Origin of the sequence: Streptosporangium album (assembly GCF_014203795.1) — a bacterium.
GTDB classification, from domain to species: Bacteria; Actinomycetota; Actinomycetes; order Streptosporangiales; family Streptosporangiaceae; genus Streptosporangium; species Streptosporangium album.
Window position 1 is genome coordinate 4,829,723 of sequence record NZ_JACHJU010000001.1, and the last position, 56,583, is coordinate 4,886,305.

Below are 56,583 nucleotides of genomic sequence, written 5' to 3' on the forward strand. Positions count from 1 at the left end.
CGTGCGCGCATGGCCGAGGACGAGACCCCGATCGCCGCCGACCACTTCCGGTTCTTCGCGGGCGCCGCGCGCACGCTGGAGGGCCCGACGTCGGGTGAGTTCCTCGCCGACCACACCTCCGTCATCCGCCACGAGCCCATCGGCGTCGTGGGCCAGGTCACGCCCTGGAACTACCCCATGATGATGGCGGTCTGGAAGATCGCCCCCGCGCTCGCCGCGGGCAACACCATCGTGCTCAAGCCCTCCGACACCACCCCGGTCTCCACGGTCAAGCTGGCCGAGATCATCGGTGGGATCCTGCCGAAGGGCGTCTTCAACGTCGTCGTCGGCGACCGTGAGACCGGCGCCCTGGTCGTGAGCCACCCGACCGCGCAGATGGTCGCGATCACCGGTTCGGTCGGGGCGGGCATGGCCGTGGCCAAGTCCGCGGCCGAGGACCTCAAGCGGGTCCACCTGGAGCTCGGCGGCAAGGCCCCCGTCATCGTCTTCGACGACGTCAAGGATCTCAAGGCGGCCGCCGACGCCATCGCCGTGGCGGGCCTCTACAACGCCGGCCAGGACTGCACCGCCGCGTGCCGCGTGCTGGTCCACCAGGACGTCCACGACGAGTTCGTCGCCGCGCTCACCGAGGCGGCCGCGGGCACCGTGACCGGTGACCTGTCCAACGAGGACGCCCTGTACGGCCCGCTCAACAACGCCGGCCAGCTCGCCAGGGTCGCCGCGTTCTTCGACCGGGTGCCCGGCCACGCCAAGGTCCTGACCGGTGGTCACCAGATCGGCGAGAAGGGCTACTTCTTCGCCCCCACCATCGTGGACGGCCTCCAGCAGGACGACGAGATGGTGCAGAACGAGGTCTTCGGGCCCGTCATCACCGTCCAGACCTTCTCCGACGAGGCCGACGCGGTGGCCAAGGCCAACGGCGTCAGGTACGGCCTGTCGGGTTCGGTGTGGACCTCAGACCACGGCCGCGCCATGCGGGTGTCAAAGCGTCTCGATTTTGGTGTGGTGTGGGTCAACACCCACATCCCATTCGTCTCGGAGATGCCCCACGGTGGCTTCAAGCACTCCGGTTACGGTAAAGATTTGTCCGTTTTCGGACTGCACGACTACCTTCGCGTTAAGCACGTCATGCATTACATCGGCGAATAGCCGCGAACAGAGGGATAAGCCTGGCATGACCGAAATTCAGGCGGGTCCGGGGGCGGCCGACGCCGTCTCCGACCCGCCCACCGTGCCCGCCATCGAACTCGGCGGAGTCGTCAAGGAGTATCTCGCCCACGGAGAAGTCGTCCAGGCGGTCAAGGGGATCACTCTGACGATCGCCGAGGGGGAGTTCTTCTCACTCCTCGGCCCCTCCGGCTGCGGCAAGACCACCACGATGCGGATGATCGCCGGGTTCGAGGATCCGACGCGCGGCACGGTGTGGCTGCACGGCCATGACGTGACCAACGTCCCGCCCAACAAGCGCGACGTGAACATGGTCTTCCAGTCATATGCGCTGTTCCCGCATATGAACGTCTGGGAGAACGTCGCATTCGGTCTCAGGCGCAAGAAGGTCGCCGACGCGGAGATCAAACGCCGCGTCGGCGAGATGCTGGACATCGTGGACCTCACCGGGCGTGAGAAGCGCCGCCCCCGGGAGATGTCCGGCGGCCAGCAGCAGCGGGTGGCCCTGGCCCGTGCCCTGGTCAACAAGCCCCGTGCGCTCCTGCTGGACGAACCGCTGGGCGCCCTCGACCTCAAGCTCCGCCAGGCCATGCAGATCGAGCTCAAGCGGATCCAGCGCGAGGTCGGCATCACCTTCGTCTACGTCACGCACGACCAGAACGAGGCGCTCACCATGAGCGACCGCATCGCCGTCATGAACGACGGCCAGGTCGAGCAGCTCGCCTCACCCCGCGAGATCTACGAGAGCCCGGCCACCACCTTCGTGGCGGGCTTCATCGGCACCTCCAACCTGCTCAACGGCACGGTGGACCGGATCGTCCCCGGCTCCGCCGTGCTCAAGCTGGGCGAGCGGGGCCGGGTCCTGGTGGCGGGGAACGACTTCCGGGTCGCCGATCCGATCGCGGTCACCGTCCGCCCCGAAAAGATCACGATCTCCGCGCAGGAGCCGACGGGCGACGTCAGCGTCGTGCCCGGCGTCGTCTCCGAGGTGGTCTACCTGGGCCTCTACAACAGCTACGCGGTCAGTCTCGCCGACGGCGCCGAGGTCACCGTGTTCCAGCAGAACGCGCTCGACAGCACGAGTACGGCGGAGCGTGGCGACGCCGTCTGGTTGTCGTGGCAGCCGCACCACTCGTACGCGATCGGAAGTTGAGTACCGCCATGCACACTTCCCACGACCCGGCCTTCCTGCGGGGTATGACGCAGAGCCGTTCGATCACCCGTCGTGACGCCTTCCGCGTGGCGGGTCTGTCCGCGGCGGGCCTGGCTCTGGCCGCCTGCGGTGTCCAGGGCAAGAAGGTGGATGCGCCCAAGGCGGACGCCGTCGCCGACTACTGGTCCTCCAAGAAGAAGAACGGCACCCTGCGCTTCGCCAACTGGCCGCTCTACATCGACAAGGACGGCAAGGACTACCCGTCCCTGGACATGTTCACCGCCGACACCGGTATCAAGGTGACCTACCAGGAGGCGATCCAGGACAACACCACCTTCTTCGGCAAGATCCAGCCGCTGCTCGCCGCCAACAACGACATCGGCTTCGACCTGATGGTCATGACGAACGGCCTCCAGCTGAGCAAGGCCATCGCGCTGGGCTACCTGGTCCCGCTGGACCACTCCAAGCTGCCGAACTTCGCCGCCAACGCCGCCCAGAAGGTGAAGAACCCGACCTGGGATCCGGGCAACGTCCACACCATCCCGTGGACGGTCGGCCTGACCGGCATCGCCTACAACCCCAAGTACGTGGACGAGGTCACGAGCATCGAGGACCTCTGGAACCCCAAGTACAAGGGCAAGGTCGGCATGATGCTCGACACCCAGGAGGTCGCGAACTTCGGCATGTTCTCCCTGGGCGTCGACCCCGAAAAGTCCACCGAGGCCGACTGGCGCAAGGCGGGGGAGAAGCTCCGGCAGCAGCGCGACGCGGGACTCGTGCGCAAGTACTACGAGAACGACTACGTCGACGCGCTCGTCCGGGGCGACGTGTGGATCACCATGGCCTGGTCGGGCGACATCTTCCAGCAGGTCGCCGAGGGCAAGGACCTCAAGTTCGTGGTGCCCGCGGAGGGCGGCACGATCTGGACCGACAACATGTGCATCCCCAAGACCGCGCAGAACCCGGTGGACGCCCTGACGCTGATGGACTACGTCTACCAGCCCAAGATCGCCACGATGCTGGTCGAGTACATCAACTACATCACCCCGGTCCCCGCCACCAGGGAACTGGTCCTCGCCGACGCCGCCAAGGCCAAGGGCGACGACAAGGCCTCGCTGGAGCAGATCGCCAAGAGCCCGCTGATCTTCCCCTCCGACGCCGACATGGCCAAGCTGCGGTCGTACAAGACCCTGACCACGGCCGAGGAGAAGGTCTTCGAATCCATCTTCCAGCCGGTCACCCAGGGCTAGCGGGCCATGAAGCGCCTCGCCCCCTACCTGCTCATCCTGCCCGGCGGCCTCTGGCTGGTGATCTTCCTCGTGGTGCCGATGGTCTTCATGGCCTCGGTCTCCACCCAGCAGGGCGACGTGGTGAACGGGTTCGTCCAGACGTTCGACTTCTCGGTGTACGGCGACGCCCTGGCGCAGTACCAGACGCAGTTCCTGCGCTCGGCCGGCTACGGCCTGGTCGCGACGGTCATCTCCGTCGCGCTGGCCTACCCGATGGCCTACTGGATCGCCTTCAAGGGCGGCTCCCGCAAGTCCACCTACCTGCTGCTGGTGCTGCTGCCGTTCTTCGTGTCGTTCGTGCTGCGCACGGTGTCGTGGAAGTTCCTGCTCGCCGACGACGGCATGCTCCTGGGGCCGCTGAAGGCGACGGGCCTGGTGCCCGGCGACTTCCACGTGCTGCAGACGACGGTGGCGGTGATCGGCGGCCTGGTCTACAACTACCTGCCGTTCATGATCCTGCCGATCTACGTGGCGCTGGAGCGGGTGGACCCCCGGGTGGTCGAGGCCGCCCAGGACCTCTACGCCGCCAGGCGCCAGGCGTTCACCAAGGTCGTGCTCCCGCTCTCGCTGCCGGGCGTCTTCGCCGGAGTGCTGATGACGTTCGTCCCGATGACGGCGGACTACGTCAACGCCGGCATCCTCGGCGGCCCGGAGAACACGATGATCGGCAACATCATCCAGACCCAGTATCTCGTCAACAACGACTACCCGACCGCCGCCGCGCTGTCGTTCACGCTGATGGCGGCGATGCTGGTCGGCATCTTCGCCTACGCCAAGGCGCTCGGCACCGAGAACGTGCTGGAGGCGGCGGCCCGATGAGCACGATGACCTCCCAGAAGACGACGGCCCCCGCGACGCGGGTGCGCGGCGGCTCCCGGTTCGGCGACCGGGTGCTCAAGGCCTACGTCTGGCTCATCATCGCCTGGCTGTTCCTGCCGATCGCGGTCATGATCGTGTTCGGCTTCAACGACACCCAGAGCAAGTCCAACGTGACCTGGCAGGGCTTCACTTTCAAGTGGTGGGGCCTGCTGGGCGACTACCCCGAGCTGACCCTCGCGGTGGAGAACTCACTCAAGATCGCCGTGCTCTCCACGGTGATCACGACGGTGATCGGCACCCTGATGGGCCTGGCCCTGGGCCGTTACCGGTTCCGCGGCCAGGGCGCGACCAACCTGGTGATGTTCGCCGCGATCGCCTCACCGGAGCTCGTCATGGGAGCCTCGCTGCTGTCGCTGTTCATCAGCAGCGGGGTGCAGACGGGCTTCGTGACCGTGGTCGTCGCGCACGTGCTGTTCTCCCTGTCGTTCGTGGCCATCACCGTGCGGGCCCGGGTGATCGGACTGGACCCGTCGATCGAGGAGGCGGCCCGGGACCTGGGCGCGTCCACCTGGGTGACGTTCTGGCGGGTGACGTTCCCGATGATCCTGCCCGGCGTCGTCGCGGGCGCGCTGCTGGCGTTCGCGCTCTCCATCGACGACTTCGTGATCACCCAGTTCACCAGCGGAGCCACCCAGACGTTCCCGCTCTGGATCTGGGGCGCCACCCGTATCGGGGTGCCGCCTCAGGTCAACATCATCGGAACGCTTATATTCGCGATAGGCGTCGCGATCGCCGTGTTCAACACGGTGATCTCCCGCCGCCGCACCTAGCTGCCGTCAAGCCCCGTGCCGCCACCGGCGGCACGGGGCTTCGGTGTACCCAGATCCTCGGCAGAGAACAGGGAGGCGAGATCGGACTCAGGCGGGGGGAACCCGCGCGTGGTCTCCGCGACCACGCGATACACACAAAAAACTCTGACTCACCGTAGGGAAGTGAGATTTGTGGATCCGCTGAAGGCTCTTGCTGACGCGGAGCGCAAGCCGTACTGGCTCGACAGTCCGGCGAAACCCGAGCCGCTGCCGCGGCTCCTCAAGGACACGACCGCCGACCTGGCTGTGGTCGGTGGAGGCTTCTCGGGGCTGTGGGCCGCCCTGATGGCCAAGGAACGCGATCCGTCGCTCGACGTGGTCCTGCTGGAAGGGCGCAGGATCGGCTGGGCGGCGTCCGGCCGCAACGGCGGCTTCGCGATGGCGACGCTCACCCACGGGATCGCCAACGGGCTGGAGCGCTGGCCCGAGGAGATCTCCACCCTCGAACGACTGGGTGCCGAGAACCTCGACGAGATCGGCGAGACCGTCGCCCGCTACGACATCGACTGCGGCTACGAACGGACCGGCGAGCTGAACGTGGCCACCGAGCCCTGGCAGCTCGACGAGATGAACGAGAGCGTCCGGATCGCCCACGAGCTGGGCATCCGCTTCGACGTCCTCGACGCGGACCAGACCCGGGCGGAGGTGAACTCCCCCACCTACATCGGCGGCTTCTGGGAACGCGACGGCTGCGCCATGGTCGACCCCGCCCGGCTCGCCTGGGGACTCCGGCAGGCCTGCCTCTCGGTGGGCGTGCGCATCTACGAGCGCACGCCGGTCAGGAACATCAAGGACACCCATGCGGCCATGGAGCTGCTCACCCCGCACGGCACCGTCAGAGCCGCCAGGGTCGCCCTCGGCACCGGCGTGTTCCAGCCGCTGCTGCGGCGGCTGAAGCACTTCCTGGTGCCCGTCTACGACTACGCGCTGATGACCGAACCGCTCTCGGCCGAGCAGCTGGCCTCCGTCGGCTGGCACAACCGGCAGGGGGTCGGAGACTCGGCCAACCAGTTCCACTACTACCGGCTGACCGCCGACAACCGCATCCTCTGGGGCGGCTACGACGCGGTCTACTACAACGGCGGCAAGATCAAGCCGGAGTACGAACAGCGCGACGAGACCTTCGTCAAGCTGGCCGGACACTTCGCCACCACCTTCCCCCAGCTCTCCGGGCTGCGTTTCACCCACAGGTGGGGCGGCGTCATCGACACCTGCAGCCGGTTCAGCGCCTTCTACGGCCAGTCGCACGGCGGGCGCCTCGCCTACGCCGCCGGCTACACCGGCATGGGTGTCGGCGCGACCCGCTTCGGGGCGAACGTCATGCTCGACCTGCTGGCCGGGGAGCGGACCGAGCGGACCGAGCTGCGGATGGTGAAGGAGAAGCCGCTCCCCTTCCCACCCGAACCGGTCCGCTCGGCCGGGATCCAGATGACCCGCTGGTCGATCGCCCAGGCCGACCTCCACCAGGGCCGCCGCAACCTCTGGCTGCGCACCCTGGACCGGATGGGCCTCGGGTTCGACTCGTAGGCGGTGTCCCGCGGGTGGTCCCGGTCTGCACCGGGGCCACCCGCGGCGGGGGAGCGGGGTCCGCGGTCAGTCCTTGATGACGTCGTCGCGCGGGCCGCCGTAGACCGGGTTCCTGTCGTAGCGCTTGTCGGTGACGAGCAGGCGGATGACCCCCTTGGCGTTCTCCTCCGCCTCCCAGACGATCCAGTCGTCGCCGACGGGCTCTTCCTGCGTGCGCTCCTCGCCGAAACCCCCAGGGTTCCCCGGCGGGATGGATATGATCAGAAAGATGACCTTCCTGCCACGCTTCTTGAGCTCCGGCAGGATCTCGCCGACGGTCTTCTCATCCACGCGGAACCCCTCCAGCGAGCGACCCTTGACGGTCGCCGTCCGGAATTCCTCCTTGATCACCTTCTGTTTGGGCGCAGGCACGGGCACGCAGGACGCCACCGGGCCCTCCATGAGATAGGTGCTGGCGCTGCTGCCTTCCCCGTTCGGAGGGGCGCTGATGGTCCAGACGAAGGTCTGGCCCGTCCTGAACAGCGTGGTGTCGATCCGCATCTGCCAGCCCTGCTTGTCGCCGGGAATGTTCTCCGGCAGGCTGTACAGGCCTCGGGGGATGTCCATCACGTGCTTACCGCGCGGTTCGCGGCACCTCTGCCCCCAGGGAACGTAGTCGACGATCGCGGGGACACCGATGTCCTCCAGCCGCTTCTTCAGCCCCGGAGCGTCACGGAAGTCGCGGACCTGGATGGTCACCATCCCGTTGGCGGCCTTGGCGACGGCCCAGGAGCTCGGCACCCCGGAACCGTTTTCCAGCAGGCTCGGCCCCACCACCGCACCCGCGGCGAGCACGACCGCGGCCGCCAGGCCCAGGACCAGGCGCCGGGGACCGTAGTAGCGGGCCCGGAGCGGCCCGGCGACGGCCGCGCCGGGTTCCTCGGCCGTGATCGAGGCCAGCAGCGTCCGCGCCCCCGCGTCGGACGGGCGGCCTCCCGGCTTTCCGGGCTCGACCCGGGCCAGCGGTCTCATCGCTTCGATCTCGTCGATGTTCTTCACGACACCCTTTCCGTCGGGATCAGCCGGCTTTCCGCGGTGAACCGGACGCCCGCCTCGGCGAGCGCACGGGAGAGGCGCCTGCGGGCGCGGTAGAGCCTGATGCGTACGGCGTTGCGCGACAGTCCGAGCGTCGTGGCGATCTCCTCCCGGTCCAGGCCCTCCCAGGCGACCAGCGACAGCAGCTCGCGGTCGTCGTCGGGCAGGGTCCCGAGAGCCTGGGCGATCGCGCCCAGTTCGACCCTGCTGTCGGGGGAGTCTCCGTACAGGTCGGCCAGCTCGGCGTCCAGTTCGGCGCTGCGGGCCTGGCGGCGGACCTCGCCGCGCCGGTGACCGGCCAGCACCTTGCGCGCCACGCCGTACAGCCACAGGGTGGCCTGCTGCCCCGGCGGCATGTCGTCCATCCGCCGCCAGGCGATGGTGAAGGTCTCCGCCACGACGTCCGCCGCATCCTGCGGCGACCCGCAGCGGCGCGCGACGTAGGCGGTGATCTGGCCGTATGTCTCCCGGTAGACGGCTTCGAATCTGGCCGGCCGTTCGTCATCCACGGGCGGTTCCCATGGCCGGTCTCCTCTGTCAGTGCGAAATGCGGACACTCCTTACATGCGCCGAGTGCGTCCATCATTTCTCGCAGAACACGACATTTTCCGCGTTCCCGGGGCGGCGTGGCCGTCCCCCCGCTCGCTTCCGGGGCGGGAGCCGTACAGACTGGAGGGTGTGATCGAGAGAGTTGAGTTCGACGCCGACGGGGTCAGGCTCGTCGGCGACCTGAGGCTGCCGCCCCCCGCCGGCCCGCACCCCGCCCTGGTCCTCACCGGGCCGTTCACCGGCACGCGGGACCAGGTCGCCGGGCTGTACGCGGCCAGGCTGGCCGAGGCCGGATACGTGACGCTGGCCTTCGACCACCGCAACTGGGGCGAGTCGGGCGGGACACCGCGCGGGCACGAGGACGCCCAGGGCAAGCTGCACGACCTGCGGGCCGCGGTCTCGCTGCTGCGCGCGAGGCCCGAGGCCGACGGCGCCAGGATCGGCGCGGTCGGGATCTGCCTGGGTGCCGGCTACGCGCTCAGGTTCGCCGCGTTCGACCCCCGGGTGAAGGTCTTCGCCGGCATCGCCGGGGCCTACAACAACCCCTACGGCATGCGGGCCGGCATGTCGCCCGGCGGCTACCAGGACGCGCTGGCCTCCTTCACCGAGGTGCTGGAGCGCCAGGACCGGGGCGGTGAGATCGAGTATCTGCCCGCCGTGGCCGCCGAGGGCGAGGCCGCCATGCCGGGCGACGAGCCGTTCGCCTACTACGGCACCGAGCGCGGCGCCTCGGCGCACTGGCGCAACGAGGTCACCAGAGCCTCCATCCGCGAGCTGATCACGCTGGACAACATGACCGGAGCCGACTTCCTGTCTCCCAAGCCCGCACTGATCGTGCACGGTGTGGTGGACCGCTTCTGCTCCCCGGAGGGCGCCGAGGAGGCGTACAAGCGGATGGACGACCCCAAGAGCCTCATCTGGCTGGACGCCAGGCTGCACATCGACCTCTACGACACCGAGCCCCACGTCACCCAGGCCGTCGAGGCCACCGTGACGTTCCTCGGCGAGCACCTGTAAGCCGATGTACGTTCTGGGACTGGACATCGGCGGCACCTCCTCGCGTGCCCTCCTCGTCGACGCCTCGGGGCGGCGGATCGGGTACGGCAAGGCCGCCGGGGGCAACCCGGCGGCCCACGGCACCGAGACGGCCGCCGCCAACATCCGGCAGGCGCTGGAGCCCGCCCTGCGCGGGGTGGATCCCGCCGAGGTCGCCGGGGCCGTCATCGGGATGGCCGGGATCGGGGCACTCGACCGGCCCGTCTTCGACCGGATGTGGGCCTCCGCCGGGCTGCGCTGCGCCCCCGTGGTGACGGGTGACCTCGGCATCGCCTTCGCCGCCGGTACGGCGGAGCCCCGGGGCACCGTGCTCATCGCGGGGACCGGGGCCATCGCCGCCCGCATCGAGGGCGGGCAGCCGACGGTGATCTCCGACGGGCTCGGCTGGCTGCTCGGCGACCAGGGGTCGGGCTTCTGGCTGGGGAGGGAGGCGGCCCGCGCGGCCGTGCACAGCCTCGGCCGGGGTGAGAGCGACGGGCTGCTGACCCGCCTGGTCGCCGGTCACGTCCGCGACAGCCGTGCCGGAGACGTCCCGGACGCCGGAGGCGGGGCGGCCGGAGCACCCACGGGCGCGGAGCAGGGCTCCGGGGCGGGATGGCCGCCCGTGGACGGCAGGGCGGAGGCCATCCGGATCGTGGTCCACCTCCAGGGAAGGTCCCCGCTGGAGCTGGCGAGGCTGGCGCCGCTGGTGAGCCGGGCCGCGGCCGAGGGCGACCCCGACGCCTTGAAGATCGTTTCAATGGCGGCGGGGCTGCTCTGCGCGACGGTGGCCGAGGTGCGCGCGGAGGGGGAGAGCACCCCCATCGTGCTGGCCGGGAGCGTGCTGACCAGCCAGGGGCCGGTCTATGCGGCAGTACGGGACGGGCTGGGTGCGCCGACCGTCCTGGCGGGGGACGCGGCAGGGGCGGCGGCCTGGCTGGCGGCCAGGGAGGCGTTCGGCCTGGACGACGAGGAGGCGCGACGGCTGCACCGGCGGATCCTGCGGGAGGAGTGAGCGGGGCCGGGCTGGGGGCTCGGGCCGGCCGTCAGGTTCGGCGAGCTGCGGCCGGCATGGGTCGTGGCCGCCTGGGCGGGCATCTGCGCCCTGTTCATGACGCTGTCCACGCTGTGGCTGCGGCGGTTCGAGCGGGGACCCCTCGAACTGATCTGGCACCGGGCCTACCTGGCCCCTCAGACCCATCGGATGACAGATGATAAAATAGTAGACAGATTAATCAAACGTTAGGGTCAGGTTTGTCGCGGAAGGTCGTCGGTGCGGTCGCCGCCCTTCTGCTGGCCCTTTTCGTCGTCGTCCACGCGCCGCTCCAGGCGCCCGACGGCCGTCACCATGAGCCCGGACTCGCGATCACGCTGGCGGGCGGCGCGGTCCTGCCTCTGACGCTCCACCATCCGACGGACCGCTCGCTGCCCCCGCCGGGCGCCGGACCGGCCCCGCCCCCATCGGGCGCCCGGCTCGCCGCCGTCCGCCCCCGGACGCCTCTTCTCGCACCCGCCGTACGCGACACCTCCGAACCCCGCGCGCCTCCGTCCGGCGATCTCTGACGCCTGTCACCGGATCGCTCGACGGAGGTTTCCATGTTCTACAAACGTACGTTCGCCATGCCCGGATTCTGCCCCGAAGGAGGATCTCGTGGCACTGGGTGACGCTCTCATCGCCCTCGGCGGGTCCTTCCTCGCCGCCGGGATCATCGCCAGGCTCGGCACGCGGATAGGACTGCCGACGATCCCGCTGTTCATGCTCGCGGGCATCCTCTTCGGCCCTCACACCCCCGGCCTCGCCCTGGTCGACAACCCGGCGGACCTGAAGGTCATCGCCACGCTCGGCCTGATCTTCCTGCTGTTCTACCTCGGCCTGGAGTTCTCTCTGGACGACCTCGTCGAGGGAGGCAGACGGCTGGTGCTGGCCGGGATCGTCTACATCCTGCTCAACGTCGGAGGCGGCCTGGCCTTCGGGTTCGCCGTCGGCTGGGGGAGCAGGGAGGCCCTGGTCCTGGCCGGAGTGATCGGAATCTCCTCCTCGGCCATCGTGACCAAGCTGCTCGTCGACCTCGGGCGCCTGGGCAACCCGGAGAGCCGCCTCATCCTCGGCATCATCGTGGTCGAGGATGTCTTCCTCGCGCTCTACCTGGCCGTGTTGCAGCCGGTCCTCAGCGGTGCCGACACCTTCGCCGCCGCCGCGATCTCCTTCGGCAAGGCGTTCGCCTTCCTGATCGCGCTGACCGCGCTGGCCCGATGGGGGACGCGGATGGTCAACAAGCTCGTCACCACCAGGGACGACGAGCTGCTCGTGGTGATGTTCACCGGCCTGGCGATCTTCACCGCCGGAGTCGCGGAGGAACTCGGCGTCTCCGACGCCATCGGCGCCTTCATGGTCGGACTCATCCTGAGCTCGACCAGGGCCGCCCCGCGCATCCGCCAGCTCGTCCACCCGCTCCGGGACGCCTTCGCCGCACTGTTCTTCTTCGCGTTCGGCCTGTCCATCGAGCCGGGCGACATGCTCTCGGTGGCCTGGCCCATCGTGATCGCGGTGGCGATCACGATGGCGCTCAACGTCGTGGCCGGGGTGCTGGCCGCGAAACTCAACTCCTTCGGCAGGGCGCAGGCGGTCAACATCGCGCTCACCGTGCTCTCGCGCGGCGAGTTCGCCCTCGTCCTGGCCACCATGGCGCTGGCCGCCGGGCTGGACGGCAGGCTCGCGCCGTTCATCGCGGGGTACGTGCTCGTGCTGGCCCTGCTCGGACCGCTGATCGCCAGCCGCTCGGAGTCGATCACGAGGCTGCTGCGCAGGCGGAGGGAACCGCAGGAGAGACCCGTCTCCTGAGCCGTTTCACCCCGGGGAAAGGGGCGCGGGCCCGGGCCCTGTCATCGGGATCGGTGTTCGAAGGGTGTCGCTACGTCAGCCGTCCAGGTCGCGCGCCCACGGCGGGTTGGCTCCGGCAACCGAGCAGGTGAGCGCGGCGACGCGGACGGCGAAGGCCGCCGCGTCCCGGGCCTGGTCGAGGCCGAGGATGTCGAGCCGCCCGCCGAGCAGGCCCGAGGTGTGCAGCCGGTGCAGGAGACCGGCGGTGAAGGAGTCGCCCGCGCCGACGGTGTCCACGACCTCCGTGGCGGGCGCGGACACCGTCGCGCGCTCGCCGTCCACCGAGACGGTCGCCCCCCGGGAGCCGCGGGTCACCACGACCAGGCGGGCGCCCGCGGCGTGCCAGGTGTCGCACACGCGGTCGAGGGACTCCCCGGGGTTGATGCACTCCAGGTCGTCGTCGCTCAGCTTGATGATGTCGGCCAGCGCGCACCAGGCGGGCATCCGCTCCCGGTAGACGGCCGGGTCGACGAGGCCGGCGCGCACGTTGGGGTCGATCGACACGGTGGCGCGGGCGGCGGCCTGGCCCAGCAGCTCCTCGACACGCTCGGCGCCGGGGGCGCGGACCAGGGCGAGGGAGCCGGTGTGCAGGCAGGAGACGTGGCCGAGCCGTTCGGAGGTCAGTTCGGCCGTGCTCCACGCCCAGTCGGCGGCCCCCTCCGCGTGGAAGGAGTAGACGGCCTGCCCCGACTCGTCCAGGGTGGCCACCGCCAGCGTGCTGGGCTCGTCGGCGGTGACGCACCTGCTCAGGTCGACCCCGGAGTCCTCCAGATGGGCGCGGAACATGGCGCCGAAGGAGTCATGGGAGATGCGTCCGAGGAACCGGGCGGGGGTGCCGAGGCGGGAGAGCGCCACGGCGGTGTTCGCGGGGCTGCCGCCGGGCAGGACACGCAGGGTGAGCTCGCCCTGCGACGCGCTCCCGGTCGCGAAGGCGTCGGCGACGCACTCACCGAGCACGGCGACCTTGATGGGGGGCATGGACCTGCCTTTCGGGAGGGACGTGACAGAAGGGGATCTGGCATCGTTGCCGACTTGTTACGGCGGTAAACCATTGACGTTTCCTGTTGCGGAGTTCATCATCCATGGCAACCGATGTCAACGTTGACATATGTCAACGTTGACATCCACATCCCCCATGATCAGGAGTTACCGGATGTCTTTCAGCGTTCGCGCCACCGGCGCACTCGCGGCCTGCGCCGTCCTCGCCACCGTCAGCCTGGCCGGCTGCGGGGGAGACGGCGCGGCGAAGGGCGGGGGCTCGGCGGCCATCAAGGTCGGTCTCATCACCAAGACCGAGACCAACCCGTTCTTCGTGAAGATGAAGGAGGGCGCCGTGGCCGCGGCGAAAGCCGAGGGGGCGGAGCTGACCACCGCCGCGGGCAAGTTCGACGGCGACAACGCCGGCCAGATCACCGCGATCGAGAACATGGTCGCCGCCGGGGTGAAGGGCATCCTCATCACCCCGAGTGACTCCAAGGCGATCGTGCCCGCCCTGCAGAAGGCCCGCTCCGCCGGGGTGATGGTCATCGCGCTGGACAGCCCGACCGAGCCGCAGGACGCCACCGACGCGCTGTTCGCCACCGACAACCTCAAGGCCGGCGAGCTCATCGGCCAGTACGCCAAGGCCGCGATGGCCGGCAAGCCCGCCAAGATCGCGACTCTGGACCTCGCCCCCGGCGTGGCGGTCGGCCGGCTCCGGCATGACGGATTCCTTAAGGGCTACGGCATCACCGAGGGCGACCCGTCCGTGGTCTGTTCCCAGGACACCGGTGGTGACCAGGCCAAGGGCCAGACGGCCATGGAGAACTGCCTGCAGAAGGCCCCCGACGTCAACGTGGTCTACACGATCAACGAGCCGGCCGCGCTGGGCGCCTACACCGCGCTGAAGGCCAAGGGCCGGGAGAAGGACGTGCTGATCGTCTCGGTCGACGGGGGCTGCACGGGCACCAAGGCCGTGCAGAGCGGGCAGATCGCCGCCACCTCCCAGCAGTATCCGCTGAAGATGGCCGAGCAGGGCGTGAAGGCCGTGGTCGCCCACGCCAAGGGTGGTGCCAAGGCATCGGGCTACACCGACACCGGGGTCACCCTGATCACCGACAAGCCCGCCGGCGGCGTCGAGGCCAAGGACACCGCCTTCGGCCTGCAGAACTGCTGGGGCTGATGACCATGACCGTGACCGCGCCCTCACCGGAGGCGTCCGTGTCCGAGCCCCCGCTCGGGAGAAGGCTGCTCAGCACCCCGACCGTGGGCCCGCTGGCGGCACTCCTGCTCGCCTGCGTCTTCTTCTCCTTCAACAGCGAGCAGTTCCTGAGCGGCGGGAACTTCTCGCTGATCATCCAGCAGGTGATGGTGGTCGGCACTCTGGCCATCGGCCAGACGCTGATCATCCTCACCGCCGGGATCGACCTGTCGAACGGCGCGATCATGGCCTTCGGCGGCATCCTCATGGCCAGGCTGGCCGTGGACGGCACCGTGCCGCCGCTGGTCGCGATCGCGCTCGGCCTGCTCGTCTGCGCGGCGTTCGGCGCGGTCAACGGGCTGCTGGTGACCGCGATCCCGCTGCCGCCGTTCATCGTCACGCTGGGCATGCTCAACATCGCCTTCGCCCTGACCCACATCTACTCGCAGGACCAGACGGTCACCGGCCTCCCCCGCGAGCTGACCTTTCTCGGTGAGACCTTCCGGGTCGGCGGGACCAGTGTCACCTACGGCTCCGCGGTGACCATCGCGCTGTTCCTGTTCTTCACCTATCTGCTCGGCCAGACCGCGTGGGGCCGGCACGTCTACGCGCTGGGCAACAGCCCCGAGGTCGCCCGGCTCACCGGCATCCGCACCACCCGGCTCACCGTCGGCGTCTACACGGTGGCCGGCCTCGTGTACGGCATAGCCGCGCTGCTCCTGGTCTCAAGGACCGGGGTGGGCGACCCACAGGCCGGGCAGACCGACAACCTGGACAGCATCACCGCCGTGGTGCTGGGCGGCACCAGCCTGTTCGGCGGACGGGGCCTGGTGATCGGCACCCTGGTCGGCGCCTTGATCGTGGGCGTCTTCCGCAACGGCCTGCAACTCATGGGAGTGCCCTCCATCTACCAGACCCTGATCACCGGTGTCCTCGTCATCCTCGCCGTCACCGTGGACCAGATCTCCCGCAGGAGGAACCGATGACCGACGTCCCGGTGCTGCAGGCGCGTGGCCTGGTAAAGCGCTACGGCCACGTGACCGCCCTCGACGGAGTGGACTTCGACCTGATGGCGGGGGAGGTGCTCGCCGTCATCGGTGACAACGGCGCCGGCAAGTCGAGTCTCATCAAGGCGCTCACCGGAGCGCTCCAGCCGGACGAGGGGGAGATCCTGCTGGACGGCAGGGCCGTACGGTTCCGTGATCCGCTCGAAGCCCGGCGGCACGGCATCGAGACCGTCTACCAGGACCTCGCGGTCGCCGCGTCGATGGACATCGCCAGCAACATGTTCCTCGGACGGGAGGTGCGCCGCCCGGGCCTGCTCGGCACGGTCTTCCGGATGCTGGACAAGAGGCGGATGCGCGAGGAGTCGGCCCGGCACATGGCCGACCTCAAGATCGGTCTGCGGTCCTTCACCCAGCCGGTCGAGTCGCTGTCCGGAGGCCAGCGTCAGGGCGTGGCCGTCGCCCGCGCGGTCGCCTGGGCCCGGCATGTGGTGGTGATGGACGAGCCCACCGCCGCGCTGGGCGTCAAGGAGTCCGGGCAGGTGCTCGACATGATCCGCCGGGTCCGGGACCGCGGTCTGCCGGTGATCCTGATCAGCCACAACATGCCGCACGTGTTCGAGATCGCCGACCGGATCCACGTCCAGCGGCTCGGACGCAGGGTCGCGCAGATCAAGCCGGGCGACCACGGCATGGCCGAGGTGGTCGCGATCATGACGGGCGCGTTACAGCTGGACTCCGGGAAGGGCGCGGTCGTCACCGACGAGGGCGCGGCCCGCGCCATCGGCCTCTCCTGAGGCCGGCCGTGGAGGTGGACACCCGCCTCGGGCCCGGCCGTACCGGAGAAAAGGCGATCACCCTGAGACCGGTGGCGCCGGGACGGGCGATGACCCCGAGACCGGCGCTGCCGGGGATGGGTGATCACCCTTTAACCTGTTTTCGACGCCGTACCCCGACGAGAAGAACGGTGACCCATGCCCAAGGTCCGCCGCGCCACCATGACGGATGTGGCACGGGAGGTCGGCGTTACCGCCAAGACCGTCTCCCGGGTGGTCAACGACGACGGCCCGGTGGCCCCGGAAACCCGCGAGCGCATCCTGGAGGCCATGGGCAGGCTGGGCTTCCAGCCCAACCTCATGGCCCGCAACATGCGGGTGGGCGCCCGTGACTCCACGGTCGGACTGGTCATCCCCGACATGGGCAACCCGTTTTTCGGGACCGTCGCGGGCGGGTTCGAGAGCGCGGTGCGGGCCCGCGGCCTCACGCTCATCGTCGGTTCCTCGGAGGAGACGGCCGAGCGTGAGCGTTCGCTGATCTCGACCTTCCTGGCCCGGCGGGTCACCGCGCTCCTCGTGGTGCCCTCCGCCGACAGCGACCACCGCCACCTGCGGGCGGAGCGGGCGGCGGGCCTGCCCCTGCTGTTCCTGGACCGTCCCGCCAACGGGCTCACCGCGGACTCCGTGGTCTCCTCCAATCGGGAGGGCGCGCGCTCGGGCATCGCCCATCTGATCGCCCACGGGCACCGCAGGATCGCGTTCATCGGAGACCTGCCCGGCCTGTACACCCGGCGGGAGCGGTTCCAGGGCTACCGTGACGCGCTGGCCGACGCCGGAATCGGGTTCGACAGGAGTCTGGTGGAGATCGGCCACGACCATGAGGCCGCGGCGGCGGCCGTCGCCCGGCTGCTCGGCGGGACAAGCCCGGTCACGGCGGTGTTCGCGGCCAACAACTTCGCCGCGACCGGGGTGATCCTCGGGCTGGCCAGGCTCGGCCGCCGGGACGTGGCGGTGGTCGGGTTCGACGACCTTCCCCTCGCGGAGGCCGTCGAACCCGCGCTGACCGTGGTCGCGCAGGACCCCGCCGCCATCGGACGCGCGGCCGCCGTGCTGCTGCTGGCCCGCCTGGACGGCGAGCGGTCGAAGGCCCGCAGCGTCGTGGTGCCCACCCGCCTGATCGTGCGGGGCTCGGGGGAACTGCGCCCCCGGGATCCGGGGGCGGGCAGCGGACCGTCCTGACCTCGGGCCGCACCCGCCCGCTCCGCTTCTCGCCGCGGACATGTGCGGCCTGTCCCGGGCAGTGCGTTACCGTGCGACGGTTCCTTCCCCCCCGGGACGTGGGCTTCAGCCCGCCACGCGACCGGCCGAGCAGGACGCGGATCGTGGTGGACTTCCCCGCCCCGTTGGGACCGAGGAACCTGTGTACCTCACCGGTGCGGACGGACAGGTCAAGCCGGTCGAGGGCGCGGGTCGCGCCGTAGGACTTCGTCAGCCCGGAGACTGCGATCACGGCGGAATCGGCGCACGAACCGGATGGAGACCAGCAGCTGCAGGTTCGTGGTGAGTGACGCGCGGCTCGCGCCGTCGACACCGAGGCGGGCGTGGGCGCCGCCAGAGAATTCTCCCGCAGGTGACGGTGGCACCGGTTCGCCCGCTCCCGCTCCCGGCCGTCCATGTGAGGCCAAGGGCGGTGTGCGGCCGGCGCGTGCGAGTGTCCGCCCGCCGGGCACCACGCCCCGGCTCAGGCGTCGGGCCGGGCGCCGACGCCGGAGTCCCGGCCTCAGCCGGTGACCACCGTGCCCGAGGTGCCGTCCACGGTGATCCGCTGACCGGTGACGATGTGCTCGCTCGCGCGGGCGACGCCCACGACGGCCGGGATGCCGTACTCGCGGGCGACCACGGCGCCGTGGGAGTTCGCGCCGCCCATCTCCATCACCAGGCCGCCCGCGGTCAGGAACAGCGGGGTCCAGCCCGGGTCGGTGGAGGGACAGACCAGGATCTCACCCGGTTCCAGATGGGCGCCGACGGGATCCAGCACGACCCTGGCGGTGCCGGTCACACTGCCGGCGGAGGCGGGAGTCCCGGTGAGCGCGCCGTCCACCGGGACCGCCGTGGCGACGGCCTCGGGTTCGGTGCCGTCCGACAGCAGGACGCGAGGCACATGCCGACGGCGCAGCTCGCGCGCGGACTCCTCGCGCCGCTCGGAGACGAGCGCCCGCAGCGTGACGGGGTACGGCGGTGCCGTACCGGCGGAGGCGCTCTGCCCGGACACGGCCGCGAGGGCGGTGCGGACCTCTCCCAGCGTCAGGGAGAAGATGTCGCCGGGGGAGTCCAGGAGGCCCCGGGCGGTCAGGTCGGCGCCGATGGTCCTCAGCTCCGCGCGCATGGCGGCCAGCACAGTGATCACGATGAACTTGGGCAGCTCGCGCAGGCCGGCCAGGGCCCGGGTCCGGCCGAGGGCGAAACGGACGGCCCGGCCGCGGACACCTCCCGCGCGGGCGCCCAGAGTCCTGATCATGGCGGTGGCCTCCGCGGCGCCCCTGGCGAACAGGGCGTCGGGGGCCAGAGCCGGATCCTCCAGACGGAGGTAGTTGGCCAGTACGCCGATGATGTGCGTCGGGTCCTCCGACCAGCGCGGCACCCCCAGGTCGATCTCGGCGACCGCCCGCACGCCGTAGACCTCGAGGAATCCCGCCAGGCCCTTCTGCACGGGGCCCGGCAGCGATCCGGCGTGGAAACGTCCGGCGAGCTCGGCGGCGGGGGTGCCGAGCAGCAGGGACACGGCACCGTCGTCCGCGCGGATCCGCTCGGCCAGGTGCCACAGAGCCAGATCCATCTCCGTGGTCACGTTGTGCGGAAGTCCCCGCAGGACGGTCTGAAGCTCGCCGGGCCGGGCGCGCTCGCCGAGCAGGCGATAGGCCAGGCCGAGCATGGCGAACCCGGCCGCCGCCCCCGGGAAGATCTCGGGGAGCAACGGGATGGCCCGGGTGCCGAGGATCTGCTCGACGCGGTCGAGCCGCTGCAGGGAGGACGCGTCCACGGGGGACGCCAGCCGTACCCGCAGGGCCGCCCTGAGCCGGTCCGCTCTCCTGTGCGCGGACGCGGGATCCAGCAGGGCCCGCACGGCGCGTGACGGGATGCGAAAGCGGGCCGCGTTCCTGACGAGCCGGCGTAGGGCGGGCCGGACGGAGCGCTGGGTCATGCTGAACCGGGGTTCACCGGCCAGACCGCGCAGCACCGTGGCCGACCGGGCCTCCATCACGTCGAGCAGCCGGGGGAAGAGCGCCCGGCCCACCCGGCTGCGCATGATCCCGGTGGCGTCGAGGAACATCCGCCCGCCCGCCTCGGCGAACTGCGGCGCCCCCTCCAGCCGGTCGGCCACCGGGGTCCCGACCAGGTCGGCGACCGACGACGACAGCACCCGGAAGGCCGACATGCCCATCGGGGTGATCGGCCGGTAGAGCCCCTGGGCCACAGTGAAGCAGAAGTAGATCCGCATCCCGTCCGGTCGCTCGGACGCCGAGTGGCGGGGGATCGGATACAGCGTGGTGATCGGACGGGACTGGGTCAACCACAGCGCGCCTCCCGGGTCGATCGCCCATTCGGTGTCCTGCGGGGAGCCGTAGTGCTCCTCGACCCGGTCGCCCAGCTCGGCCAGAGCCCTGATCTGCGCGTCGGTGACGCAGGCGCCCTCCACCGCGGTCTCGACGCGCTCGACGCCCCCGCCGGACAGGGATCGTACGGCCAGCCGCTTGTCGCCGAGCCGTCGCTCGGTGATCCGTCCGGTGGCGACGTCCACCACGAAGTGGTCGGGGTTGACCGCACCGGAGACCACCGCCTCGCCGAGCCCCGGGCTCGCGTCGATGACCGCCTCGCGCCGCCGCCCGGTGACCGGGTTGGCGGTGAACATCACTCCGGCGATCTCGGACTGGACCATCTCCTGGACGACCACGGCCAGTCGCACGGCCCGGGGGTCGATGCCCCCGGCGGCACGGTAGGCCACGGCCCGGTCGGTCCAGAGCGAGGCCCAGCAGCGCCGGACCGCGTCCAGCACGGCCTCCTCGCCGACCACGTTGAGGTAGGTGTCCTGCTGCCCGGCGAAGCTGGCGTACGGCAGGTCCTCGGCGGTGGCGGAGGAGCGGACCGCGACGGGGCCGTGCGCGCTCCGCCGTACGGCCTCGGCGATGTCACCGGGCACGGGGGCGGAGAGAACGAGCGCGCGGGCCCGGGCGGCCAGCTCGTTCAGGGCCTTCACGTCGTCGGCGCGGGTGACGGCCAGGGCGTCGAGCACATCGTCGAGACCGGCCTGCTCGGTGACCCGGCGGTAGGCCTCGGTGGTGACACACAGCCCGGGCGGGACGGGGAACCCGGCGGTGGTGAGCACGCCGAGGTTGGCGGCCTTGCCGCCGACGAGAGGCAGCATCTCTGCCCTGATGTCGTCAAATTTCAGGATCAATGGGGTGGGCATGTGTGTCTCCTTGAAGCTTCACCGAGCAGCGGTGGCCCGGATCGCGAGCTCGCGGAGCGTCCGGGTGGCCGAGGGCGTCGAGCGTCGCGACCGGGATCACGGAGGACTCGCCGCTCTCGAGTCCGTGCGGAAGCAGGGGAGTGGGGCTCGCCTGCAACGCTAGGCCGGGGCATCAAAGAAGTCAACAAGTGATGAAATCGGCCCGGAGCCCGGAGTGCCGAGCGGCTTCCGGCGGGGCGCCGGGCGGACAACGCGGCGACGGCGCCGACCGTGAAGAGGTCGACGCCGTCGCCGTGGTGAGAGTGCGTGGCCGGGGCTAGCGCCTAGCTGTTACCCCACGCCAGGAGCCAGACCTGCCCGTTGGCGCCGTAGCGGTTCTTCTGCCACGGGTGGATCCGGGAAGCGCACGTGCCCGTCTGGGGGTCGTACTGCGTGCAGAAGTGCCAGCGGTCGGTGACGTCCCAGACGTTCCAGTTGACCCCGTAGCTCTCGACGGTCTGGCAGCCCTCGTACCTGGTGGTGGGCCCGTTCGAACCGCCGGTGCAACTCGCCGAGGTGTAGGTGACCCGATTGCCGTCGCCGCACCACGTGTGGTCGGCGGTCCCCCCGAAGTTGGGGGCGCCGTACCCCGTCTGCAGGTACCAGCAGCCCGAGACGTAGTTCCTGCTGCTGTTCCTGCTGGGCCTCTTGACGGGGGCCAGGACGTTCGCGGCGGATCTGTTCCTGGAGGCGTCGACGATGCTGGGAGGGGTCTCCCGCAGGTTGGACATGTCGACGTACTGGCTCAGCCCCTTCCTGCGGATCTCGGCGGCGGTCAGGGCGCGGCCCTTGGGCTCGAGGGGGTCCGCCGCCCGGGACTGAGGGGCGGGCGAGGTGGCTGGGGTGCTGGCCTGCGCGTAGGAGGAAGCTCCGAGACTCAGGACGGTGGCCGTCGCGAGGGCGCAGGTCACCGCGGTCCGGGCGAATTGTCGCTTCGATGGCATGCAGCATACTCCTTATACAAAATGGCGCTCCGCAGGTGGAATTCGGTGGTATTCCCACCAGCGATGCGATCTTGTCGGCATAGGAAATATATAAACTCTCCTTGGGGGGCGTGGAGACTTCGGAAACTCGGATAGTAAACGAAACTTTGCACGCCTCTTCGGCCGTAGAGCTTGCTTTTTTGTGAGATCCCTGAAGCGAATTCCCCGTCCGGCCGTCGCGATGACCGCCCCATGCGCATTAAAAAACAATTTAAATAGGATGAATGCTTTATTTCATCTTTTAGGCTGTCGTCAGGTGCATTTCAGGCACAAGGAGAGGGGTGTGACGACATCGGCGTCATGATCCAGTCCCGGTCCGTCATCGCGACGCGGCCGCCTACTCTTCGATGGTGATCCCCATGGCGCCCGCCAGGCTGTAGACCAGCCCCTGCGCGTCCCGGCTCTTGATGGTCACGCCTCTGAGACTGGTCACGCCGCTGATTCTCAGCAGCACGCAGTCGGCGAACCGCGCCCCTTCCATCTGCGCGCCGGAGAACTGGGCCCCCGCCAGGTTGCAGTGCTCGAACCGGACCCCTTTCAGGTCCGCGTTCTGGAAGTTGACCTCCGGCATGGCGCAGTCGCGGAAGACGACGTTCTTGAAGGTCGAGAACCGGAACCCCGTCAGGTCGGCACGGCAGCCCTCGAACGTCACGTCCTTGAATCCGCACTCCGACCAGGTCATCCCGGTCAACCGGCTCGCCGACACCCGGGCGCGGTGCATCGACGTCGTGACGGCCGTCATCCCCGACAGGTCGCAGCGCTCCAGTTCCACGTTGGAGAAGCCGCCCCGACGCATCGCCGTACCCGAGAACCGCGTGTCGACGAACCGGCACCCGTCGAACTCGACCCCGTCCGCGTCCCGCGACGTCAGATCCACGCCCCTGAACTCCGTTGACGTGTAGGTGCCGTCCTCCTCGAGATCCCCGTCGGGGAGGTCCCCGGTGGTGAGTGACGCCGCCAGTTTGGGGGAGAGGGGCTCTTTCAGCCGCCGGGGCCGGGCAGGAGAGATGTGAGAAGGCATGCGGCGGAGCTTAGCCAGGCCGGGGTGGTCCGGTTCCCGCGCGGGGCAGGTGTCGCACGGGAACCGGACCGAGGCGGCGGTCTCCGGCGCGCGTCCTCGAAGCGCGTTCTCCACCTCCGTTGGAACCGGTGCGAAATCGGATAGGAGTGATCCATGACCACCAAGCAGACGTTCGTCATCGTCGGAGCAAGCCTGGCCGGGGCGAAAGCGGCCCAGACCCTGAGGGAGGAGGGGTTCGAGGGCCGAGTCGTGTTGGTCGGCGCCGAGACCGAACGCCCCTACGAGCGGCCTCCGCTGTCGAAGGGCTACCTGGTCGGCAAGGAGGAGAGGGACAAGATCTACGTCCATGACGCGGGCTGGTATGCGGAGAACGCCGTCGAACTGCTGCTCGGGCGACGTGTGACGGGCATCGACCGGGCCGGGCGCCAGGTGGAGCTCGACGACGGCCGGCGGCTCGGCTATGACAGGCTGCTGCTCGCCCCCGGCTCCTCCCCCCGCCCTCTCGACGTGCCCGGCGCGGACCTGGACGGCGTGCACTACCTGCGCACCGTCGGCGACTCGGAGCGGTTGCGCGAGGCGATCCGCGGCGGCGGCAGGGTCGTCGTGGCGGGCGCCGGGTGGATCGGGATGGAGACCGCCGCCGCAGCCCGGAGCTACGGCTGCGAGGTGACCGTCGTCGGGTCGCAGCCGGCGCCGCTGCAGTCGTCGCTCGGCCCGGAGATGGGTGCCTTCTTCGCGGAGGTGCACCGGGGACGGGGGGCCGACGTACGGCTCGGCCGGAAGGTGACCGGGATCGCCGGTGACGGCCGCGTCCGGGCGGTGACTACCGACGACGGCGTCGAGATCCCGGCGGACGTGGTGATCGTGGGTGCCGGCGTGCGCCCCAACACCGAGCTCGCCGAGCAGGCGGGACTGGCCGTGGACAACGGGATCGTCGTCGACGCGTCACTGCGCACCGGCGACCCCGACATCTATGCGGCGGGTGATGTGGCCAACGCCTTCAACCCGCTGTACGGCACCCGGATCCGCGTCGAACACTGGGCCAACGCGCTCAACGGCGGCCAGGCCGCGGCCAGGGCCATGCTCGGCCAGGAGGTCGTCTACGACCGGCCGCCCTACTTCTTCACCGACCAGTACGACGTCGGCATGGAGTTCTCCGGCTGGTTCGCACCCGGTGGGTACGACTCCGTCGTCACCCGCGGTGACCTGGAGGCGCAGGCCTTCTACGCCTTCTGGCTCGCGGGCGGCCGTGTCGTGGCGGGGATGCACGTCAACCAGTGGGACGACGGCATCGGCCCGGTCCAGGACCTGATCCGCGGCGGCGGCCGGGTCGACCCCGCCCGGCTCGCCGACCCCTCGGTGCCGTTGGCCGACCTGGCCAAGGGCTGACCGGAGGGCCGAGTTCATCGAAAACCTCCAGCGTGGAGACCCCGGGCTTTGGCCCTGGGGAGGAAACGCGGCACGGTGCCGCACGGTTTAAATCGAACATGCGCGCGATTTTTAGCTGATCGTTCGGTACGATGCGAGGCGTGGCGCAGATCGTGAAGCGGGCGTTCAAGTTCCGCTTCTACCCGACCCCCGAGCAGGCTGATGAGCTTGCCCGGACGTTCGGCTGCGTCCGCCTCGTCTACAACAAGGCCCTGCAGGAGCGGACCCGCGCCTACCGGTCGGAAGGCCGCAAGGTCTCCTACGTGGAATCGTCGGCCGCGCTGACGGAGTGGAAACGCACCGAGGAGCTGGATTTCCTGGCCGAGGTGTCGTCGGTGCCGTTGCAGCAGGCGTTGCGGCACCTGCAGACGGCGTTTGCGAACTTCTTCGCCCAGCGGGCCGGGTACCCGGCGTTCAAGTCCCGGAAGAAGTCCCGGCTGTCGGCCGAGTACACCCGCTCGGCGTTCCGCTACCACGACGGGCGGCTCACCCTGGCGAAGATGGACGCCCCGCTGAACATCGTGTGGTCGCGCCCGCTGCCCGAGGGGGCCGATCCGTCCACGGTGACCGTGTCGAAGGACGCGGCCGGGCGCTGGTCGGTGTCGATCCTGTGTGAGGACACCGTCCGGCCTCTGGACCCGACCTCGGACATGGTCGGGGTGGACGCCGGGATCACCGCGCTGGTCACCCTGTCGCGTCCGATTCCGGGCGTGACCGACGACGACGGCAAGGTCACCAACCCCCGCCACGAACGCGCCGACCGCAGGAGACTCGCCCGCGCGCAGCGGATACCGGCCCGCAAGGAGAAGGGGTCGGCGAATCGGGACAGGGCGAGGGTGAAGGTCGCCCGGGTGCATGCCCGGATCACCGACCGTCGCCGCGATGTCCTGCACAAGCTCACCACCGCGATCGTCCGCGAGAACCAAGTGGTCGTGATCGAGGATCTCACCGTGCGTAACCTGGTGAAAAACCACAGCCTGGCCCGCGCGATCTCCGATGCGAGCTGGCGGCAGATGCGCACCATGCTGGAGTACAAGGCGCAGTGGTACGGGCGGGAGCTGCTGGTGGTGGACCGGTGGTTTCCCTCCTCGAAGCTGTGCTCGGCGTGCGGCGCGCTCCAGCGGTTCATGCCGCTGAACGTCCGCGACTGGGTGTGCGCCTGTGGCGTGGTCCATGACCGTGATGTGAACGCCGCGAAGAACATCCTCGCCGCCGGGCTGGCGGAGAGGTGAAACGCCTGTGGAGCCGGTGTAAGACCTCAAGGGCGCAGGCCCGGCGGGCGACTGGCGGTGAAGCAGGAAACTCCACCCGTGAGGGTGGGAATCCCCCGGCTTCAGCCGTGGGGAGGAAGTCAACAAGCCACGGCTCAAGGGGGCAAGCGGAGGTGGATCCCCGAGACATCCGGTGGTCCGCCCTGCATCCCACGGTTCACGGACCGTTTCGCAGTGAGGTGGGTGTGTTGTCCGGCGGTTGAGCGCTTGCCGCGTCGAGGTCGGTGAGTGCCTGCTGATCTCGTTCCGGGCGGAGCGGGCAGTTCCGTGAATTTCCCGCCCGCTCCGCATGCTTCACGTCGGGTTAGGACTGTCAGCCTTCATAGCTGGAAGTGAAGGTGCAGAGTCCTCGATACACGACGGCCGGGGTGGTGGTGGCAGAGCCCCAGTTGTGTCTGTCGTTGGACCAGGGACGCGAGATCCATTTTCCGTGCCGGCTCGTCAGCAACCAGTCGCGTACCCAACCGTTCGACTTCTTGTGCCATTCCACAATGACTGAACCTTTCCCGGTGATCGTCGATCACGCTGCGTAGCCCCTGGATCGTTCTCGCCTCCTGGCCCCGGACATGGGTGAAGCCCCTGCTAGAACTGGTCTTTGCGAAGAGATCAAGTTCACAGCGAGAGGCTTCACTTGCCGTCCAGTATCACCTATACCGCCGTGCTCGACGTCCGCCGGGAGACCGCGCTACACCTGTCGCACCTGCTCCAGCAGCACCGACAGATGATCGGCACGCGCAGGAACCGGCGAGCGCTGAGTTGCTTCAAGCAGGCCGTGATGGTGCTCCGGTGGTTTCTCAATGGCACCCGCATCAAGCAGCTGACCTGTGACAACCACATCGGTAGATCGACGGCCTACCGGCTGCTGCACGAGGGCATCGATGTCCTGGCGGCGCAGGCCCCGGACCTGAAGACCGCGTTGGAGAGCGCAGCCAAGGCCGGGCTGACGCATCTCAACCTGGACGGCACGCTGATCTACACCGACCGAATCTCCACCTCCGGGCCCAACGGCGCCGACCTGTACTGGTCGGGCAAGCACAAGCACCACGGCGGCAACGTTCAAGTCGTCTCCACGCCGGACGGCTGGCCGATCTGGGTGTCGGCGGTCCGGCCGGGCCGGGAGCACGACATGACCTGCGCCCGCACCCACGGCCTGCTGGAGGACCTGTCGCTCACCGCGACCGAGACCGGCCTGATCACGCTCACCGACCTGGGCTACGAGGGGGCCAGGGAGGTGTTCAGGATGCCGTTCAAGAAGCCTAAGGACGGCGAACTCACCGAGGCTCAGCGCGCTTTCAACCAGCTCATACGGGGCATCCATGGGATCGGCGAACGGGCAAACACCCTGCTCAAGACCACGTTCAAAGCCTTGCGGCGAGTCAGCCTCGACCCGAGCCGGATCACCCAAATCGCCGCCGCAGCCCTCGTCCTGCTCCAGCTGGAGCACGGACGGATCGTGTAAGGCGATCACGAACCGCAACCAGCGGTTACACGGAAAGGTTCATTAGGTATATCGCCGGGTCATAACCGACCTTCGCCCTCCCGCGCCCGGACCGCAGCCGACCGTCCGCGGACCCTCTGAGTCCGTTTCGTGGCTTAAGATGTCTGATTGTTGTGTTCTGAACGAATACATGCAATGACCGCACGGCGGCCGCTACCAGCGGTATCTACCCCGGTCGAAGCCCACCACGACGGTGCGCTCCCGGACCGGGCAGCGCTCCGTCTGGACTCGGACGGAGACTGATGAAGTCCTACTTCGCCGTGCTCGGCTCACCTGGTGCCTGGCGTTTCCTCGTCCCCGCATTCGTGGCGCGCCTGCCGTACGCCATGTTGCAGCTCGGCGTCCTCCTGCTGGTGCAGTGGTCCACCGGCTCCTACGGCGTGGCGGGGGTCGCGGCCGCGGCGGCCGCGGTCTCCCAGGCGGTCGTCGGCCCGCAGACGGGGCGGCTCGCCGACCGGTACGGCCAGCCGAGGGTGCTGGTCCCGCAGGTCGGGGTGCACGCCGTCGCGCTGGGCGTCCTGCTGGCGCTCGCCGCCTCGCACGCCCCGGCGCTCTCGCTGGTGGTCCTCTCGGCGCTGGCCGGCGCCTCGATGCCGCAGGTCGGCTCGATGGTCCGGGTCCGCTGGGCGCACCTGCTCGGCGGCTCCGGCAGGCTCGGTACGGCCTTCGCCGTCGAGTCCATCACCGACGAGCTGACCTTCACCCTCGCCCCGGTGCTGCTGGTGGCGGTCTCGACCGGTTTCTCGCCCGTCTGGGCGCTGCTGGCGGCGCTGGTCATGGTCGTGGCGGGGACGCTGGTGTTCGCCGCGGTCGGCGAGGGCGCCCCCGAGCCGATGCCGGTCCGGGTCCGCTCCCAGAGGGGGGTGCTGCGGCTGCGCGGCATGGCCGTGCTCGCGTCGGCCTTCGTCGCGCTCGGCACCGTCTTCGGCAGCCTCCAGGTCGGCATCACCTCCTCCACCGCCGCGCTCGGCCAGGCTTCCGCGGCCGGTCCGATCTACGCGACCTTCTCCGGCGCCAGCGTCGCCGGAGGCGTCCTCTACGGCGTCGTCGGCTGGCGGATCGGCGCCCCTGTCCGGCTGGCGGCCACCGTCGGCCTGCTCTCCGCCGCCACCGCCGCACTGACCCTCGCCGGTTCCATCCCCATGCTGTACGGCGGGGCGGCCGTGGCCGGTCTCGTCATCGCCCCCGCCGTCATCACCGGCTACACCCTGGTCGAGACCCTGGTGCCCGCCGAGGTCAGGACTGAGGCGTTCACCTGGCTCAACGGCTCGGTCGGCCTGGGCATCGCCGCCGGCGCGGCCGTCGCCGGCCAGCTCGTGGACCGCTCCGACCCCAGCGCGGCCTTCCTGGTCCCGCCGGTCACCACCGGCCTCGTGGCCCTGCTGATCCTGACCTTCCTGCGCAGCCTGAAGCCCGCAACCGGCCGGTCGCGGGCCCACGAACCGGCCCCCATCGCCTGAGGCGTCCACGCCCCTGCTCCGCACGCCGGTGGATCGAGGTCCCGCCCTGCCCGCGCCTCAGAGGTAAAGCCGGTGTGGAAGGTCGTCACGTCGTGACGCGTCGCAAGATGAACGGCACGAGCAGGAACGCCACACCCGCGGCCAGGAAGGCGCCGGCCCCCGCAGTGCCCACGACTCCGCCGGCCAGCGCGGCCAGCGGCGGGACCGCGGGTTGAGCCACACCCCATGACGATCCCTGAAAGGCGAACCAGCGCGGCCGATCGGGTTCTGGGGCGGCGTCGGCGACCACCGACTGCCAGCGGCCGAGCAGCACGCTGTTGACCGCGGTGCAGGCCAGATAGGAGGCGATGGTGAGCGGGGTGCTGGTGGTCAGGGCCATGACGAGCGCGAGCCCGGCCAGCAGCAGCGTCCCCACGCCGAGGATCACCCCGTGGGCGCGTCCGGCCAGCAGCCGCCTGGCCGCCCACAGGGCAAGTGGCGCCAGTATTGCGGCGCCTGCCAGTGTCAGACCGGGAACCCAGGCCGGTGCACCCCGCTCCAGCAGGGCCAGCGGCAGGTACATCATCACCGCCAGGTAGCCCACCGCGAACGCGGTGCCCGCCACGGTCAGGCGCATCAGCGCCGCCGGCGGGCGCCAGCGGCCGCCCACTGTGTCGCGCCGCGCGCCGCGCGCGCCGCGCGCGCCGTCTTCACGTGGCAGGAACACCACCGCCACGGCGGCCGCCATCAGGCAGGTGAGCGCGTCGACGGCCACCAGCCAGCGCACCCCCAGCGGTAGCAACACCGCCGCCAGCAGCCCCGCCGCCGCTCCGCCCGCCGACAGCACCACCCCCATCACCGCGTACGTCGCGTGGCGCTGCTCGCCCGAGCTCGCCCGTGCCAGCAGTTCCTGGCTGGCCGGCTCATACAGCTCGAAGGCGAGCCCGACCAGCGCGATCGCGGCCAGCACCTGCGCCGGGCCCTGCGCCAGCGTCAGCGCGATCAACGCCAGGCCGGTCGCGGCCAGCCCGGCGGCCAGCACGCCGCGGGGGGAGAAACGATCCAGCAGGAACGCCCCCGCCCAGCGCGAGGCCAGCGCCGTGACCCCGAACACGGCCAACGCCACCGGGGCGAGCTCCGGCCCGGCCAGCACCGCCAGGAACGACAGCGCGTAGGCGCCGAGCGCGTTGAGGATCCGCACCCACATCAGCGCCCTGGCCGCCTTCGGCAATGCTCTCAGCAACTCGTTCCCCCCGTGGACGCCGGCAAAGGGGTGATGTTCGCACATGCTACCGACAATGCGGCCTGACCTGGCCTTTCGCCCGTGCTGCCGATGAGTGGGGAGGACGGCATGATGGTCAGTGCCGGCCGGACCGTCGGGATCGGCGTGCACGGTGGCGGCGCGCAGCCGCGGCAGGTCGTGGATGAGCCGATGCTCGGCCTCCACGGCCACGGCGTGCGCCTGCAGGAGCGAAAGGTCGTGACGCACCACGATGTCGACCTCGGCCCGTAGCACGTGACCGAGCCAGCGCAGCCGTACCGAACCGACCCGCTCGACCTCGGGCACCTGGGTGAGGATGTGCCCGGCCTGCGCGACCAGCTTGGGGTCGACCGCGTCCATGAGCCGGTGATAGATCTCGCGGGCCGCGTCACGCAGGACAAACAAGATCGCCACAGTGATCAGCAGGCCGACGATCGGGTCGGCGAGCGGGAAGCCGAGCGCTTGGACGTCTTGGGGGTTGATCAGGCGCTTGACGGCCTCGTACCCGGCGAACGCGGCCGAGCCCGCGATGATCAACACGATGATGATCCCCGCCAGGTCTTCGGCCCTGCCGTAGCTGGGGAGCCTTGCGGGAAAAGTACTTCTTCCTCTTCCTCGATGACGCTGGCATGGAGGTGATCGAGGGCAAGCGCAGGGATCACAACCGGCTGGGGTTCGCAGGCCGTAGGAAGCGGCCTCAGCCGAACCAGACGACCAGGCGTACGTTCTCGTCCCCGTACTCGGCGGCAAGATCCCGCATCGCCTGCCAGACCGGAGCCCAGCGCTCCTCGTCCGGAGGCGCGAGCATCCGCGCCGTGAGGACCACCGGCCGGTACAGTACGCCGTTCAGATGCACCTCGCCGCCCGGCGGCCACTTCGACGGTGCGAGGAGCAGATGCCCGCCGAAGGCGTCGGCCGCCGCCTCGCCCAGCTCGGGCGTTGCCTCTACGACACGCGGGGCGAGCTCGCCGTCCTCGCCCGGCCGCCACTCACCCACCCAGGACCAGGCGGGCCCGTCGGCGAGTGGCGCGTCCCAGTCGACCGCGGCGACTTCGGCCCAGGTGGCGTACGTATGGCTGTGTTGGTAGTCGCCGATGCCGGTCTCCCGTACCGGATCCGAGACGTCGCTCGGAAGACCCCGGTAGGCGAAGAGCGGACGCTCCACACCCCATGCCCCGCTGACGCCGAAGAGACAGTCCCACGCGTCGTGGTCCCGCCCCAGCCGGAAATCCAGCAGGTCGACCTCGACCTCCCAGCGCCCGCCGGTCGAACGGCTCTCGATCACGCCGTCTATGTCGGCCCCCATGAGGGACGACTCTAGGGCAGGCACTCGACTGACCGGCGCCAGCCAGGCGCCGTCAGTGGAAGACCGCACGGCGCTGACGCGCACGGACAAGGCTTAGCGCACGATCCGGTTTCGATGTTCCTCGGACCCCTACTTCCGAAGACATCCCACAGTGCTAAGCGTCAAGCGAGGGGCTCCTCGATGGTCGAGCTCAGGCGACCGTCCGAGGACTTCTTGCGTGGCGGCGCCGGGGAGCGCTGCCATCCGGCGCCGTTGTGCGACTGCGGTGCGCGGGGTTCCCGGGACCGTTTCCGGACGGCCCCGGGGACCCGGAGAAGAAGTCAGGCGCCGGCGGCCTGGCGGGCGCGGCGGGCCTCGCGGCGCTCGACGAAGCGGGAGGCGGAGACCTCCAGGCGGGCGAGGAAGTCCGACAGCTCCTCGCGGGCCTTCTCACCGTCGGCGTCCAGGTCCTTCATGTCGAAGACGGCCCACTGGCGCAGGACGGGCATCAGGACGTCGTCGAGGTGCAGGCGCAGGTCGTAGATTCCGGCGTTGGCGATGGTCATCGCCTTGCGGGTGAACCCCTCGATCCCGGTGCCGGGCATCTGGAAGGTGGTCACCACATCGGTGACGGCGCGCATCGTCTGGCCCGGAGCGAGCTGGAAGGCCGCGTTGAGCAGGTTGCGGTAGAAGAGCATGTGCAGGTTCTCGTCGGCGGCGATCCTGGCGAGCAGGCGCTCGCAGTTCGGGTCCTGGGAGGCCCTGCCGGTGTTGCGGTGCGAGATGCGGGTGGCCAGCTCCTGGAAGGAGACGTAGGCCAGCGAGTGGAGCACGCCCTCGTAGGAGTTGGTGAACCCCTCTCCCATGTGCAGCATGCGGGCACGCTCCAGGGCGACCGGGTCGACCGCGCGGGTGACCGTCAGATAGTCGCGGATGGCGGTGCCGTGGCGGCCCTCCTCGGCGGTCCACCGGTGGACCCAGGTGCCCCAGGCGGCGTCGCGGCCGAAGGCGGTGGCGATCTCATGGTGGTAGCTGGGGAGGTTGTCCTCGGTCAGCAGGTTGACGATGAGGGAGACCCGCGCCTCTTCGGGGAGCTTGGAGTCGGTCTCGACCCACGCCTCGCCGTCGAAGACGCCGTCGTAGTCCCTGCCCTGGGACCACGGGACGTACTCGTGCGGAAACCACTCCTTGGCGACTTTGTGGTGCCGGTCCAGCTCTCCGGCGACGACGGGTTCAAGTTCAAGCAGCAGCTCGGTCTGACTGAACTCTCGCATAAGGCTCTCCCTCACAGACTACGGAACCGTAACCTACGTTAGCGTAGGTAAAGCGAGGCCCGGTAAGTGAGGTGTGTAGCCCTTTATTACTGTCTGGGGTTGGCGGCCGGTTGTGGCGCTGTGAACGCCGGGCCGGGTCCGCGCCCCTCATGCGGTCCGCTGCGCGGGAACCGCCACCACGGCACCCCGAAGACCGGCAGGGAGAGCCGGGCGCCTCCCCGCGCTCCGGGCGGACAGGAGGATCAGGGCCATCTCGCTGAGCATCAACAGGCGTTCGACCAGGCCGTAGTAGCCGGGACCGTTGACCAGGTCCGCGGTCGGCGACCCGGGGTGCGCCGCCAGGAACACGGCCAGGAGCGCCGCCGACGCCGCGCTGACGGCCGACAGCGCCGGGATCCGGAACCGGCGGCCCAGCATCCAGCCCGCGCAGGGCAGCGCGGTGAAGACCACCGCCGCCGACCAGCGGTGGATCTCCCCGGCGGCCGAGGTGACACCGGAGGCCGTACCGGCGGGGAACACCGCGGTGAGCAGGAGCCCCAGCGCTCCCGCGACGAGCAGCACACGCGCCGCGGCGCTCCGCGCCGGGTCCACCCGCGTCAGGCCGTACGCGACCCATATCGCGCTCATGGCCAGGGTGATCGTGCCGCCGGCCATCGCCCACGCGCTGGCGTCGAGCAGCGCGTAGTCGCTGACCGGGCCGGTCAGCGGGTCCACCGTGCCGGCGGCGGCGAGGTGCGCGTAGGCCGTCAGGGCCATGGCGGCGGCCGCGCCGGCCATCCCGGGCCAGCGCCGTACCTGGTCCTCGCTCATCGTGTCATCTCCTGAGGGAACGTCTCGTAGCTCATCGCGCCACCTTCCGGTAGATCGCCTCGAACCGGGCGAGGGATGCCTGGTGGTCGTGGGTCAGTGCGATCGCGCGGCTCGCCGCGCCCATGGTGGCGCGCAGGCCGGGGGAGCGGAGCAGGTCGTCGAGGTGGCGGGCCAGCGCCTTGACGTCACCCGGCTGGAACCTGCCGAGGTCGATGCCGCACGAGACCGGCTCCACCGGACGGGTGAAACCCTTGCCGGCGAGCAGCCATCGCGGACGTCGGATCAGGTGACGCAGAGTGGCCTGAGCCGTACCGGCCGCCTCGAACTGCTGCAGTGCGGCGCCGAGTGCGAAGAACAGCGATGCCAGCAAGGCCAGGCCTGCCGCCAGTACAGTCATGCGCACCCCTCTCAGGCAGATGAAGACATGGCGAGGTGGCCGGAACGCCTCGTCGGGGCGTCCGGGAGTGGTCTTCCGGTGGGCTGGTAGCAGCGTCCCGCGTCCGGCGACGCCGGAGCCATAGGGGTTCTCCCTGACTTCGGCGGGGATTCCCTGATATCAAGGTCGGGGGCTGTTGACCGTCTGGCTTCGTTTATCGTAGTTTCGCGGGCATGAATCTGGTCGGAGCCTGGCGGCTGGTCGAGTGGCGGACCACTCGTGCGGGCGGTCGAACCTCCCACCCTTTCGGCCGCGACGCGGTGGGGCTGCTCTGCTACACCCCCGACGGCTATGTGAGCGTGACCGTCGCGAGGGCCGGGCGCCCGCCGCTGCCCGGAGCCGTCCCCCGGCAGGCCCCGCTCCAGACGCGGGCCGAGGCCTTCGCGTCGTTCTTCTGCTATTCGGGCCGCTACGAGGTCCGTGACGGCCAGGTGGTCCACGATGTCGAGGTGGCACTCAACCCGTCCTTCACCGGCACCATCCAGATCCGCGAGATGAACTTCGACGGTGACCGGCTCGTCCTGGCCGCCGCCGAGGAGGGCAGGTGGCACACCCTGATCTGGAGGCGGGCCTGAGCTCCGGTCGGAGCAGGAGCGGCGCGGCGGTCAGTCACGCGGGCCGGCGAGGGCCGGCTCCCCGGCGGTACGGCGGCGCCGCACATGCCGGACCATCTCGACCACCGCGGTGATCGACAGAGCGATGCCCAGGCCGAGCAGCAGACCCTTGACCGGGTCGTTCTCGAAGGCCGCGCCGCCCACATAGCCGATCAGCGCCGAGTAGAGCGCCCAGGAGACGGCGGCGACGCCGTCGAAGAGAGCGAACGAGCGCCGGGGGTAGGTGACCGCCCCCATGGTGAGGGTGCAGGCGGTACGGCCGCCCGGAATGTAGCGGGCCACCACCAGGACCAGCCCGCCCCGCTCGGCCAGCGCCCTCTCCGCCCAGGCGAAGGCCTTGCCGCTCCGCCTGCCCCCGCGCAGCCGGCTGCCGGCGGTGCGCCCGATGGCGTAGGAGACATGGTCGCCCGCGAACGCGCCCAGCGCCGCCACCACGATCACCAGCCCGAGGTCCGGCGCGCCGGTGGAGGCGGCGAACACGCCCACCGTGATGACGGACGTCTCGGCGGGCACCACAGGGAAGAACCCGTCGAGCATCGCCAGCGCGAACAGCGCCGGATAGATCCAGGGTGATGTCATCACATCATGCAGGGTGTCCAGAATGGCCTGTGTCACGGTCGTGCTCCTTGGGCTGTCGGGGCTCTCTTCCAGCACGCTGACGGTCCGCCGGTCTCCGGACATCGGGGGAGGCCCCCGAAGTCCGCGGACCGTGCCCCTGAGATCCCTCAGGGATCCGTCCCGCCGAACCTAGAAATCGGGCGGGGTCCGCCGCATCCCGCGAACGGCTGCCCCGGCCCCCTACTTTCGTCAGGGGAGGTCCGCTACCTCCGGCGGAGACGCGGGGCCGGAACGGCCTTGTAACGTCACAGGCGTGATGAGGTGGATCCGGCGGTCAAGCCGGCGGGAGGCGCTGCGCGACCTGCTGCTCTGGGCACTGTTGTGCCTGTCGGCGGTCCTGGCTCCGGTGACTCCTCCCTGGTGGGAGCCGTCCGGCGGCTGGGCGGCATGGGCGGCCGTCGCCGGGGCGGTCGTGCTGGGAGGCGCCGTGCTCGTGAGCCGCAGGTCGCCGCTGGCGGGCATGCTGATCGTCCTGGCAGTGGGGTCGTGGAGCGTCGGTGAGGGCCTGGCCACCGTCCAGATCTGGAGGCTCGACGGTCTGGTCACGCTGGGCCCCCTGAACGGGTTCACGCCCGCGATCGTCGTGCTCTCCTGGCTGACCGGCCGCCGGGCGGCCAGGTCGCGCCCCGCGGCACTGGCCTTCACCGCGATTCTGGGCACGGGCACGGCCCTGACCCTGGTCACCTCCTGCGGCCCGCGACCCGACCCCGTGACCTCGCACTTCTGGTTCCCCCTCCTGTCCGGCATCCTGCTGTCCGCCCTCCTGCCGTGGGGAGTCGGCCGGCTGCGCTGGCAGAGGGTGGAGCAGCGCGCCCGTGAGCAGCGTCTGATCGCCGGTCAGGCGCAGCTCCACGAGCGCAACCGCATCGCCCAGGACATGCACGACTCCCTCGGTCACGATCTCGCGCTCATCGCGCTGCGCGCCGCAGCCCTGGAGATGGCGCCCGACCTGGCCGAACGGCATCGCAGGGCCGCCGGGGAGCTCCGTGAGGCCGCCGCCGACACCACCGAACGCCTGCGCAGGGTCATCGGCGTGCTCCGCGAGGGTGAACGGGCGCCGCTGACCCCGCCGCAGGAGAGCGTCGCCGAGATCGTCGAGCGGGCCAGGGAGTCGGGCGTCCGGGTGGAACTGACCGGCGAGGAGTCGCTCCGGGACCGTACGGCGTGCCGGGTCGTCCAGGAGGCGCTGACCAACGCGACCAAACACGCTCCCGGCTCTCCGGTGACGGTCCAGGTCCTCCGGACCTCCGCCGAGATCACGGTGACCGTGACCAATCGGGCGGCCCCGACGCCGCCCGGCCGTCCCCGCGGCGGCGGGCTGGGCCTGGTGGGGCTGCACGAGCGGGTACGGCTCGCGGGCGGTACGTTCACGTCGGGATGGACGGGCGGCCGCTTCCGGGTCGTGGCGAGCTTCCCTCCGGATGGCCTCCCCCGAGAGACGGAAGATCTTCCCCTGAAGGACGGAGCAACGTGATCCGGGTGCTGCTGGCCGACGACGAGGCCATGATCCGGGCCGGGGTGCGGGCGATCCTGGCCGCCGACCCCGGGATCGAGGTGGTCGCGGAGGCGGGCGACGGGCGGGAGGCGGTCGCCCTGGCGTTGAGCCACCGTCCCGACGTCGTCCTGCTCGACATCCGGATGCCCCGGATGGACGGGCTCGCGGCCCTGGCCGAGCTACGCCGGGTCGCGCCCGCGAGCTCCGTCGTGATGCTGACCACCTTCGGCGAGGACGACTACATCGCCCGGGCGCTGAGCGAGGGCGCGGGAGGGTTCCTGCTCAAGTCCGGTGATCCGCGTGAGCTGCTGGCCGGGATCCACGCCGTCGCCGAGGGCGCCGCCTACCTGTCGCCGCGCGTCGCGCACCGCGTCATCGCCGAGCTCACGGGCCGCCGGATGACCCGCGCGGCAGCCGCCCGCGAGCAGGTGGCCGCGCTCACACCCCGGGAGCGCGACGTGCTGGCGCTGGTCGGGGCCGGGCTGTCCAACGGGCAGATCGCCCGCCGCCTGTATCTGGTGGAGGGCACCGTCAAGGCCCACGTGAGCGCGATCCTCGCCCGGCTCGGGGCGCGCAACCGGGTCCAGGCCGCGATCCTCGCCTACGAGGCGGGTCTGCCCGACTCGGTCGAGCCGCCGGACGGCGGAGGTGAGTGAGACGGCGTGGCCGTCCCCTAGGCGGGGGCGGAGGTGAGGGCGGGAGCCTGGTCGTGGTGCAGGCGGCGCAGGACACGGCGGAAGGCGTAGACCGACACGGCCACCGCCAGGCCGCTGATCAGGGCGACGACCGAGGTGCGGACCAGCAGATAGGTGCCGACCGACTGGTGGACCAGGAGCCAGATGCTCACCGCGGAGTTGGTCAGCAGCACGAAGGCCCACAGCAGGGTGATCCGGGCGAAGAAACGGCGGACCCGCTCGTGCTTCAGCACCGCCGTGGGCAGGTGGATGTAGTCGAGGGTCAGCTTCTGCACCAGCGGGCGGTTCAGCCGCACCGAGGCCAGGAAGACCATGCTGATGCAGATCGTCCCCAGCTCGGGCTGGAGGAGGAAGAACTTCATGCTCCCGGTCCACAGCCCTATCAGCGCCCGCAGGGTGATCGCGATGGCGGCGAGGACCATCGTCCCGGGGACCGGGACCCGGCGGATCAGCCGCCATCCCACCCCTGCGTACACCCAGCTCACCGCAGTGATGAGCGCGCCGCGCTCACCGAGGACGGCCAGCGCGGCGTAGAAGACGGCGAGGGGGGCGATGACGCCCTCAAGGATCTTCGGCACCGCCTGCCGGGCCAGGACGGTGAGACGGGGGAGGGCGACGGGTACATGGCTCATAACGCTCCACGGAGGCGGTGGAATTGCCGGCGCTGGGGGTCCGCGCCTACCCCGGCGCGGGATCATCAGGCACGCCGGGCTGATCGTATGGGCTTACGGAAAGGTTATTCCGATATTCGCGAGCCACTTACCGTACCCGAACTCTTTCCATGCCTCCGCTATACCTTCCGATACGGTCCAGACGATTCGGATATGGCGGAGAGATGCGCCCGCCCGGCCGGTCAGCCGAGCGTCGCGGTGGCCAGCCTCGCGCCGAAGCCGATGAACAGCGCGCCCACCCCCGAGGTGAGCCCGGCCGACAGCTTGCGGCGTGCCCGGAACTGGCCGGACAGGAACGTCCCACCGAAGATCAGGGCCGAGAGGTAGAGGACGCTGAACAGCTGGCAGATCGCCCCCAGGATGAGGAACGGCACCACGGGTGTGCCGTAGGCGGGGTCCACGAACTGAACGAAGAACGCGATGAAGAACAGGATCGCCTTCGGGTTCATCAGACTGATCGTCAGGGCCTTGCGGAACGGGTCCTCCGCGGCCACCGCCTTCGCCGGGACCGCCTCCGAGACCTCCGTCGCCCGCCAGGAACGCCAGGCATCCCGCAGCATCTGGAACCCGATCCACGCCAGGTAGGCCGCCCCGGCGTATTTGACGACGTTGAAGAGGATCGGTGTCGACCTCAGAAGTGAGGCGGCACCCGCGGCGGCGAGCACCATCAGGACGGTGTCACCGAGGAAGACGCCCATCGCCCCGCGGTATCCCTGCCGCACTCCGCGCTGTGCGGCGGTGGCGAGCACGTAGAGGGAGTTGGGGCCGGGCAGCAGGATGATGAAGAAGGCACCGACGACGTAGGTCCAGATGTCGGTGACGCCGAAGAACATAGCAGTACTCCAGGGTCTTTACGGGATATGCACACCTTACTCTCTCAAATGGTCGTCCCCTCGAAGATCGCTCTCCTGGGGACCGGTGGTCACGTTCGTACGCGCGAGTGGCCGAGCCCCGTGCCGGGTTGATCGGCGGCGGGAAAGGAAGTTTCAGGCCGGGGCTTCGGCCACGACCAGGAAAATCACGACACTGGCGAGGAACGGCCTCGAACCGACCTCTTCGATCCATCGCTCGGCCCCCTGTCGAGGTAGCCCGCGTCGACGGCTCTGACGACGTTGCGGCGCAGCCCCCAGAGCTGATCGGCTGTCTCGAAGTCCTGTAGTACCGGGGCCATCGTCACAACGGACCAGGTGACGAGACCCGCCTCGGCGGACAACCGTGCGATGCTACGGCCGATGGTGGCGTTGCGGATCACCTCCGTCGTGATGAAGCGGGTGAGGCCGCGACCCACGGCAAGGTCATCGTGATCGATCAGTAGCGTGTCCCAGTCGGGTTCCGCCATGGCGATCCTGGCCCCCGGCCGGGCCACGCGACGAAATTCGGCAAGCACTCCGGAGGGGTCGGCCACGTGCTGGAGCACGCGGTCGGTGCGTCCTCGGTCGACGCTGCAGTCGTCGACCGGCAAGGAGTGGGCATCGCCTTCGCGGATGTCGACGACGGGTTGTCCGGCCAGCCGCACCCGTGCCTCCCCGGCCATACGGGGATTTTGATCGACTCCGATGACCGTACCCGTCGACGTGACGCCGGCCGCCAGGTCGGCGAGGTCCGTCCCCGGTCCGCACCCGATATCGAGCGCGGTCTGTCCCGGTTGCAGATCGAGCATCGCCGGCATCCGCTGTTTGTAGGCCTGGCCGGGAGCGCTCATGGCGACATGGTCAAGGTAGACGACCGGATCGGGAGGGGTGAGGTCAGCGTTCTTGATCATGAACCCAGCCAAGCACAGCGATGTGGTGTCCCCATGGAGAGACTGTCGAGATCGCGTGCAGCCGTTGGGTCCATCGGTGGTGACATCTCGGCAATGGCTCTCCCGACCAGGGTGACCACCCGGTTCCGGGACCGGTTTCCCCGCCGAGGCCGAGAGGGAGCTTCGGGCGCCGGACATCCTTTGCTGTCCCGCTCGGAGGATCGCGGCCGGCTCGTCTGGAAGACGGAACGCACTTCATCGGCGTCGAACATCTTTTGTGTCCATATCAATGCGCAGAGTAAAAGTCGCGGTCGGCCAGGGGCCGGACCCGGTGGGGCACCACGGTGGACAGGGTGATCACCGTGGTGCTCCGCCGCACTCCGGGGATGGCCAAGGCCTGGTCGACGACCTGCTGGATGTGCTCGTGGTCGCGCCCGGCGACGCGGCGCCAGACGTCACCGTGGCCGGTGACGATGTGGGCTTCGAGGATTTCGGGGATCGCGGCCAGGGCGGCGGAGATGTCGGCGCGGGAGATCTGCTCCACCTCGAGGGTGGTGAAGGCCTGCACCGGATAGCCGAGGGCGCGGGGAGACAGGTTGGGGCCGAAGTCGGTGATCACGCCGTCGGCGACCATCCGGTCCAGACGGGCCTGGACGGTCAATCTGACAGTGAATCGGCCGCACTGTTGACCTGTTTGCGGTCGAAATTCAGACTACGCCTGCATATATGCCAACTATTGCAGCCCGTCGCAAGTCCTTCGGGGGTCCAGCGGATCACTGAACGTGATCGTCGGTCTCCATGAGGTAGAGGGTGCAGACGCAGTCGAGCGCCTCGTTGGGGGTGCCGGTGGGCTGGCCGTTGAGGAGCACGGAGTCGCGGTAGCCGTCGCTGCCGGCCTGGTAGATCGCGAAATACCCGGCTGGTTGCCCGTTGCCGTACCTGGGCGTGAGCGTCAGGACAGGCACCGCGGCCACCGCCATCCGGCTCCGTGGATGAGTCAGCCGGCCGGTGGTTGTGCGACGAACCGCTAACGACTCCCCTCGCTCTCTGCGAGGTTGGCCAGGACCGTGTCCGCGATGTCGCCGAGAACCTCGATCTGTTCCCTGGTGAGCAGGTCGATCAGGTGGTGGCGGACAGACTCGACGTGGTCGGGGGCGGCGGCCTCAATCGCGCACAGGCCGCCCTCGGTGAGGACGATGACCGAACCGCGGGCGTCGGTGGCGCACTCCTCCCGGGTGACCAGGCCGCGCTCCTCCATCCGGCTGATGTGCCGGGACAGACGGCTCTTGGACCACAGCATCCGTGCGGCCAGCTCGTTCAGCCGCCAGCGACGGTCCTCCTTGGAGGACAGCGCGGACAGCACATCGTAGTCGGAGTCGGACAGGCCCGAGTCGCGGGTGAGGTCGCGGGCGATCTGGGCGTCGAGCAGCAGGCGCATCCGGCGATAGCCGAGCCATGCCCGGAACTCTCGGTCATCGAGCCATCGTGGGTCCGTCATGGGACCACCCTAACGATTAGTTGACATGTAACCAAAGCGTTGGCAAGCTCTGTTTACACGTAAACAACTTGAGGGAGAGCGCGTCATGCCGCTATTGAAGGTCATCGTCGCCAGCACCCGGCCCGGCCGGATGGGCCGGAACATCGGCGACTGGTTCGCCCAGCACGCCGTGGAGCACGGCGGGTTCACCGTGGAGATCGTCGACCTGGCCGAGGTGGGACTGCCGTTCCTGGACGAGCCCGAGCACCCGGCCACGGGGATCTATCGCCATCAGCACAGCAAGGACTGGAGCGCCACGATCGGCGAAGCGGACGCGTTCGCGTTCGTCATGCCGGAGTACAACTACGCCTTCAGCGCACCGCTGAAGAACGCCATCGACTTCCTGTATCACGAGTGGCGCTACAAGCCCGTCGGCTTCGTCAGCTACGGCGGGATGTCGGGCGGCCTGCGCGCCGTCCAGATGATGAAACAAGTGGTCACCACCCTGCGCATGGTGCCCGCGGGCGACGCGGTGACCATCTTCACCCGCAGGCAACTCGACGCGGACGGCCGGCTGATCGTCGACGACGACCTGTCCGCGTCGGCGACCGGAATGCTGAACGAGCTCGGGCGGCTCACCCAGGCGATGTCCGCGATGCGGAGCGCGGTCTAGTGCAGCTCCGCAGAGATCCTTCGGGGTTCGCATGCTCACCGAGGGTGAGGCTCAGGCGGCCTGCGCGTAAACAGCACGTCCTCCGTCATGGTGCTCGTTGTCGCGGGCGTGGCGGGCTTGATAGCGCGCATGCTCGGCGCGGGCGTCGTAGCTCCACCGGTAGGGGTGAGCGTCGTTGTTGTAGCGGATCGTGAAGTCGATGATCTTCTCGGTGAGGTCGTCGCGGGAGGTGAACTCGCCTCTGCGCAGCAGACGGCGGGTCAGGGCAGACAGCCACATCTCGACCATGTTCAACCAGGACGCGTGCTTGGGTGTGTAGGTGACCTTGAACCGCGGGTGCGCCGCCAGCCAGGCGCGGGTGGCGCGGGAGGTATGGCTGGACCCATTGTCCATGATCAGGTAGATGTCGAGTTTCGGGTCGATGGCCTGGTCGATCTCGGTGAGGAAGCTGATGAAGGTCACCGAGTTGTTCCGCTCGATCCGGCGGGCCAGCACCTGGCCGTTGGTCACGTTCATCGCCGCGATGATCGAGACGGTGCCGTGCCGGATGTACTCGAACTCCCGGCGCGCCGGTCGGCCGGGGCGCCCTGCCCGCTCGGGGTACTTGCGGGACTTGGCCTGGATGCCGGTCTTCTCATCGACGCTGATCAGCACGCCGAAGCGGGGCGGGCGAAGGTACAGGTCGCAGACGGCGGCGGCCTGCGCCCAGAACTGCTCGTCATCCACCCGGTTGAGCCAGCCGCGTACCTTGTGCGGCCGAAGGTCGGCCTCGGCCAGGATCCGCCCGACCTGGGACGGCGAGATTGCCGTGTGGGCCAGATGCCGGGCGATCGAGAGGTGGCTCCACTGCGACTCACCCGAGGGCGGGACGCTGGTGGCGCAGGCGATCACGGCAAGCCGGACATCAGGGCCGTATGTCTCCGGGCGGCCGTGCCGTACCTGGTCCTTCAGAGCGGGCAGCCCGCCGGCGACGAAGCGATGCCGCCACTTGCGTACGGTGTCCACGGTGGTGCCGAGCTCGGCGGCGATCGTGGTGTTGGGCCGGTCCTGCCAGGCCAGCAGAACGATCCGGGCGCGCAGCACCATGTTCTGCGGTGATGACGTCCGGGCGACGATCGCCTCCAGCTTGGCCCGTCGGCGGCTGCCGGGGATGACCACATCGGGACTGACTGGCCGGGCCATGCGCTGCTTCGCTTCTCGGATGATCACAATGAGATCGCCCGAAATTGCCCGATTTATGTGTCGATGCGGTGGCGACACGCCGCCCTCGTCCACAATGAGTGTCATGCCCGTGCCGTCCAAGAAGCTCAAAGAGCACGTCGAGGGAACCGTCGACCACCACGCCTGCCAACGCTGGCCTCGGCTGGAGGAGGTCACCATCCGCTGGCGCGGCTCCTACGGCTATCTGATCGGACACCTGGCCGACGACGATGACGAAGGCGTCCCGCTGGCCCGGATCGAATACCTCGGCGACCCTGACGCGTGGGGATTCGCGATCTACCAGGCCGGCAGCGACGGCTACCGCGACTCCGTGCTCCTCAACGGCCAGCCCACCGGCACCCCCAACGAGGCGCTCGACTGCGTCTGCACCCTCTACCTCATGGAGACCGACGATCACGTTCAGTGATCCGCTGGACCCCCGAAGGACTTGCGACGGGCTGCACTATGGAGGCGATCATGGCGCGGGAGCATTCTCATCCGTTCATCCCGTACCGGCCCGCGCGCCATCCCGAGGCCGAGATGGTGGCGCGGGGCCGGGAGTTCTACCGGCACATGGACCGGCGCCGGAGCGTGCGGTTCTTCAGCGACGAGCTGGTGCCGCGCGAGTGCGTCGAACTGGCGATCCGGACCGCGAACACCGCCCCCTCGGGGGCCCACCAACAGCCGTGGAAGTTCGTCGTGATCGGTGACCTGGAGACCAGGAAACGGATCAGGGAGGCGGCCGAGGTCGAGGAGCGGCAGAACTACGAGGGCGGGCGGCTGACCCCCGAGTGGCGCGAGGCCCTCGCCCACCTGGAGACCGGCCCCGACAAGGGCTACCTCGAAACGGTGCCGTGGCTGGTGGTCTGCTTCGCGGAGAAATACGGCGTGCGTCCCGACGGCACCAGGGTCAAGCACTACTACGTCAACGAGAGCGTCGGCATCGCCTGCGGTTTCTTCATCGCCGCCCTGCACACGATGGGCCTGTCCACGCTCACCCACACTCCGAACCCGATGGCGTTCCTGACCGCCATCTGCGGGCGGCCGGGCAACGAGCGGCCCTACATCCTCTTCCCGATCGGCTACCCGGCCGGCGACGCCGAGGTCCCCGACCTGGTCCGCAAGCCCCTGTCCGAGGTCATGGCCTGACACGGCGGAGATCTCCCAGGGTTCGCCACAGCCCGTCTTGCCTCGCCGGAGGAGGCCCGGTAGTCCCGGGAGATCTTGTCTGGACATCGCTGAACTGCGTTAACGCGGCGGCTGCCGGACTTGTTGATTACCTTCGCCGCAGTCCGTAGCCGGCAAGGTGCCGGCGCCGCGGATCCGGGACGACACCCCTGGCGGTCAACGCGAGCGGAGGAAGGTCAACGCGGCGAGCACTCTGCGGTGGTCGTCGGCGTCCGGTCCGAGGTCGAGTTTGGTGTAGACGCTGGTGACGTGTTTGGCCACGGCGGCCTCCGACACGTACAGCCGCTGGGCGATCGCGCTGTTGGACCTGCCCTCGGCGACCAGGGCGAGCACCTCGCGCTCACGGGGCGACAACGCGTCCAGCGGGTCCCGCGCCCGATGATGGACCAGCAGTTGATGGACCACGTCGGGATCGATGACCGTGCCCCCGGCAGCGACCACGCGCACTTCCTCCACGAACCGGGTGATCGCCCCGATCCGGTCCTTGAGCAGATAACCGACGCCGCGTGTACCGGCTTCCAGCAGTTCTCCGGCCGCGGCCTCCTCGACGACCTGTGACAGGACGAGGATGCCAAGGCCGGGGTGTTCGCCGCGCAGCCGGATGGCCGCCCGCAGCCCTTCATCGCGGAAAGTCGGCGGCATGCGGACGTCCACCACGACGATGTCGGGCACGTCTCGGGCGACGGCGTGCAGCAGTTCGTCGGCGCTGCCGACGGCGGACACCACCTCGCAGCCGAACCTGGTGAAGATTCCGGTGAGCCCTTCCCTGAGGAGCACCGAATCCTCAGCGATCATCAACCGCATGGGATCCGCACCTGGATCACTGTCGGCCCTCCCAGTGGGCTGCTGAGCGACAGGGTTCCGTCGAGAACGCCGATCCGGTCGGCCAGCCCGTTGATTCCGCTACCCGCCGTGGGGTCGGCTCCGCCTATTCCGTCGTCGCCAACTTCTATGGTGAGGCATTGATTCGATAACTCTGCTTTTATCGTGATCCTTTGCGCTTTGCTGTGTTTCACCACGTTGGTGAGGCTTTCTGAGACGCAGAAGTATGCCGCCGCCTCCACTCCTGGCGGTGGACGGTGAGGAAGGCGGAGGTCCATGGTCACCGGGATCTGACAGTGGCGGGCCAGTTCGGTGACGGCGACCCCCAACCCTCGGTCGGTGAGCGCCGTGGGGTGAATGTCTCTGATGACGCGCCGCAACTCATCCAGTGCGGCTTGCGTGTGGCCATAAGCCGTACTGATGGCTGTTGCCGTACGCTCTGGGTCTTCTCGGACGTCTAGCTCCGCGAGGCCAAGCTGCATGAGCACGGCGGTGAGCCGGAGTTGCGTACCGTCGTGCAGGTCCCGTTCGATGCGCCGGCGCTCGGCTTCGAATGCGTCCACCAGCCGTGCCCGTGACCGGGTCAATTCGATCATCCGTTCCTCGGGTGGTGCGGTGAGCAGGCTCCGCGTCAGCGTTCCCTGCACCGCGGCCACCAGAGTGAGCAGGTACGCGCAGCCGGCCAGCCAGACCAGCGCCATTGTGACGGTCAGCAGGACCACCGTCGATGGGTCACCGGCGGGCATCACCGGGTTGCCGACGGTGAGCCAGGAATGGAAGGTCTCGACGCTCGAGATGACCGTCAACGCCGCGAGAGTCATGATGAGGGCGTTGACCACGGGCAGGATCGTCGCCCACAGAATCGCGTAACCGATCTCACGCCAGGCGGTTGGGCTCGCGAAGGAGGTCCACGGGTTCTGCCTCGATGCAGGGGCGTTCACCGGATCTATCAGCCTCAGCCGCCACCGCTCGACGGATGCGATTGGGCCGCTCAGCACCCCGGCGACGACTAACACCATGATCATCCCGACCACCAGCGAGGTCTGCCGCCCCATGGTTGCCACCAGGATCACCCCGCCGCCGCCCGGCAGACTGGTCAGCAGGTAGGCGAGTGCCCGCCACGGCCACGGCGACCCGAGGAACCGCAGCGGGTTCCCCGTGATCGCCTGCCAGGGGGTGGTGACGTCCTTCATCAGCCCTTGATCGTCCGGGTGACCTTGCCCTTGGCGTTCAGGAACTGGATCTGAGGGTTGCCGTCCTGACCCACTCGCAGCACGATGCGCGGCGTACCCCTGCCGTCGGCAAGCGTCACCGCCGACGACTTGTCGGGGTTCTTGCCGATGAAGACCCGCTGTGGGCTCGGATACTTCTTCCGGTACCTGGCCATCGCCTGGTCCCGCTCCGGTCCGGGCGGCATCTGCTCGATCTTCTTGTATTCCTCGAAGGACTCCGACAAGGGCACCTCAGGCCGGTCGTTGACCTCCAGACCGACGCCTCGGATGCTCTCCTGCTCCATGTATCGGAGAACGAGCGTCTGGTCCTGCTTGTGCTGGTCGAAGGAGAGTTGCCCGAACGCCCACGGCTTCCCGTCGTCGACACCGTTGTCGGTGCCCATGCCTCCGGACTCATCCCCTTCTCCGTTATAGAAGGTCATGCCCGGCCGTGTTCCGGCGTTTCCCAGATCGGTCCCGTTCACGGTGGCGCCCGGCGACCTTTCCTTGTTGCTCAGGACCATACGTGGTTTGCCGTCCGGTTCCACCACGTTGATCCGCTGGACCTCGATCTCATCGAACTTGACCTTACCGCCGTCCTGCGCGACGGCTTCCCCGTCGTTGGCCAGGATCGCCCCGCCGGCCACCGCGGCGGCCACCACGCCGACCAGGAAGATCTGCATCCGCCGAAGTTGTCGCTTGACATTCACGATTTCCGATGATTTATCCATGCCTCTGATGATCTTGACTGCCTCGGTAGATGGCGATAGGGCTGCTTGCCAATCGTGGGTAGAGGTTCTTCTACCTCGGAGGGGTGCCGTCCCGCCGGCCGGAGAGTTGGAACGTGTCTAGCTGGGTCGTTGAAACCTGGAGTTTTTGGGCCTTGTGAAGCATCTCTGTCAAAGCTACGATCGCGACAACTCTTAGGAAACTTTCTTAAAAGAAATACCCGAGAGGAGGGTCCGTGGCCCGCCCCCCGCCGACCGATGAGATGTCAAGCTGCGGAAACTCGACGGCGGCAGCCGTCACCGTGTGAAGGTCCGACCGTCCGGACGCCTCATACCCCCCGAGTCCCCCTTCATGGGAGCGGCCATGCGGCGCGCCTTTCCCTTACTTGTCCTGACAGCCCCAGCAAACCTCCCTCTCGGACCGTCCGCGTCCGGTCGAGCCGGCGCAGAGGCCTCCGATCCGGAGGGCCGGGCCGCGCGCGTGGTCGATGACGCCACCCTCCCGATGCGCAGGCCGCCCCCGCACGCCGTACGGCTTGCTCCTCGCCTCCTCGTTCTCACCGGGGAGCACCCCCCCGAGAGGCGTGAGCCGTACGGTCACCCCTACCGAATTCATGAGGTTAACGTGAAGTTTCGCGTCATCGCTCGATCATTTGTCGCCCTGGCGGCCCTCGTCCTGGCGATGGTCGCACTCCCCGCCCAAGCCGCCTCGGCATCCGCCGTCTTCACCAAGGTCTCCGACTGGGGCAGTGGTTTCGAGGGCAAGTACACGATCACCAACGGCGGGACGACCACGGTCAACGGCTGGTCGGTGGCGTTCGACCTGCCCTCGGGTGCGTCCGTCGGTTCCTTCTGGGATGCCTCGCTGAGCCGGAGCGGGCAGCGTTTCACCTTCAGCAACGTCGGCTGGAACGGCACCCTGGCCCCCGGTGCGTCGGCGAGCTTCGGTTTCAACGGCAGTCCCGGCGGTGTCGCCCCGTCCAACTGCACGCTCAACGGCAACCCCTGCGGCGGCGGCACCGGAGAGATCATGCCTGGCAAGCCGGGTGCGGTGTCGGCGACGGGTGGTGCGGGCAGTGTCGCGCTGTCGTGGGGGGCGTCGAGTGGCACGGTGACCGGGTATCGCGTCTACGAGGGCACGGCCCTGAAGGCGACGGTTACCGGGACCGGCGCCACGGTCTCGGGTCTGGGCACGTGCGAGGCGCACACCTACACGGTGGCGGGCTACAACGCGGCCGGTGAGGGGCCGAAGAGCGACCCGGCGAGCGCCACCACGACCGGCTGCTCCACCGGCCCGCTGCCCAAGCACTTTCTCACCGGCTACTGGCACAACTTCGACAATCCCGCCGTCGAGCTCAAGCTGTCGGCGGTCCCCAACGAGTACGACCTGGTCGCGGTCGCCTTCGGCGAGTCCACCGCCACCCCCGGTGAGGTCGTCTTCAGCGTCGACCCCGGCCTGTCAGCCTCCCTCGGCGGCTACACCGACGCCCAGTTCAAGGCCGACGTGCAGACGCTTCACTCACGCGGCAAGAAGGTCATCCTCTCGGTCGGCGGCGAGCTCGGCCGCGTGCAGGTGGCCAGTGCCACCGCGGCGACGAAGTTCGCCGACACCGTCTACGCCCTGATGCAGAGCTACGGCTTCGACGGCGTGGACATCGACCTGGAGAACGGCCTCAACGCCACCTACATGGGTCAGGCGCTGCGGGCGCTGCGCGCCAAGGCGGGCGCGGACCTGATCATCACGATGGCTCCGCAGACCATCGACATGCAGTCCACCGGCGCGGAGTACTTCAAGCTCGCGCTGAACGTCAAGGACATCCTCACGGTCGTCCACACCCAGTTCTACAACTCCGGCTCGATGCTCGGCTGTGACCAGATGGCCGCCTACGGGCAGGGCACGGTCAACTTCATGACCGCGCTGGCCTGCATCCAGCTGGAGAACGGCCTCCGCCCCGACCAGGTGTCGCTCGGTCTGCCGGCCGGACCCGGCGCGGCCGGCGGAGGAATCGTCGCCCCCTCACTGGTGAACCAGGCACTGACCTGCCTGGCCACCCGGACCAACTGCGGCAGCTTCGTGCCGCCGCGCGCCTATCCCGGGATCCGCGGCGCGATGACCTGGTCCGTCAACTGGGACGCCTCGAACAACTGGAACTTCTCCAAGACCGTCAAACCGCATCTCGCCACCCTGCCCTAACACCCCCGAACAGAGGAAAACGATGAGATTTCGTCGAACAGCAGTCGCGGTCCTGGCCGCACTCGGCCTGATGGCGGTCGCGGCGCCCGCCCAGGCGGCGGCGTCCCCCACCGCCGTCTTCACCAAGGTCTCCGACTGGGGCAGTGGTTTCGAGGGCAAGTACACGATCACCAACGGCGGGACGACCACGGTCAACGGCTGGTCGGTGGCGTTCGACCTGCCCTCGGGTGCGTCCGTCGGTTCCTTCTGGGATGCCTCGCTGAGCCGGAGCGGGCAGCGTTTCACCTTCAGCAACGTCGGCTGGAACGGCACCCTGGCCCCCGGTGCGTCGGCGAGCTTCGGTTTCAACGGCAGTCCCGGCGGTGTCGCCCCGTCCAACTGCACGCTCAACGGCAACCCCTGCGGCGGCGGCACCGGCAACCCCGGCGCCCCCGGCACACCCGGCGCGGTGAGCGCCACCGCGACCAACTCCTCGATCAGCCTGACCTGGGGCGCCTCGACCGGCACGGTCACCGGCTACCGTGTCTACGAGGGCACGGCCCTGAAGACCACCGTCACCGGGACCGGCGCCACGATCTCCGGTCTGGGCACATGCGAGGCGCACACCTACACGGTGAAGGCCTACAACACCGCCGGGGAGTCGGCCGGCAGCTCGGGCGGCGCCACCACCACCGGCTGCACCAACCCCGATCCGGGCGGCAAGATGGCCGGTGCGCCGTACCTCTACACCGGCTGGGGCAACCCTCCCAGCCCGGCCACGGTCATGGGCGCCACCGGAGTCAAGTCGTTCACCATGGCGTTCATCCTGTCCAGCGGTGGCTGCAACCCGGCCTGGGACGGGCAGCGCCCGCTGACCGGCGGCGCCGACCAGGCGGCGATCAACCAGATCAAGGCCGCGGGCGGCAGCGTGCAGATCTCCTTCGGCGGCTGGCAGGGCAACAAGCTCGGCCCGAACTGCTCCACCCCGGCGGCCTTCGCCGGCGCCGTGCAGCAGGTCATCAACGCCGCCGGCCCGGCCGTGGTCGACTTCGACATCGAGAACACCGACGAGTTCGAGAACTACACCGTCCAGGACCGGATCCTCAACGGCCTGAAGATCGTCAAGGCGAACAACCCGAACGTCAAGGTCGTCGTCACCTTCGGAACCTCGACCACCGGCCCGACCGCTCCCGGCATCCGCCTGATCAACCAGGCCAAGGCGCTGGGCGTGCCGATCGACAACTACACGATCATGCCGTTCGACTTCGGCGGCGGCGCCAACATGTACCAGAGCACGGTCAACGCGGCCGAAGGCCTGAAGAACGCGCTGAAGTCGGCCAACGGCTGGACCGACGCGCAGGCCTACGCCCACTCGGGCATCTCCGGCATGAACGGCCTGTCCGACCAGCAGGAGCAGACCTCCCCGGCGCAGTGGACCCAGATCCGCGACTGGGCCAAGTCCAAGGGTCTGACCCGGTTCGCGTTCTGGTCCGTCAACCGTGACCGCCCCTGCCCCGGCGGCGGCGTCCAGGAGAGCTGCAGCGGCATCGCCCAGGCCGACTGGGAGTTCACCCGGATCACCGCGGGCTTCTAGCCGGTACGGCCCGCATCCCGCCCCCGTGGTGCGGGCCGTACCCCCGTGACACCCCCTACTCAGCCTCACAGGGCAGGCCATGAATCTTCGATTGAACCTCAGGAAATTCGCGGCGGTCGCCGTACTGGCCGTGAGCGGGGCGATGCTGGTCGCGTCGCCCGCTCATGCGGCCAACATCGCGACGAATCCGGGATTCGAGAGCGGGCTGATCGGCTGGACGTGTTCGGCCTCCTCCGGTGCCGCCGCGGTGTCGTCGCCGGTGCACGGCGGGTCGAAGGCGTTGCAGGCCACGCCTCAGGGCTCGGACACCGCGCGGTGTCAGCAGACGGTGAGCGTGAAGCCGTCCTCGTCGTACTCGCTGTCGGCATGGGTGCGGGGCGGTTACGTCTTCCTCGGGGCGCTCGGTACGGGGACGACGGACACCAGTACGTGGACGTCGTCGCCGTCGGCGTACTCGCAGCTGTCGACCACGTTCACCACCGGGGCGTCGACCACGTCGGTGACGGTCTACGTCAACGGCTGGTACGGCCAGGGCGCCTACCAGGCCGACGACATCGTCCTCGACGGCGAGGCCGGACAAGGGCAGCAGCCCCCGGCCGCGCCGACCGGCCTGACCAGCACGAGCACTCGCACCAACGCCGTGCTGAGCTGGACCGCCTCCGCCGGCGCGACCGGCTACAACGTCTACCGCAACGGCGCCAAGGTCGCCACGGCCACCGGGACCACCTACACCGAGACCCCTCCGCAGGGCACCTACACCTACCAGGTGAGCGCCGTCAACGCGGCGGGCGAGTCGGCCAGGTCCAACCAGGTCTCGGTGGTGATCGGCAACGACACTCCGCCGCCCCCGGGCGACCTGCCCAAGCGGGTGCTGGTCGGCTACCTGCACGCCTCCTTCGCCAACGGCTCCGGCTACATCCGGATGGCCGACGTGCCGGACGAGTGGAACGTCATCAACCTCGCCTTCGGCGAGCCGACCTCGGTGACCTCCGGTGACATCCGCTTCCGGCGGTGCCCGGTCGCCGAGTGCCCCAACGTCGAGTCCGAGACCGACTTCGTCGCCGGGATCCGGGCCAAGCAGGCGCTCGGCAAGAAGGTACTGATCTCCATCGGCGGCCAGAACGGACAGGTCCAGCTCACCACCACGGCCGCGCGGGACACGTTCGTGCAGTCGGTGAGCGCCATCATCGACAGGTACGGCCTCGACGGGCTGGACATCGACTTCGAGGGCCACTCGCTCTACCTCAACCCGGGCGACACCAACCTCGCCGCCCCGACCACCCCGGTCATCGTCAACCTGATCTCCGCGCTGAAGACCCTCAAGGCCAGGTACGGTGCGAAGTTCGTGCTGACCATGGCCCCGGAGACCTTCTTCGTCCAGCTCGGCTACCAGTTCTACGGCCCCGGCCCGAACGGCTCGGCCGACCAGCGGGCCGGGTCCTATCTCCCCGTCATCCACGCGATGCGGGGCGACCTGACCCTGCTGCACGTCCAGGACTACAACTCCGGGCCGATCACCGGGCTGGACAACCAGTACCACACCATGGGCACCCACGACTTCCACGTGGCCATGACGGACATGCTGCTGGCGGGCTTCCCGATCGCGGGGAACCCGAACAACGTCTTCCCCGCCCTGCGCCCGGAACAGGTCGCCATCGGTCTGCCCGCCGCGGCCTACGCGGGCAACGGCTTCACCACGGTGGCCGAGGTCCAGAAGGCCTTCGACTGCCTGGCCAAGGGGACCAACTGCGGGCCGTACCGGCCGCGCGGCGTCTACCCGAACCTGCGCGGCCTGATGACCTGGTCGATCAACTGGGACAGGTACAACTCCTTCGAGTTCTCCCGCGGCCACCGGGCCTATCTCAACGGCCTGGGCTGAAAACCCCTCGCCGCCGGGGGAGACGGACCCTCGGCGGCGAGGTCACCGTCCCCCGGTCCCGTCGATTCGCGATGCGGCACGACCCCCACGCCGACGCCCACCTCCCGCGACGGCGCTGGCCGCGCTGCTCTACACCCGCGGGGCTTTCACCTCCGCTTCGCCGACCGGCGGCGGAGCAGCAGCCCAATGATCACGCCGACCAGCATCACGGCCAGCAGCGCGATCCAGAGCGGCGAGGTCACCGTGAACGTCAGCCATCGGATCCGGACGGGAACGCGGTTCTGCGCGATGAAGAACGCGCCGAGCACGGCAAGCGCCAGGGCGATCCACACGCGCGGCGACAGTGAGGCCAGCCATCTGCCGAACGGTCCGGGCCCGCCCGCCGGTGTCCTCGTCATGGCCGCCCCTATTGCTACACACTGCTACCGATCACTTACTATAAGCTATAAAAGCTGAGAGGCTGGTCTCGTTTTCCCACCCGGGTAGGTGGTCGGCCACGGGTTCCGGCACTCTGATAACCGTCATGGACTACGCAATTCTCACGGGGTTCGTCCTCGTCTCAGGTGTCGTGCTCGCTCTGCTCGCGCAATGGAAAGGCTGGCGGCCTTCACTTCTCGCCATCCTCGCGGTCGGAATCGGATTCCGGGTGCTCATCATGACGACCTCGGCGATCGACAGTTGGCAGCCGGTCGACTTCATGGAGAGCTTCAAGCCCGCCGGCGAGGCGATCCTGAACCGCCAGGACCCCGTGCTCGGCAGCGAGGGCGGCTGGCATTTCCTGCCGACCATCCCCTACGTGTACGGCCTGCTGCTCTGGCTGGGCATCCCCTGGGAGATCGGTGGCCGGCTGGTCACCGTGGTGGCCGACATCGCGCTGATCCCGCTGGTCGGCAAGCTCGCCGGCGGTTCCAGAGCCTCGCTGCGCGCATTCCAGTACGCCTGCAACCCGCTGGCCATCCTCGTCGCCTCCGTCCACGGCCAGGTCGAGCCGGTCGCGCTGGTCTTCGGCGTGGCCGCGTTCGTGGTCGCCCGCGGGCCCGGAACCCCCGACCGGCCGGGCCTCGTCAACGACCCGATCACGATGGCCTGGCGGGGCGTCACGACCATGGGCGTCGGCGGCGCCGTACGGCAGGCCCTGTCGTCGGTGCCCGGCGTGGTGCGCCAGGCGCTCGCGCCGCACCCCGGCGAGAAGGCGACCCTGCGCCGGGCGATCCTCGCCGGCCTGCTGATGGGGCTCGCCCTGTGCGCCAAGAGCTGGCCGATCTGGTTGATCCCCGGCATGCTCCTGCTGCTGCCGACCGTCCGCGCCCGCATCGTCGCCGCCGTCGCGACCTGCATCGCCCCGGTCTTCTTCCTGGTCACCCTGCCGATCTTCGCCGGCACCTCGCTGAGCGAGATCCCCGAGGTCATCCGTGTGATCCAGGACATCCGGCCCATCGTCGGCGAATGGGGCTACAGCGCGATCATGGTCGGCGGTGACTGGACGCTCGACCCCGGCATCGCCACGTTCGGCACGCGGCTGATCTACGTCACGATGGTCGTGGTGGCCATCCTGTGGCGCCGTGCCGACCCGGTGGACCTCACCACGGCCCTGCTCCTCGCCTTCATGGTCGTCACCCCCCGTCTCGGCGCGCAGTACCTGCTCTGGTTCATGCCGTTCCTGATCGCCCGGCCCACCCGCTTCACCTGGCCCGCCGTCATCGGCGTCTCCCTCTGGGCCGGATACGGCTACCTCTACATGACCCAGTTCGAGACCGACGTCTGGTGGGCGCTGCACTCGGTCTGGGCCCGGTGCTCCATCGTGCTCCTGCCGATCCTCGCCCTGGCCATGCCCTGGGGCCGTCGCGTCTCCGACGCCCCCGCCGGAACGGCGGCCTCGGCCCAGCGTGGCTCCGACCCCATGCCCGTCTGAAAACCTGGTGCGGGTCCCAGGGGCGACACGTCACCCTTGGGGCATGCAGGCAACCGTCACCGTGACCCCGGCCCAACTGCCGGACGTGCTGCTGCACGTCGCCGTCGTGCGGCCGGTGTTCCTGTGGGGAGCACCCGGCATCGGCAAGAGCTCCCTGGTCCGTGCCTTCGCCGGCGCGCTCGGCCTGGAGTGCGTGACCCTGCTCGGCACGCAGCTGGCCCCGGAGGACCTCATCGGCGTGCCCGAGCTGATCAACGGCCGGAGCCGTTTCGCCCCGCCCGAGTCGATCGCCAGGGACGAGCCGTACTGCCTGTTCCTCGACGAGCTGAACGCCTCGGCGCCCGAGGTGCAGAAGGCGTTCTACTCGCTCATCCTCGACCGCCGCATCGGCACCTACGAGCTGCCCGAGGGCTCGGTCGTGATCGGCGCCGGCAACCGGGCCACCGACAACGCCCTGGCCCGGCCGATGGCCTCGGCACTGGTCAACCGTCTCGTCCACGTCCACCTGCGCGCCTCGGCGACCGACTGGCTGACATGGGCGACGGACAACGCCATCCACCCGTGGATCGTCGAATACCTCGTCCAGCGCCCCGACCACCTGTGGAGCGCCCCGCCCAAGACCGAGGAGCCGTTCTCCTCCCCACGCGCCTGGCACATGCTCTCGGACGTCATGCACTCCTACGGCGACGCACTGGACGACGACACCCTCGCCACGCTGGCCTTCGGCACCCTCACCACCGCCCACGCCTCGGCCTTCCGCGCCTACGTCAAGACCGTCCGTCACGCCTACGACCTCGACGCCGTGATCAAGGGAGACGTCTCCTGGCCGCGCGCTCCCGAGGACCGCGACCTGCTCTACTTCCTGTCCGAGACCTTCCGGGCCCGCCTGGTGAAGGAGCTCCCCGCCGACAAGCGGGGCGCGTCCTCCCGGGGCCGCGACCTCGCCTTCCGGTCCAAGACCCTGCTGGTCGAGCTGGCCGAGATCTCGCTGGAGTGCGCCCAGCTCGTCATCGCCAACGACGCGAACGGCACCCCCGCCCTCCCCGTCTGGTTCCTCGCCGAGGTCGGACGCGACCTTCCCCGGCTCGTCGCGGCGCGCAGCTGATGAGCAGGCAGAAGGCGAAGACCGATCCCTGGCGGGAGGCGGTGAACAACGGCTGGAACACGGTCATCGGCCACCCGCTCTTCCGCCCCCATGGCAGGTTCCTCTACGTCGCCCGCGACGGCGAGCTGCCGGCCGGTGCCTGGGCCACGGTCTCCGCGGCGGGCCGGGTCCGCCACCACCCCGCACACCGCGCCGACGCCGCGGAGTGGGCCTGGGTCTTCGCGCACCTCCTGCTCCACCTCGGGTTCGGCCACGCCGATCCCCGCTCCGCCATGCCCGCCGACATCGGCGAGAAGGCGGACGACTCCTGGACCACCGGCGCCCTGCCCGAGCACGCCTACCACGCCGCCTGCTGCCTGGCGGTCGACCGCTTCCTGCACACCCTGAAGATCGGCCGCTGCCCGGCCCCGCTGCCGGAGGACCTGCCGGCCGAAGACGAGGTCACGCTCTCGGAACGGTGGCGGCGTCTCGGCCTGCCCGCCGCGTACGAGCCGACCGGCCCCCCGGACTTCGTCATCGGCGACGAGGAGACCGCCAAGCGCGAGGACTTCCAGCGCCACTTCGCCGTCGGAGTGGCCGACTCGGCCACCGCCGCGCTCGACCTCGCCGGCAGGCCGCGCAGCTCAGCCGACAGCCATGTCGAGGGGCCGTGGGACCTGGCACTGCGCTGGTTCGTCTCGTCCTACCCGCTGCTCGGCGCCCTCGCCGCGGGCATGAAACTCGTCGCCGACGTGGAACTGGCCAAGGACTGGCAGATCTCGATCGCCGCGGTCAGCTCCGAGGCCGCCGAGATCTACGTCAACCCGCTGGTACGGATGTCGGCCGCGGAGTGGCGCTTCGTGCTGGCCCACGAGATGCTGCACGCCGCGCTGCGGCACGGCGACCGGATCGGCGGGCGCGACCCCTACCTCTGGAACGTCGCCGCCGACTACGTGATCAACGGCTGGCTGGTGGAGATGGCGGTCGGCGAGATGCCCGAAGGGCTGCTGTTCGACCAGTCGCTGGCGGGACTCTCGGCCGAGGCCGTCTACGACAGGATCGCCACCGACCTGCGCCGCATGCGCAAGCTCGCCACCCTGCGCGGCCGCGGGCTCGGCGACGTGCTCGACCGCCCGCTGCCGCACCCGGGCGCACCGGGCCGCTACGTCGACCTGGACGACTACTACCGCAACGCCCTGTCCACCGGCCTGGCCTACCACCACAACAGCGGCAGGGGCCACCTGCCCAGCGGGCTGGAACAGGAGATCCGCGC

General features: G+C 69.4%; 53 protein-coding genes and 2 pseudogenes (2 of these 55 only partly in view). 31 read left to right on the forward strand and 24 right to left on the reverse strand.

Translation table 11 applies throughout. The features are described from left to right. From FHR32_RS23060 to FHR32_RS23085, 6 genes are all read left to right on the forward strand, one after another. A protein-coding gene (locus FHR32_RS23060) for a gamma-aminobutyraldehyde dehydrogenase (RefSeq protein ID WP_184756202.1) crosses the window boundary here: on the forward strand, positions 1-1,149 show its 3' portion. It extends 309 nt beyond the left edge of the window; only the last 1,149 of its 1,458 coding nucleotides appear in the window; the start codon falls outside the window, past its left edge; the stop codon is at positions 1,147-1,149. A 25-nt stretch (positions 1,150-1,174) separates the two neighbouring features. Continuing rightward, the gene (locus tag FHR32_RS23065; protein WP_184756203.1) at positions 1,175-2,320 is read left to right on the forward strand and encodes an ABC transporter ATP-binding protein; all 1,146 of its coding nucleotides are present in this window, start codon (positions 1,175-1,177) and stop codon (positions 2,318-2,320) included. Between the two features lie 8 nt (positions 2,321-2,328). After that, positions 2,329-3,570 (forward strand): ABC transporter substrate-binding protein, encoded by a 1,242-nt coding sequence (locus tag FHR32_RS23070; RefSeq protein ID WP_184756204.1) that lies wholly within the window; start codon positions 2,329-2,331, stop codon positions 3,568-3,570. A 6-nt stretch (positions 3,571-3,576) separates the two neighbouring features. Then, positions 3,577-4,428, forward strand: a complete 852-nt coding sequence (locus FHR32_RS23075) for an ABC transporter permease (protein ID WP_184756205.1) — start codon at positions 3,577-3,579, stop codon at positions 4,426-4,428. Then, complete coding sequence (locus FHR32_RS23080; RefSeq protein WP_184756206.1) at positions 4,425-5,258, forward strand: ABC transporter permease; 834 nt, start codon at positions 4,425-4,427, stop codon at positions 5,256-5,258. Before FHR32_RS23075 ends, FHR32_RS23080 begins: the two co-directional genes overlap by 4 nt. Positions 5,259-5,429: 171 nt before the next feature. Further along, positions 5,430-6,824 (forward strand): NAD(P)/FAD-dependent oxidoreductase, encoded by a 1,395-nt coding sequence (locus tag FHR32_RS23085; RefSeq protein ID WP_184756660.1) that lies wholly within the window; start codon positions 5,430-5,432, stop codon positions 6,822-6,824. Between the two features lie 66 nt (positions 6,825-6,890). On the opposite strand, the gene FHR32_RS23090 is transcribed toward FHR32_RS23085, so the two are convergent. Then, complete coding sequence (locus tag FHR32_RS23090; RefSeq protein WP_184756207.1) at positions 6,891-7,862, reverse strand: hypothetical protein; 972 nt, start codon at positions 7,860-7,862, stop codon at positions 6,891-6,893. Then, positions 7,859-8,407, reverse strand: coding sequence for an RNA polymerase sigma factor (locus tag FHR32_RS23095; protein WP_184756208.1), 549 nt, complete (start codon positions 8,405-8,407; stop codon positions 7,859-7,861). Before FHR32_RS23095 ends, FHR32_RS23090 begins: the two co-directional genes overlap by 4 nt. 169 nt (positions 8,408-8,576) lie before the next feature. Between FHR32_RS23095 and FHR32_RS23100 the strand changes: the two genes are divergently transcribed. The 5 genes from FHR32_RS23100 (at position 8,577) to FHR32_RS23120 (ending at position 12,324) form a co-directional block, all read left to right on the forward strand. Then, positions 8,577-9,464 carry an alpha/beta hydrolase gene (locus tag FHR32_RS23100; RefSeq protein WP_184756209.1) on the forward strand — a complete coding sequence of 296 codons (888 nt, stop codon included), beginning with the start codon at positions 8,577-8,579 and terminating at the stop codon, positions 9,462-9,464. Positions 9,465-9,468: 4 nt separating this feature from the next. Next, positions 9,469-10,497 carry an N-acetylglucosamine kinase gene (locus FHR32_RS23105; protein ID WP_184756210.1) on the forward strand — a complete coding sequence of 343 codons (1,029 nt, stop codon included), beginning with the start codon at positions 9,469-9,471 and terminating at the stop codon, positions 10,495-10,497. Between the two features lie 45 nt (positions 10,498-10,542). After that, entirely contained in the window at positions 10,543-10,728 is a 186-nt protein-coding gene (locus FHR32_RS23110; RefSeq protein ID WP_184756661.1) for a DUF418 domain-containing protein, read from the forward strand. 8 nt (positions 10,729-10,736) lie between these two features. Beyond that, a complete protein-coding gene (locus FHR32_RS23115) occupies positions 10,737-11,045 on the forward strand; it encodes a hypothetical protein (protein ID WP_184756211.1) in 309 nt (102 codons plus the stop codon). An 88-nt stretch (positions 11,046-11,133) separates the two neighbouring features. Then, positions 11,134-12,324, forward strand: a complete 1,191-nt coding sequence (locus FHR32_RS23120) for a cation:proton antiporter (RefSeq protein WP_184756212.1) — start codon at positions 11,134-11,136, stop codon at positions 12,322-12,324. Positions 12,325-12,399: 75 nt separating this feature from the next. Here FHR32_RS23120 and FHR32_RS23125 read toward each other — a convergent pair whose 3' ends face one another. After that, complete coding sequence (locus FHR32_RS23125) at positions 12,400-13,341, reverse strand: carbohydrate kinase family protein (protein WP_184756213.1); 942 nt, start codon at positions 13,339-13,341, stop codon at positions 12,400-12,402. A 175-nt stretch (positions 13,342-13,516) separates the two neighbouring features. Between FHR32_RS23125 and FHR32_RS23130 the strand changes: the two genes are divergently transcribed. The 4 genes from FHR32_RS23130 (at position 13,517) to FHR32_RS23145 (ending at position 17,561) form a co-directional block, all read left to right on the forward strand. Beyond that, the gene (locus FHR32_RS23130; protein ID WP_221465519.1) at positions 13,517-14,524 is read left to right on the forward strand and encodes a sugar ABC transporter substrate-binding protein; all 1,008 of its coding nucleotides are present in this window, start codon (positions 13,517-13,519) and stop codon (positions 14,522-14,524) included. Further along, positions 14,524-15,528: an ABC transporter permease gene (locus tag FHR32_RS23135; protein ID WP_184756215.1), complete on the forward strand. Its 1,005-nt coding sequence runs from the start codon at positions 14,524-14,526 to the stop codon at positions 15,526-15,528. Before FHR32_RS23130 ends, FHR32_RS23135 begins: the two co-directional genes overlap by 1 nt. Then, the gene (locus FHR32_RS23140) at positions 15,525-16,343 is read left to right on the forward strand and encodes an ATP-binding cassette domain-containing protein (protein ID WP_184756216.1); all 819 of its coding nucleotides are present in this window, start codon (positions 15,525-15,527) and stop codon (positions 16,341-16,343) included. Before FHR32_RS23135 ends, FHR32_RS23140 begins: the two co-directional genes overlap by 4 nt. A 177-nt stretch (positions 16,344-16,520) precedes the next feature. After that, a complete protein-coding gene (locus FHR32_RS23145; protein WP_184756217.1) occupies positions 16,521-17,561 on the forward strand; it encodes a LacI family DNA-binding transcriptional regulator in 1,041 nt (346 codons plus the stop codon). A 120-nt stretch (positions 17,562-17,681) separates the two neighbouring features. Here the strand turns inward: FHR32_RS23145 and FHR32_RS44650 are convergent. From FHR32_RS44650 to FHR32_RS23165, 4 genes and pseudogenes are all read right to left on the reverse strand, one after another. Further along, positions 17,682-17,832 (reverse strand): annotated as a pseudogene (locus FHR32_RS44650) (ATP-binding cassette domain-containing protein); the annotation flags it as partial. A 270-nt stretch (positions 17,833-18,102) separates the two neighbouring features. Then, positions 18,103-20,790, reverse strand: coding sequence for a PEP/pyruvate-binding domain-containing protein (locus FHR32_RS23155; RefSeq protein ID WP_184756218.1), 2,688 nt, complete (start codon positions 20,788-20,790; stop codon positions 18,103-18,105). 323 nt (positions 20,791-21,113) lie between these two features. Beyond that, positions 21,114-21,773 carry a hypothetical protein gene (locus FHR32_RS23160; RefSeq protein WP_184756219.1) on the reverse strand — a complete coding sequence of 220 codons (660 nt, stop codon included), beginning with the start codon at positions 21,771-21,773 and terminating at the stop codon, positions 21,114-21,116. A gap of 376 nt (positions 21,774-22,149) precedes the next feature. Next, on the reverse strand, positions 22,150-22,833 hold the full coding sequence (locus FHR32_RS23165) for a pentapeptide repeat-containing protein (protein ID WP_184756220.1): 684 nt from the start codon (positions 22,831-22,833) through the stop codon (positions 22,150-22,152). Between the two features lie 153 nt (positions 22,834-22,986). On the opposite strand from FHR32_RS23165, the gene FHR32_RS23170 reads away from it, so the two are divergent. The 4 genes and pseudogenes from FHR32_RS23170 (at position 22,987) to FHR32_RS23185 (ending at position 28,490) form a co-directional block, all read left to right on the forward strand. Continuing rightward, on the forward strand, positions 22,987-24,222 hold the full coding sequence (locus FHR32_RS23170) for an NAD(P)/FAD-dependent oxidoreductase (RefSeq protein WP_184756221.1): 1,236 nt from the start codon (positions 22,987-22,989) through the stop codon (positions 24,220-24,222). A 131-nt stretch (positions 24,223-24,353) separates the two neighbouring features. Then, a pseudogene (locus FHR32_RS23175) lies at positions 24,354-25,562 on the forward strand (RNA-guided endonuclease InsQ/TnpB family protein); the annotation flags it as partial. Between the two features lie 628 nt (positions 25,563-26,190). After that, positions 26,191-26,991, forward strand: coding sequence for an HARBI1 family protein (locus tag FHR32_RS23180; RefSeq protein WP_376773379.1), 801 nt, complete (start codon positions 26,191-26,193; stop codon positions 26,989-26,991). 281 nt (positions 26,992-27,272) lie between these two features. Beyond that, entirely contained in the window at positions 27,273-28,490 is a 1,218-nt protein-coding gene (locus FHR32_RS23185) for an MFS transporter (protein ID WP_184756224.1), read from the forward strand. Between the two features lie 85 nt (positions 28,491-28,575). Here FHR32_RS23185 and FHR32_RS43075 read toward each other — a convergent pair whose 3' ends face one another. The 5 genes from FHR32_RS43075 to FHR32_RS47330 all read right to left on the reverse strand — a co-directional run bounded on the left by FHR32_RS43075 (position 28,576) and on the right by FHR32_RS47330 (position 33,496). After that, positions 28,576-30,480, reverse strand: a complete 1,905-nt coding sequence (locus tag FHR32_RS43075; RefSeq protein WP_221465521.1) for an MFS transporter — start codon at positions 30,478-30,480, stop codon at positions 28,576-28,578. Then, positions 30,428-31,036 (reverse strand): hypothetical protein, encoded by a 609-nt coding sequence (locus FHR32_RS23195; RefSeq protein ID WP_184756225.1) that lies wholly within the window; start codon positions 31,034-31,036, stop codon positions 30,428-30,430. The genes FHR32_RS43075 and FHR32_RS23195 overlap by 53 nt, the downstream gene beginning before the upstream one ends. A gap of 320 nt (positions 31,037-31,356) precedes the next feature. Next, positions 31,357-32,289: an acyl-ACP desaturase gene (locus FHR32_RS23200; protein ID WP_184756226.1), complete on the reverse strand. Its 933-nt coding sequence runs from the start codon at positions 32,287-32,289 to the stop codon at positions 31,357-31,359. Positions 32,290-32,436: 147 nt separating this feature from the next. After that, positions 32,437-33,099 carry a DUF998 domain-containing protein gene (locus FHR32_RS23205; protein ID WP_184756227.1) on the reverse strand — a complete coding sequence of 221 codons (663 nt, stop codon included), beginning with the start codon at positions 33,097-33,099 and terminating at the stop codon, positions 32,437-32,439. A gap of 31 nt (positions 33,100-33,130) precedes the next feature. After that, positions 33,131-33,496: a glycosyltransferase gene (locus FHR32_RS47330; RefSeq protein WP_184756689.1), complete on the reverse strand. Its 366-nt coding sequence runs from the start codon at positions 33,494-33,496 to the stop codon at positions 33,131-33,133. Between the two features lie 212 nt (positions 33,497-33,708). On the opposite strand from FHR32_RS47330, the gene FHR32_RS23215 reads away from it, so the two are divergent. After that, positions 33,709-34,110 (forward strand): lipocalin-like domain-containing protein, encoded by a 402-nt coding sequence (locus tag FHR32_RS23215; protein ID WP_184756228.1) that lies wholly within the window; start codon positions 33,709-33,711, stop codon positions 34,108-34,110. 30 nt (positions 34,111-34,140) lie between these two features. On the opposite strand, the gene FHR32_RS23220 is transcribed toward FHR32_RS23215, so the two are convergent. Further along, on the reverse strand, positions 34,141-34,764 hold the full coding sequence (locus tag FHR32_RS23220; RefSeq protein WP_184756229.1) for a DedA family protein: 624 nt from the start codon (positions 34,762-34,764) through the stop codon (positions 34,141-34,143). Between the two features lie 259 nt (positions 34,765-35,023). Here FHR32_RS23220 and FHR32_RS23225 point away from each other — a divergent pair, with 259 nt between their 5' ends. Together FHR32_RS23225 and FHR32_RS23230 are read left to right on the forward strand one after the other, a co-directional pair. Then, the gene (locus FHR32_RS23225; protein WP_246467316.1) at positions 35,024-36,241 is read left to right on the forward strand and encodes a sensor histidine kinase; all 1,218 of its coding nucleotides are present in this window, start codon (positions 35,024-35,026) and stop codon (positions 36,239-36,241) included. After that, positions 36,238-36,918 carry a response regulator gene (locus tag FHR32_RS23230; RefSeq protein WP_184756231.1) on the forward strand — a complete coding sequence of 227 codons (681 nt, stop codon included), beginning with the start codon at positions 36,238-36,240 and terminating at the stop codon, positions 36,916-36,918. The genes FHR32_RS23225 and FHR32_RS23230 overlap by 4 nt, the downstream gene beginning before the upstream one ends. Before the next feature lie 17 nt (positions 36,919-36,935). Here FHR32_RS23230 and FHR32_RS23235 read toward each other — a convergent pair whose 3' ends face one another. The 6 genes from FHR32_RS23235 to FHR32_RS23260 form a co-directional block, all read right to left on the reverse strand. After that, on the reverse strand, positions 36,936-37,589 hold the full coding sequence (locus FHR32_RS23235; protein WP_184756232.1) for a VC0807 family protein: 654 nt from the start codon (positions 37,587-37,589) through the stop codon (positions 36,936-36,938). Positions 37,590-37,810: 221 nt separating this feature from the next. Beyond that, positions 37,811-38,461, reverse strand: coding sequence for a leucine efflux protein LeuE (leuE, locus tag FHR32_RS23240; protein ID WP_184756233.1), 651 nt, complete (start codon positions 38,459-38,461; stop codon positions 37,811-37,813). A 185-nt stretch (positions 38,462-38,646) separates the two neighbouring features. Next, a complete protein-coding gene (locus FHR32_RS23245) occupies positions 38,647-39,390 on the reverse strand; it encodes a methyltransferase domain-containing protein (RefSeq protein WP_221465522.1) in 744 nt (247 codons plus the stop codon). A gap of 265 nt (positions 39,391-39,655) precedes the next feature. Continuing rightward, complete coding sequence (locus tag FHR32_RS23250) at positions 39,656-40,030, reverse strand: Lrp/AsnC family transcriptional regulator (RefSeq protein ID WP_246466289.1); 375 nt, start codon at positions 40,028-40,030, stop codon at positions 39,656-39,658. 112 nt (positions 40,031-40,142) lie between these two features. After that, positions 40,143-40,349, reverse strand: coding sequence for a hypothetical protein (locus FHR32_RS23255; RefSeq protein WP_184756234.1), 207 nt, complete (start codon positions 40,347-40,349; stop codon positions 40,143-40,145). A 47-nt stretch (positions 40,350-40,396) separates the two neighbouring features. Continuing rightward, complete coding sequence (locus FHR32_RS23260) at positions 40,397-40,867, reverse strand: MarR family winged helix-turn-helix transcriptional regulator (RefSeq protein WP_184756235.1); 471 nt, start codon at positions 40,865-40,867, stop codon at positions 40,397-40,399. Between the two features lie 85 nt (positions 40,868-40,952). On the opposite strand from FHR32_RS23260, the gene FHR32_RS23265 reads away from it, so the two are divergent. Further along, positions 40,953-41,519, forward strand: a complete 567-nt coding sequence (locus FHR32_RS23265; protein ID WP_184756236.1) for an NADPH-dependent FMN reductase — start codon at positions 40,953-40,955, stop codon at positions 41,517-41,519. 51 nt (positions 41,520-41,570) lie between these two features. Here FHR32_RS23265 and FHR32_RS23270 read toward each other — a convergent pair whose 3' ends face one another. Then, positions 41,571-42,701 carry an IS630 family transposase gene (locus FHR32_RS23270; protein ID WP_221465523.1) on the reverse strand — a complete coding sequence of 377 codons (1,131 nt, stop codon included), beginning with the start codon at positions 42,699-42,701 and terminating at the stop codon, positions 41,571-41,573. Positions 42,702-42,804: 103 nt separating this feature from the next. On the opposite strand from FHR32_RS23270, the gene FHR32_RS23275 reads away from it, so the two are divergent. Then, complete coding sequence (locus FHR32_RS23275) at positions 42,805-43,146, forward strand: hypothetical protein (RefSeq protein ID WP_184756237.1); 342 nt, start codon at positions 42,805-42,807, stop codon at positions 43,144-43,146. A 50-nt stretch (positions 43,147-43,196) separates the two neighbouring features. Further along, positions 43,197-43,868 carry a nitroreductase family protein gene (locus tag FHR32_RS23280; RefSeq protein WP_184756238.1) on the forward strand — a complete coding sequence of 224 codons (672 nt, stop codon included), beginning with the start codon at positions 43,197-43,199 and terminating at the stop codon, positions 43,866-43,868. Positions 43,869-44,063: 195 nt separating this feature from the next. Here FHR32_RS23280 and FHR32_RS23285 read toward each other — a convergent pair whose 3' ends face one another. From FHR32_RS23285 to FHR32_RS23295, 3 genes are read right to left on the reverse strand one after another with little or no spacing between them, the layout of a single operon-like run. After that, entirely contained in the window at positions 44,064-44,702 is a 639-nt protein-coding gene (locus FHR32_RS23285; protein ID WP_184756239.1) for a response regulator transcription factor, read from the reverse strand. After that, a complete protein-coding gene (locus FHR32_RS23290; RefSeq protein WP_184756240.1) occupies positions 44,702-45,922 on the reverse strand; it encodes a sensor histidine kinase in 1,221 nt (406 codons plus the stop codon). The genes FHR32_RS23285 and FHR32_RS23290 overlap by 1 nt, the downstream gene beginning before the upstream one ends. Then, positions 45,922-46,650, reverse strand: coding sequence for a hypothetical protein (locus tag FHR32_RS23295; RefSeq protein ID WP_184756241.1), 729 nt, complete (start codon positions 46,648-46,650; stop codon positions 45,922-45,924). Before FHR32_RS23295 ends, FHR32_RS23290 begins: the two co-directional genes overlap by 1 nt. Positions 46,651-47,293: 643 nt before the next feature. Here FHR32_RS23295 and FHR32_RS23300 point away from each other — a divergent pair. The 3 genes from FHR32_RS23300 (at position 47,294) to FHR32_RS23310 (ending at position 52,314) form a co-directional block, all read left to right on the forward strand. Next, positions 47,294-48,862: a chitinase gene (locus tag FHR32_RS23300; protein ID WP_184756242.1), complete on the forward strand. Its 1,569-nt coding sequence runs from the start codon at positions 47,294-47,296 to the stop codon at positions 48,860-48,862. 22 nt (positions 48,863-48,884) lie between these two features. Continuing rightward, positions 48,885-50,435: a cellulose binding domain-containing protein gene (locus tag FHR32_RS23305; protein ID WP_184756243.1), complete on the forward strand. Its 1,551-nt coding sequence runs from the start codon at positions 48,885-48,887 to the stop codon at positions 50,433-50,435. A 79-nt stretch (positions 50,436-50,514) separates the two neighbouring features. Next, positions 50,515-52,314 (forward strand): chitinase, encoded by a 1,800-nt coding sequence (locus FHR32_RS23310; RefSeq protein WP_184756244.1) that lies wholly within the window; start codon positions 50,515-50,517, stop codon positions 52,312-52,314. Between the two features lie 146 nt (positions 52,315-52,460). Here FHR32_RS23310 and FHR32_RS23315 read toward each other — a convergent pair whose 3' ends face one another. Continuing rightward, positions 52,461-52,712, reverse strand: a complete 252-nt coding sequence (locus tag FHR32_RS23315) for a LapA family protein (protein WP_184756245.1) — start codon at positions 52,710-52,712, stop codon at positions 52,461-52,463. 125 nt (positions 52,713-52,837) lie between these two features. Here FHR32_RS23315 and FHR32_RS23320 point away from each other — a divergent pair, with 125 nt between their 5' ends. The 3 genes in view from FHR32_RS23320 to FHR32_RS23330 are tightly spaced (at most 43 nt apart) and all read left to right on the forward strand, a layout consistent with a single transcriptional unit that may run on beyond the window. Then, positions 52,838-54,226, forward strand: a complete 1,389-nt coding sequence (locus FHR32_RS23320) for a putative hexosyltransferase (RefSeq protein WP_184756246.1) — start codon at positions 52,838-52,840, stop codon at positions 54,224-54,226. A gap of 43 nt (positions 54,227-54,269) precedes the next feature. Next, on the forward strand, positions 54,270-55,331 hold the full coding sequence (locus FHR32_RS23325; protein WP_184756247.1) for an ATP-binding protein: 1,062 nt from the start codon (positions 54,270-54,272) through the stop codon (positions 55,329-55,331). Next, on the forward strand, positions 55,331-56,583 hold the 5' portion of the coding sequence (locus tag FHR32_RS23330) for a vWA domain-containing protein (protein WP_184756248.1). It continues 568 nt past the right edge of the window; only the first 1,253 of its 1,821 coding nucleotides appear in the window; its start codon is at positions 55,331-55,333; its stop codon lies beyond the right edge, outside the window. The genes FHR32_RS23325 and FHR32_RS23330 overlap by 1 nt, the downstream gene beginning before the upstream one ends.

Coding starts and splice junctions, on each gene's coding strand:
- FHR32_RS23185 (WP_184756224.1), top strand. CDS start 27,273: ATGAAGTCCTACTTCGCCGTGCTCGGCTCACCTGGTGCCTGGCGTTTC.
- FHR32_RS23235 (WP_184756232.1), bottom strand. CDS start 37,589: ATGAGCCATGTACCCGTCGCCCTCCCCCGTCTCACCGTCCTGGCCCGG.
- FHR32_RS23070 (WP_184756204.1), top strand. CDS start 2,329: ATGCACACTTCCCACGACCCGGCCTTCCTGCGGGGTATGACGCAGAGC.
- FHR32_RS23075 (WP_184756205.1), top strand. CDS start 3,577: ATGAAGCGCCTCGCCCCCTACCTGCTCATCCTGCCCGGCGGCCTCTGG.
- FHR32_RS23215 (WP_184756228.1), top strand. CDS start 33,709: ATGAATCTGGTCGGAGCCTGGCGGCTGGTCGAGTGGCGGACCACTCGT.
- FHR32_RS23225 (WP_246467316.1), top strand. CDS start 35,024: ATGAGGTGGATCCGGCGGTCAAGCCGGCGGGAGGCGCTGCGCGACCTG.
- FHR32_RS23280 (WP_184756238.1), top strand. CDS start 43,197: ATGGCGCGGGAGCATTCTCATCCGTTCATCCCGTACCGGCCCGCGCGC.
- FHR32_RS23065 (WP_184756203.1), top strand. CDS start 1,175: ATGACCGAAATTCAGGCGGGTCCGGGGGCGGCCGACGCCGTCTCCGAC.
- FHR32_RS23105 (WP_184756210.1), top strand. CDS start 9,469: ATGTACGTTCTGGGACTGGACATCGGCGGCACCTCCTCGCGTGCCCTC.
- FHR32_RS23130 (WP_221465519.1), top strand. CDS start 13,517: ATGTCTTTCAGCGTTCGCGCCACCGGCGCACTCGCGGCCTGCGCCGTC.
- FHR32_RS23255 (WP_184756234.1), bottom strand. CDS start 40,349: ATGGCGGTGGCCGCGGTGCCTGTCCTGACGCTCACGCCCAGGTACGGC.
- FHR32_RS23265 (WP_184756236.1), top strand. CDS start 40,953: ATGCCGCTATTGAAGGTCATCGTCGCCAGCACCCGGCCCGGCCGGATG.
- FHR32_RS23145 (WP_184756217.1), top strand. CDS start 16,521: ATGCCCAAGGTCCGCCGCGCCACCATGACGGATGTGGCACGGGAGGTC.
- FHR32_RS23275 (WP_184756237.1), top strand. CDS start 42,805: ATGCCCGTGCCGTCCAAGAAGCTCAAAGAGCACGTCGAGGGAACCGTC.
- FHR32_RS23315 (WP_184756245.1), bottom strand. CDS start 52,712: ATGACGAGGACACCGGCGGGCGGGCCCGGACCGTTCGGCAGATGGCTG.
- FHR32_RS23285 (WP_184756239.1), bottom strand. CDS start 44,702: ATGATCGCTGAGGATTCGGTGCTCCTCAGGGAAGGGCTCACCGGAATC.
- FHR32_RS23205 (WP_184756227.1), bottom strand. CDS start 33,099: ATGAGCGAGGACCAGGTACGGCGCTGGCCCGGGATGGCCGGCGCGGCC.
- FHR32_RS23200 (WP_184756226.1), bottom strand. CDS start 32,289: ATGCGAGAGTTCAGTCAGACCGAGCTGCTGCTTGAACTTGAACCCGTC.
- FHR32_RS23325 (WP_184756247.1), top strand. CDS start 54,270: ATGCAGGCAACCGTCACCGTGACCCCGGCCCAACTGCCGGACGTGCTG.
- FHR32_RS23140 (WP_184756216.1), top strand. CDS start 15,525: ATGACCGACGTCCCGGTGCTGCAGGCGCGTGGCCTGGTAAAGCGCTAC.
- FHR32_RS23245 (WP_221465522.1), bottom strand. CDS start 39,390: ATGATCAAGAACGCTGACCTCACCCCTCCCGATCCGGTCGTCTACCTT.
- FHR32_RS23305 (WP_184756243.1), top strand. CDS start 48,885: ATGAGATTTCGTCGAACAGCAGTCGCGGTCCTGGCCGCACTCGGCCTG.
- FHR32_RS23165 (WP_184756220.1), bottom strand. CDS start 22,833: ATGCCTTCTCACATCTCTCCTGCCCGGCCCCGGCGGCTGAAAGAGCCC.
- FHR32_RS23080 (WP_184756206.1), top strand. CDS start 4,425: ATGAGCACGATGACCTCCCAGAAGACGACGGCCCCCGCGACGCGGGTG.
- FHR32_RS23270 (WP_221465523.1), bottom strand. CDS start 42,701: ATGGCCCGGCCAGTCAGTCCCGATGTGGTCATCCCCGGCAGCCGCCGA.
- FHR32_RS23320 (WP_184756246.1), top strand. CDS start 52,838: ATGGACTACGCAATTCTCACGGGGTTCGTCCTCGTCTCAGGTGTCGTG.
- FHR32_RS23260 (WP_184756235.1), bottom strand. CDS start 40,867: ATGACGGACCCACGATGGCTCGATGACCGAGAGTTCCGGGCATGGCTC.
- FHR32_RS23125 (WP_184756213.1), bottom strand. CDS start 13,341: ATGCCCCCCATCAAGGTCGCCGTGCTCGGTGAGTGCGTCGCCGACGCC.
- FHR32_RS23135 (WP_184756215.1), top strand. CDS start 14,524: ATGACCATGACCGTGACCGCGCCCTCACCGGAGGCGTCCGTGTCCGAG.
- FHR32_RS23290 (WP_184756240.1), bottom strand. CDS start 45,922: ATGAAGGACGTCACCACCCCCTGGCAGGCGATCACGGGGAACCCGCTG.
- FHR32_RS47330 (WP_184756689.1), bottom strand. CDS start 33,496: ATGACTGTACTGGCGGCAGGCCTGGCCTTGCTGGCATCGCTGTTCTTC.
- FHR32_RS23170 (WP_184756221.1), top strand. CDS start 22,987: ATGACCACCAAGCAGACGTTCGTCATCGTCGGAGCAAGCCTGGCCGGG.
- FHR32_RS23310 (WP_184756244.1), top strand. CDS start 50,515: ATGAATCTTCGATTGAACCTCAGGAAATTCGCGGCGGTCGCCGTACTG.
- leuE (WP_184756233.1), bottom strand. CDS start 38,461: ATGTTCTTCGGCGTCACCGACATCTGGACCTACGTCGTCGGTGCCTTC.
- FHR32_RS23155 (WP_184756218.1), bottom strand. CDS start 20,790: ATGCCCACCCCATTGATCCTGAAATTTGACGACATCAGGGCAGAGATG.
- FHR32_RS23160 (WP_184756219.1), bottom strand. CDS start 21,773: ATGCCATCGAAGCGACAATTCGCCCGGACCGCGGTGACCTGCGCCCTC.
- FHR32_RS23195 (WP_184756225.1), bottom strand. CDS start 31,036: ATGGGGGCCGACATAGACGGCGTGATCGAGAGCCGTTCGACCGGCGGG.